The 55,842-nt window shown below is 71.9% G+C and carries 56 protein-coding genes and 1 pseudogene (2 of these 57 cut by a window edge); 30 read left to right on the top strand and 27 right to left on the bottom strand.

The window, feature by feature from the left end; all coding sequences use genetic code 11:
• From HC362_RS31270 to HC362_RS31260, 3 genes are all read left to right on the top strand, one after another.
• On the top strand, positions 1-863 hold the 3' portion of the coding sequence (locus HC362_RS31270; RefSeq protein ID WP_243087664.1) for a sugar porter family MFS transporter. Its footprint begins 598 nt before the window's first position; only the last 863 of its 1,461 coding nucleotides appear in the window; the start codon falls outside the window, past its left edge; it ends in the stop codon at positions 861-863.
• Positions 864-942: 79 nt separating this feature from the next.
• The gene (locus tag HC362_RS31265) at positions 943-1,962 is read left to right on the top strand and encodes a Gfo/Idh/MocA family oxidoreductase (protein ID WP_243087663.1); all 1,020 of its coding nucleotides are present in this window, start codon (positions 943-945) and stop codon (positions 1,960-1,962) included.
• Positions 1,959-2,828 (top strand): sugar phosphate isomerase/epimerase, encoded by an 870-nt coding sequence (locus HC362_RS31260; protein WP_243087662.1) that lies wholly within the window; start codon positions 1,959-1,961, stop codon positions 2,826-2,828. The genes HC362_RS31265 and HC362_RS31260 overlap by 4 nt, the downstream gene beginning before the upstream one ends.
• Before the next feature lie 102 nt (positions 2,829-2,930).
• On the opposite strand, the gene HC362_RS31255 is transcribed toward HC362_RS31260, so the two are convergent.
• Complete coding sequence (locus HC362_RS31255; protein WP_209262943.1) at positions 2,931-3,356, bottom strand: CBS domain-containing protein; 426 nt, start codon at positions 3,354-3,356, stop codon at positions 2,931-2,933.
• 120 nt (positions 3,357-3,476) lie between these two features.
• The gene (locus HC362_RS31250) at positions 3,477-4,073 is read right to left on the bottom strand and encodes a TetR/AcrR family transcriptional regulator (protein ID WP_243087660.1); all 597 of its coding nucleotides are present in this window, start codon (positions 4,071-4,073) and stop codon (positions 3,477-3,479) included.
• A gap of 228 nt (positions 4,074-4,301) precedes the next feature.
• Here HC362_RS31250 and HC362_RS31245 point away from each other — a divergent pair, with 228 nt between their 5' ends.
• From HC362_RS31245 to HC362_RS31235, 3 genes are read left to right on the top strand one after another with little or no spacing between them, the layout of a single operon-like run.
• The gene (locus HC362_RS31245; RefSeq protein WP_243087659.1) at positions 4,302-4,904 is read left to right on the top strand and encodes a 2Fe-2S iron-sulfur cluster-binding protein; all 603 of its coding nucleotides are present in this window, start codon (positions 4,302-4,304) and stop codon (positions 4,902-4,904) included.
• On the top strand, positions 4,901-5,893 hold the full coding sequence (locus tag HC362_RS31240) for a xanthine dehydrogenase family protein subunit M (RefSeq protein ID WP_243087657.1): 993 nt from the start codon (positions 4,901-4,903) through the stop codon (positions 5,891-5,893). The genes HC362_RS31245 and HC362_RS31240 overlap by 4 nt, the downstream gene beginning before the upstream one ends.
• The gene (locus HC362_RS31235; RefSeq protein WP_243087656.1) at positions 5,890-8,016 is read left to right on the top strand and encodes a xanthine dehydrogenase family protein molybdopterin-binding subunit; all 2,127 of its coding nucleotides are present in this window, start codon (positions 5,890-5,892) and stop codon (positions 8,014-8,016) included. The genes HC362_RS31240 and HC362_RS31235 overlap by 4 nt, the downstream gene beginning before the upstream one ends.
• 131 nt (positions 8,017-8,147) lie before the next feature.
• Here HC362_RS31235 and HC362_RS31230 read toward each other — a convergent pair whose 3' ends face one another.
• The gene (locus HC362_RS31230) at positions 8,148-8,822 is read right to left on the bottom strand and encodes a hypothetical protein (RefSeq protein WP_243087654.1); all 675 of its coding nucleotides are present in this window, start codon (positions 8,820-8,822) and stop codon (positions 8,148-8,150) included.
• A gap of 202 nt (positions 8,823-9,024) precedes the next feature.
• Between HC362_RS31230 and HC362_RS31225 the strand changes: the two genes are divergently transcribed.
• Entirely contained in the window at positions 9,025-10,035 is a 1,011-nt protein-coding gene (locus HC362_RS31225; protein WP_243087653.1) for a winged helix-turn-helix domain-containing protein, read from the top strand.
• On the opposite strand, the gene HC362_RS31220 is transcribed toward HC362_RS31225, so the two are convergent.
• Entirely contained in the window at positions 9,975-10,946 is a 972-nt protein-coding gene (locus HC362_RS31220; protein WP_243087651.1) for a LysR family transcriptional regulator, read from the bottom strand. The two genes, HC362_RS31225 and HC362_RS31220, sit on opposite strands and share 61 nt — an antisense overlap.
• A gap of 174 nt (positions 10,947-11,120) precedes the next feature.
• Between HC362_RS31220 and HC362_RS31215 the strand changes: the two genes are divergently transcribed.
• The 4 genes from HC362_RS31215 to HC362_RS31200 all read left to right on the top strand — a co-directional run bounded on the left by HC362_RS31215 (position 11,121) and on the right by HC362_RS31200 (position 15,834).
• Complete coding sequence (locus tag HC362_RS31215) at positions 11,121-12,293, top strand: FAD-binding oxidoreductase (protein WP_243087650.1); 1,173 nt, start codon at positions 11,121-11,123, stop codon at positions 12,291-12,293.
• Between the two features lie 87 nt (positions 12,294-12,380).
• The gene (locus HC362_RS31210) at positions 12,381-13,781 is read left to right on the top strand and encodes a VOC family protein (protein WP_243087648.1); all 1,401 of its coding nucleotides are present in this window, start codon (positions 12,381-12,383) and stop codon (positions 13,779-13,781) included.
• A gap of 55 nt (positions 13,782-13,836) precedes the next feature.
• Positions 13,837-15,366: an aldehyde dehydrogenase family protein gene (locus tag HC362_RS31205; protein WP_243087646.1), complete on the top strand. Its 1,530-nt coding sequence runs from the start codon at positions 13,837-13,839 to the stop codon at positions 15,364-15,366.
• A gap of 99 nt (positions 15,367-15,465) precedes the next feature.
• On the top strand, positions 15,466-15,834 hold the full coding sequence (locus tag HC362_RS31200) for a hypothetical protein (protein ID WP_243087645.1): 369 nt from the start codon (positions 15,466-15,468) through the stop codon (positions 15,832-15,834).
• A 96-nt stretch (positions 15,835-15,930) separates the two neighbouring features.
• Here the strand turns inward: HC362_RS31200 and HC362_RS31195 are convergent, their stop codons facing one another.
• A complete protein-coding gene (locus HC362_RS31195) occupies positions 15,931-16,776 on the bottom strand; it encodes an NAD(P)H-binding protein (RefSeq protein ID WP_243087643.1) in 846 nt (281 codons plus the stop codon).
• An 83-nt stretch (positions 16,777-16,859) separates the two neighbouring features.
• On the opposite strand from HC362_RS31195, the gene HC362_RS31190 reads away from it, so the two are divergent.
• From HC362_RS31190 to HC362_RS31175, 4 genes are all read left to right on the top strand, one after another.
• Positions 16,860-17,441 (top strand): TetR/AcrR family transcriptional regulator, encoded by a 582-nt coding sequence (locus HC362_RS31190; protein ID WP_243087642.1) that lies wholly within the window; start codon positions 16,860-16,862, stop codon positions 17,439-17,441.
• A 99-nt stretch (positions 17,442-17,540) separates the two neighbouring features.
• Positions 17,541-18,059, top strand: a complete 519-nt coding sequence (locus HC362_RS31185; protein WP_243087640.1) for a GNAT family N-acetyltransferase — start codon at positions 17,541-17,543, stop codon at positions 18,057-18,059.
• Between the two features lie 85 nt (positions 18,060-18,144).
• Positions 18,145-18,921 carry an SDR family oxidoreductase gene (locus HC362_RS31180; RefSeq protein ID WP_243087638.1) on the top strand — a complete coding sequence of 259 codons (777 nt, stop codon included), beginning with the start codon at positions 18,145-18,147 and terminating at the stop codon, positions 18,919-18,921.
• A 126-nt stretch (positions 18,922-19,047) separates the two neighbouring features.
• Positions 19,048-19,206 (top strand): hypothetical protein, encoded by a 159-nt coding sequence (locus HC362_RS31175; protein WP_243087637.1) that lies wholly within the window; start codon positions 19,048-19,050, stop codon positions 19,204-19,206.
• A gap of 44 nt (positions 19,207-19,250) precedes the next feature.
• Here the strand turns inward: HC362_RS31175 and HC362_RS31170 are convergent, their stop codons facing one another.
• Entirely contained in the window at positions 19,251-20,033 is a 783-nt protein-coding gene (locus HC362_RS31170; RefSeq protein WP_243087636.1) for a DUF1990 family protein, read from the bottom strand.
• 44 nt (positions 20,034-20,077) lie between these two features.
• Between HC362_RS31170 and HC362_RS31165 the strand changes: the two genes are divergently transcribed.
• From HC362_RS31165 to HC362_RS31140, 6 genes and pseudogenes are all read left to right on the top strand, one after another.
• The gene (locus HC362_RS31165; RefSeq protein ID WP_243087634.1) at positions 20,078-20,449 is read left to right on the top strand and encodes a hypothetical protein; all 372 of its coding nucleotides are present in this window, start codon (positions 20,078-20,080) and stop codon (positions 20,447-20,449) included.
• Positions 20,439-21,161: a DUF1990 family protein gene (locus tag HC362_RS31160; RefSeq protein WP_243087631.1), complete on the top strand. Its 723-nt coding sequence runs from the start codon at positions 20,439-20,441 to the stop codon at positions 21,159-21,161. Before HC362_RS31165 ends, HC362_RS31160 begins: the two co-directional genes overlap by 11 nt.
• 122 nt (positions 21,162-21,283) lie before the next feature.
• Positions 21,284-22,198, top strand: a complete 915-nt coding sequence (locus HC362_RS31155) for a diiron oxygenase (RefSeq protein WP_243087629.1) — start codon at positions 21,284-21,286, stop codon at positions 22,196-22,198.
• An 87-nt stretch (positions 22,199-22,285) separates the two neighbouring features.
• Positions 22,286-23,952: pseudogene (locus HC362_RS31150) on the top strand (FAD-dependent oxidoreductase).
• Between the two features lie 53 nt (positions 23,953-24,005).
• Positions 24,006-24,455, top strand: coding sequence for an ASCH domain-containing protein (locus tag HC362_RS31145; RefSeq protein WP_243087627.1), 450 nt, complete (start codon positions 24,006-24,008; stop codon positions 24,453-24,455).
• A gap of 318 nt (positions 24,456-24,773) precedes the next feature.
• Positions 24,774-27,425 carry a SpoIIE family protein phosphatase gene (locus HC362_RS31140; RefSeq protein ID WP_243087626.1) on the top strand — a complete coding sequence of 884 codons (2,652 nt, stop codon included), beginning with the start codon at positions 24,774-24,776 and terminating at the stop codon, positions 27,423-27,425.
• 42 nt (positions 27,426-27,467) lie between these two features.
• Here HC362_RS31140 and HC362_RS31135 read toward each other — a convergent pair whose 3' ends face one another.
• The 3 genes from HC362_RS31135 to HC362_RS31125 form a co-directional block, all read right to left on the bottom strand.
• Entirely contained in the window at positions 27,468-27,902 is a 435-nt protein-coding gene (locus HC362_RS31135) for a TIGR03668 family PPOX class F420-dependent oxidoreductase (protein ID WP_243087624.1), read from the bottom strand.
• 16 nt (positions 27,903-27,918) lie between these two features.
• Entirely contained in the window at positions 27,919-28,743 is an 825-nt protein-coding gene (locus tag HC362_RS31130; protein ID WP_243087623.1) for an LLM class F420-dependent oxidoreductase, read from the bottom strand.
• Between the two features lie 114 nt (positions 28,744-28,857).
• Positions 28,858-29,478, bottom strand: coding sequence for an L-threonylcarbamoyladenylate synthase (locus HC362_RS31125; protein ID WP_243087622.1), 621 nt, complete (start codon positions 29,476-29,478; stop codon positions 28,858-28,860).
• A gap of 161 nt (positions 29,479-29,639) precedes the next feature.
• Between HC362_RS31125 and HC362_RS31120 the strand changes: the two genes are divergently transcribed.
• Together HC362_RS31120 and HC362_RS31115 are read left to right on the top strand one after the other, a co-directional pair.
• The gene (locus tag HC362_RS31120) at positions 29,640-30,197 is read left to right on the top strand and encodes a SigE family RNA polymerase sigma factor (RefSeq protein ID WP_243087620.1); all 558 of its coding nucleotides are present in this window, start codon (positions 29,640-29,642) and stop codon (positions 30,195-30,197) included.
• Entirely contained in the window at positions 30,197-30,985 is a 789-nt protein-coding gene (locus tag HC362_RS31115; RefSeq protein WP_243087618.1) for a hypothetical protein, read from the top strand. Before HC362_RS31120 ends, HC362_RS31115 begins: the two co-directional genes overlap by 1 nt.
• Positions 30,986-31,052: 67 nt before the next feature.
• Here the strand turns inward: HC362_RS31115 and HC362_RS31110 are convergent, their stop codons facing one another.
• From HC362_RS31110 to HC362_RS31075, 8 genes are all read right to left on the bottom strand, one after another.
• Entirely contained in the window at positions 31,053-32,372 is a 1,320-nt protein-coding gene (locus tag HC362_RS31110; protein ID WP_243087616.1) for an alpha-glucosidase/alpha-galactosidase, read from the bottom strand.
• 9 nt (positions 32,373-32,381) lie between these two features.
• A complete protein-coding gene (locus tag HC362_RS31105) occupies positions 32,382-33,392 on the bottom strand; it encodes a carbohydrate kinase family protein (protein WP_243087615.1) in 1,011 nt (336 codons plus the stop codon).
• Positions 33,393-33,400: 8 nt separating this feature from the next.
• Positions 33,401-34,297 (bottom strand): carbohydrate ABC transporter permease, encoded by an 897-nt coding sequence (locus tag HC362_RS31100; protein ID WP_243087614.1) that lies wholly within the window; start codon positions 34,295-34,297, stop codon positions 33,401-33,403.
• Positions 34,294-35,298, bottom strand: coding sequence for a sugar ABC transporter permease (locus tag HC362_RS31095; protein ID WP_243087612.1), 1,005 nt, complete (start codon positions 35,296-35,298; stop codon positions 34,294-34,296). The genes HC362_RS31100 and HC362_RS31095 overlap by 4 nt, the downstream gene beginning before the upstream one ends.
• A 9-nt stretch (positions 35,299-35,307) precedes the next feature.
• Positions 35,308-36,642 carry an ABC transporter substrate-binding protein gene (locus tag HC362_RS31090; protein ID WP_243087610.1) on the bottom strand — a complete coding sequence of 445 codons (1,335 nt, stop codon included), beginning with the start codon at positions 36,640-36,642 and terminating at the stop codon, positions 35,308-35,310.
• 294 nt (positions 36,643-36,936) lie between these two features.
• Positions 36,937-37,788 carry an endo alpha-1,4 polygalactosaminidase gene (locus HC362_RS31085; protein WP_243087608.1) on the bottom strand — a complete coding sequence of 284 codons (852 nt, stop codon included), beginning with the start codon at positions 37,786-37,788 and terminating at the stop codon, positions 36,937-36,939.
• A 292-nt stretch (positions 37,789-38,080) separates the two neighbouring features.
• The gene (locus tag HC362_RS31080) at positions 38,081-38,983 is read right to left on the bottom strand and encodes a serine hydrolase (protein WP_243087606.1); all 903 of its coding nucleotides are present in this window, start codon (positions 38,981-38,983) and stop codon (positions 38,081-38,083) included.
• A complete protein-coding gene (locus HC362_RS31075) occupies positions 38,980-39,945 on the bottom strand; it encodes a LysR family transcriptional regulator (RefSeq protein ID WP_243087599.1) in 966 nt (321 codons plus the stop codon). Before HC362_RS31075 ends, HC362_RS31080 begins: the two co-directional genes overlap by 4 nt.
• Before the next feature lie 165 nt (positions 39,946-40,110).
• Here HC362_RS31075 and bla point away from each other — a divergent pair, with 165 nt between their 5' ends.
• On the top strand, positions 40,111-41,070 hold the full coding sequence (gene bla, locus HC362_RS31070; protein ID WP_243087591.1) for a class A beta-lactamase: 960 nt from the start codon (positions 40,111-40,113) through the stop codon (positions 41,068-41,070).
• 46 nt (positions 41,071-41,116) lie between these two features.
• Here bla and HC362_RS31065 read toward each other — a convergent pair whose 3' ends face one another.
• Positions 41,117-42,580 carry an alanine/glycine:cation symporter family protein gene (locus tag HC362_RS31065; RefSeq protein ID WP_243087589.1) on the bottom strand — a complete coding sequence of 488 codons (1,464 nt, stop codon included), beginning with the start codon at positions 42,578-42,580 and terminating at the stop codon, positions 41,117-41,119.
• Between the two features lie 231 nt (positions 42,581-42,811).
• Between HC362_RS31065 and HC362_RS31060 the strand changes: the two genes are divergently transcribed.
• Positions 42,812-43,018 carry a hypothetical protein gene (locus HC362_RS31060; RefSeq protein ID WP_243087587.1) on the top strand — a complete coding sequence of 69 codons (207 nt, stop codon included), beginning with the start codon at positions 42,812-42,814 and terminating at the stop codon, positions 43,016-43,018.
• A gap of 7 nt (positions 43,019-43,025) precedes the next feature.
• Here the strand turns inward: HC362_RS31060 and HC362_RS31055 are convergent, their stop codons facing one another.
• Complete coding sequence (locus HC362_RS31055; protein ID WP_243087586.1) at positions 43,026-45,299, bottom strand: AAA family ATPase; 2,274 nt, start codon at positions 45,297-45,299, stop codon at positions 43,026-43,028.
• A 158-nt stretch (positions 45,300-45,457) separates the two neighbouring features.
• Positions 45,458-45,628, bottom strand: coding sequence for a 50S ribosomal protein L32 (gene rpmF, locus HC362_RS31050; protein ID WP_243087585.1), 171 nt, complete (start codon positions 45,626-45,628; stop codon positions 45,458-45,460).
• A gap of 245 nt (positions 45,629-45,873) precedes the next feature.
• Between rpmF and HC362_RS31045 the strand changes: the two genes are divergently transcribed.
• On the top strand, positions 45,874-46,380 hold the full coding sequence (locus HC362_RS31045) for a hypothetical protein (protein WP_243087583.1): 507 nt from the start codon (positions 45,874-45,876) through the stop codon (positions 46,378-46,380).
• Between the two features lie 41 nt (positions 46,381-46,421).
• Here HC362_RS31045 and HC362_RS31040 read toward each other — a convergent pair whose 3' ends face one another.
• The gene (locus HC362_RS31040) at positions 46,422-47,456 is read right to left on the bottom strand and encodes a YncE family protein (protein WP_243087581.1); all 1,035 of its coding nucleotides are present in this window, start codon (positions 47,454-47,456) and stop codon (positions 46,422-46,424) included.
• Positions 47,457-47,519: 63 nt separating this feature from the next.
• Positions 47,520-48,188 (bottom strand): ABC transporter ATP-binding protein, encoded by a 669-nt coding sequence (locus HC362_RS31035; RefSeq protein ID WP_243088892.1) that lies wholly within the window; start codon positions 48,186-48,188, stop codon positions 47,520-47,522.
• A gap of 190 nt (positions 48,189-48,378) precedes the next feature.
• Between HC362_RS31035 and HC362_RS31030 the strand changes: the two genes are divergently transcribed.
• Positions 48,379-49,425, top strand: coding sequence for an aldo/keto reductase (locus tag HC362_RS31030; protein ID WP_243087579.1), 1,047 nt, complete (start codon positions 48,379-48,381; stop codon positions 49,423-49,425).
• Here HC362_RS31030 and HC362_RS31025 read toward each other — a convergent pair.
• Both HC362_RS31025 and HC362_RS31020 read right to left on the bottom strand, forming a co-directional pair.
• On the bottom strand, positions 49,344-50,561 hold the full coding sequence (locus tag HC362_RS31025; protein ID WP_243087578.1) for a cation diffusion facilitator family transporter: 1,218 nt from the start codon (positions 50,559-50,561) through the stop codon (positions 49,344-49,346). The genes HC362_RS31030 and HC362_RS31025 overlap by 82 nt on opposite strands.
• A gap of 284 nt (positions 50,562-50,845) precedes the next feature.
• A complete protein-coding gene (locus HC362_RS31020) occupies positions 50,846-51,763 on the bottom strand; it encodes an NADP-dependent oxidoreductase (RefSeq protein WP_243088891.1) in 918 nt (305 codons plus the stop codon).
• 256 nt (positions 51,764-52,019) lie between these two features.
• On the opposite strand from HC362_RS31020, the gene HC362_RS31015 reads away from it, so the two are divergent.
• The gene (locus tag HC362_RS31015) at positions 52,020-52,739 is read left to right on the top strand and encodes a helix-turn-helix domain-containing protein (RefSeq protein WP_243087576.1); all 720 of its coding nucleotides are present in this window, start codon (positions 52,020-52,022) and stop codon (positions 52,737-52,739) included.
• 4 nt (positions 52,740-52,743) lie between these two features.
• Here the strand turns inward: HC362_RS31015 and HC362_RS31010 are convergent, their stop codons facing one another.
• A complete protein-coding gene (locus HC362_RS31010) occupies positions 52,744-53,553 on the bottom strand; it encodes an SGNH/GDSL hydrolase family protein (protein ID WP_243087575.1) in 810 nt (269 codons plus the stop codon).
• A gap of 106 nt (positions 53,554-53,659) precedes the next feature.
• Between HC362_RS31010 and HC362_RS31005 the strand changes: the two genes are divergently transcribed.
• Entirely contained in the window at positions 53,660-54,385 is a 726-nt protein-coding gene (locus HC362_RS31005) for a spermidine synthase (protein ID WP_243087574.1), read from the top strand.
• Between the two features lie 103 nt (positions 54,386-54,488).
• Complete coding sequence (locus HC362_RS31000; RefSeq protein WP_243087572.1) at positions 54,489-54,683, top strand: DUF1059 domain-containing protein; 195 nt, start codon at positions 54,489-54,491, stop codon at positions 54,681-54,683.
• Between the two features lie 153 nt (positions 54,684-54,836).
• On the opposite strand, the gene HC362_RS30995 is transcribed toward HC362_RS31000, so the two are convergent.
• Both HC362_RS30995 and HC362_RS30990 read right to left on the bottom strand, forming a co-directional pair.
• On the bottom strand, positions 54,837-55,292 hold the full coding sequence (locus HC362_RS30995) for a GNAT family N-acetyltransferase (RefSeq protein WP_243088890.1): 456 nt from the start codon (positions 55,290-55,292) through the stop codon (positions 54,837-54,839).
• Between the two features lie 262 nt (positions 55,293-55,554).
• Positions 55,555-55,842 carry the end of a helix-turn-helix domain-containing protein gene (locus HC362_RS30990; protein WP_243087571.1) on the bottom strand. Its footprint extends 759 nt past the window's final position, so only the last 288 of its 1,047 coding nucleotides appear in the window; its start codon lies off the right edge, out of view; its stop codon occupies positions 55,555-55,557.

Genomic DNA, 55,842 nt, shown 5'->3' with positions numbered 1-55,842 from the left:
GGATGCTGGTGCTGGCGACCCTGCCGGCCGTGGTGCTCTGGTTCGGCATGCTGGTCATGCCGGAGAGCCCCCGCTGGCTGGCCGCCAAGGGCCGCTTCCCCGACGCGCTCAAGGTGCTCCAGCAGGTCAGGTCGCAGGCGCGGGCCGAGGCCGAGCTGAGCGAGGTCACCGCGCTGGCCGTCAAGGACGAGCAGGAGAAGCTCGGCGGCTGGAAGGACATGAAGGCCACCCCGTGGGTGCGCAAGCTGATGTTCGTCGGCTTCGGTATCGCGATCGTGCAGCAGATCACGGGCGTGAACACGATCATGTACTACGGCACCCAGATCCTCACCGAGGCCGGTTTCGAGTCGAACAACGCGCTGGTCGCGAACATCGCCAACGGTGTGATCTCGGTGCTGGCCACCTTCGTCGGGATCTGGCTGCTGGGCCGCGTCAACCGCCGCCCGATGCTGATGACCGGGCAGCTGGGGACCATCGCCGCGCTGCTGCTGATCGGCGTCTTCTCGCTGACCATGGACTCCGGTACGGGACGCGCCTTCGCGGTGCTGGCGATGACCATCACCTTCCTCGCCTTCCAGCAGGGCGCGATATCCCCGGTGACCTGGCTGATGCTCTCGGAGATCTTCCCGACGCGGATGCGCGGCTTCGGGATGGGTGTCGCGGCCGTGGTGCTGTGGCTGACCAACTTCGTGATCGGGCTGGTCTTCCCGTCCCTGGTCTCCGGGATCGGGGTCTCCAACACCTTCTTCCTGTTCGTCGTGGCGGGCCTGTTCTCCTTCGCCTTCGTGAAGCTGTACGTCCCCGAGACCAAGGGGCGCACCCTCGAACAGCTCGAAGACGACCTGCGCGCCCGCTTCTCCTGATCCCCTCCGTCCCGTTTCCGGGAGCGCCGCCGGCCGACACCGGCCGGCGGCGCCCCGGGGACCGTAGAAAGGAATCCCCATGACTGTGCGTGTAGGGGTCATCGGTGCCGGAATGATCGGCCAGGACCACATCCGCCGACTCACCGACGTCGTCGCGGGGGCCCAGGTCACCGCGGTCACCGACATCGACAGTGGCCGCGCCGGTGAGACGGCGGCCCGGGTCGGCGCCCGTACGCTGCCCGACGGCCCGGCTCTCGTGGCCGCGGACGACGTCGACGCCGTGCTCGTCACCTCCTGGGGCCCCACCCACGCCGAGCACGTGCTGAACGCCGTCGCGGCCAAAAAGCCCGTCTTCTGCGAGAAGCCGCTGGCCACCACCGCCGAGCACTGTCTGCGCATCGTGGAGGCGGAGCGCGCGCACGGCCGCCGACTGGTCCAGGTCGGCTTCATGCGCCGGTACGACGCCGGATACCGGCAGCTGAAGAAGGTGCTGGACGGCGGCTCCATCGGTACCCCGCTGATGGTGCACTGCGCCCACCGCAACCCCACCGTGCCGGACTCCTACCACTCCGCCATGGCGGCCCAGGACACGGCCGTGCACGAGATCGACGTACTGCGCTGGCTGCTGGACGACGAGATCGTCTCGGCCCAGGTGATCACCCCGCGCCCCACGAGCAAGCGGTTCGAGCACCTCAAGGACCCGCAGATCATGCTCTTCGAGACCTCGCAGGGCGTACGCATCGATCTGGAGGTCTTCGTCAACTGCCAGTACGGCTACGACATCCAGTGCGAGACCGTCGGCGAGAGCGGGCTGGCCCGGCTGCCCGACCCGGCGGCCGTCGGCGTCCGCACCGCGGGGCAGCACGGTACAGCGGTGCCGCAGGACTGGAAGGGCCGGTTCGGCGACGCCTTCGACACCGAGTTCCGCGAGTGGATCGCCTCCGTCGAGGCGGGCGTTGAGCCGACCGGTCCGTCCGCCTGGGACGGCTACGCCGCCACCGTCATCACCGACGCCACGGTCCGCTCCCTCGAATCGGACCAGCAGCCCGTCACCGTCGACATGAAGCCCCGGCCCGCCCTCTACGGAGGCCTCGCGTGAAGATCGCCCTCGACCCCTATATGCTCCGCTCGCTGCCGCTGGACGAGATGGTGCGTACGGTGGCCGAACTCGGCTACGCGTACATCGAGTTGTCGCCGCGCGACGACTTCATGCCGTTCTTCCTGCACCCGCGCGCGGACGACCAGCGCGTCACCGAGCTGAAGGACTCGCTGCGGCGGCACGGCGTCAGGCTCTCCTCGGTGCTGCCGCTGTACAAGTGGTCCTCGCCGGACGAGACCGAGCGGCAGACCGCCGTACGGTACTGGAAGCGGATGATCGAGATCACGGCGGAGCTCGAATGCCCGCTGATGAACTCGGAGTTCAACGGCCGACCGGAGCGGGCCGCAGAGAGTGAGGCGGCGTTCTGGCGCTCGATGGAGGAGTTGCTGCCCGTCTTCGAACGCGAGGGCATCGCGCTGAACCTGGAGGCGCACCCGGACGACTTCTGCGAGGAGAACGCTCCGGCTGTCGACCTGGTCCGCGCCGTCAACAAGCCCTGGGTCGGCTACCTCTACTGCGCCCCGCACACCTTCCACCTCTCGGGACCCGGGCAGACGGGAGCGGACATCGCGGCGATGCTGCGCTACGCGGGTGACAAGCTGCGGCATGTGCACATCGCCGACACGTTCAACCACAAGGGCTCGTCCGGGCTGCGCTACATCCTCAACCCTCCGGGCACGCCGGCGCGTATCCACCAGCACCTCGACATCGGCCAGGGCGAGGTGGACTGGGACACCTTCTTCGGCACCCTGCGGGAGCTGGAGTTCGACGGTGTGGCCACCTCCTGCGTCTTCGCCTGGGAGGAGCGGGCCCGCGAGTCCTCGGCGCTGATGCTGGAGCGCATCACCAAGGAGCTCGTCCGCTGAGACACCCCTGCTGAGGCACCCCTGTTGAAGCGGCCCCGCAGAGCGGCAGTCCGGCCCGTCCGCGTTCCGACACGGACGGGCCGTCCCGCCACGGGGGCGGGGTCAGGCGTAGACCTGCTCGACGAACTCGGCGAGCTGGTCGTCGCTGAGGTGGTGGGCGAGATCGGTCTCGCTGATGACACCGACCAGCCGCTTGTTCTCGTCGATGACCGGCAGGCGCCGTATCTGGTGGGTCTCCATCTCGCGCAGGACCTCGCTCACATCCGCATTGGCGCTGATCCAGCGCGGGGTGCCCTCGCACAGGTCTCCCGCGGTGACGCGGGAGGGGTCGCGGCCCTCGGCGACGCAGTTGATGACGATGTCGCGGTCGGTGATGATGCCGCACATGCGCTCGTTGGGGTCGTTGGGGTCGCTCACGGGCAGAGCACCCACTTCGAGCTCGCGCATGAGCTGCGCTGCACGGTCGAGGGTCTCGGTTGCGGGCACCCACCGGGCGCCGGGGTGCATGATGTCGGCTGCGGTGGTCATGGGCGTCCTCCTGTCGACGCAGTTCAGCCCTTCACTTCGGCCCCTTGTCCATCGTGGCCGCCGTCGCGGGATTACGCCATTCGGGGCGCTCGGGCCCCTCGGGCACCGGCGTACCCGCGCTCAGTCGCCCGCATCGGGAGGGCCAGGGGCTCCCGCGCGCAGGCCGTCCATCACCAGGTCGAGGAGGCGGTCGGCGCGCGTCTGCCAGTCGTCGTGCGAGCTGATCTGCCACAGCCCGGCGATGGCGAGGAAGAAGTCCTCCGCCGTCACCCCGGGGCGGATGGTTCCGGCCCGTTCGTTCGCGTCCAGCAGGCTGGTGACGGCCTGGGTCAGGGGCCCGCGCCCCAGCCCGACCAGCGTGCCGCACGCGCTGGTGGCCGCGCGCAGCGCGTCGGCGAGGCCCGCCTTGGCCAGCGCGTACCGGGCGAGCCTGTCCATCCACTCGCGCAGCGCCCGGTCCGGCGGACGGGTGCACAGCAACTGCTCCGCCGCCTCGGCCACTTGCTGCACCTCGTACTGGTAGACCTCCAGGACCAGGGCCTCGCGGCTGGGGAAGTTGCGGTAGAAGGTGCCCTGGCCCACGCCGGCCTTCTTGGCGATGGCGCTCAGGGGTGCGTCCGCCGCGCGGGTCAGCTCCGCGAGCGCCACTTCAAGGATGCGCTCGCGGTTGCGCTGCGCGTCCGAGCGCAGCGGTACGTCGCGGTTCGGGTGCCGCACTCGTCCTCCTCTCTCCGCCCCGGCGCGGAATGCGGTGCGCAGTGGCGTCCTGTGAAGCTCTTGCGAACCGGACAACTGTCCGTTACGTTCATGACGGGCTGAGTGGACTGTTGTCCGGTTCCTGTACTCACCATAGCGGCGGACGCCCTGCATCGGCTGCCGCCGCTCGCCCCGTCTTTTTCCACAGCGCCGATTCGCCCCGCACCGCACTCGCGAAAGAAGCTGCCCATGGCCCCAGCCACCCCAGCCACCGCCAGCGCGATCACTCTGACCGTCAACGGGGAGAAGCACACACTGACCGTCGACCACCGCACCACCCTCCTGGACGCACTGCGCGAGCGTCTCGATCTGACCGGTACGAAGAAAGGCTGTGACCAGGGCCAGTGCGGGGCCTGCACGGTCCTGGTCGACGGCCGCCGCATCGTCTCCTGTCTGGAACTCGCCGTCGCCGCCGAGGGCCGCGCGGTCACCACCATCGAGGGCGTCGCGGACGGCGACGCGCTGCACCCTCTCCAGCAGGCGTTCCTCGACCTGGACGGGTTCCAGTGCGGCTACTGCACTCCGGGCCAGATCTGCTCCGCGCTCGCCGTGCTCGACGAGCACGCGGCGGGCTGGCCGAGCGCCGCCACGCCGGACGTACGGCCCGAGGCAGGACCGCCGCCGCTGACCCCGGAGGAGATCCGGGAGCGGATGAGCGGCAACCTGTGCCGCTGCGGCGCGTATGTGTCCATCGTCCAGGCGGTCGCCCGGGCCGCCGAGCACCGGGCGGAGCACCCCGGGCACGGAGCGGAAGCCACCACGGAGAGCACCACGAAGGAGTCTGCCGCGTGAGGGAGTTCGACTATCAGCGCGCCACCGACGTCAGCGGCGCCGTCGCCCTGCTCGACGGTGACCCTCAGGCGCGCTTCCTGGGCGGCGGGACCAATCTCGTCGACCTGATGAAGGCGGGGGTGGAACGCCCTGGCCGCCTCGTGGACGTACGGGAACTGCCGCTCGGCCGCATCGAGACCACCCAGGACGGCGGACTGCGGATCGGCGCCACGGTCACCAACAGCGAACTGGCCGCCCACCCCGAGGTACGGCGGCGCTACCCGGCGCTGGCGCAGGCCGTGCTGGCCGGAGCCTCCGGGCAGCTGCGGAACATGGCCACCGTCGGCGGCAACCTCCTCCAGCGCACCCGCTGCGCCTACTTCACCGACACCTCGCTGCCCTGCAACAAGCGCTCCCCGGGCAGCGGCTGCCCGGCCGTCACCGGCGAGCACCACAACCACGCGATCCTCGGCGCCTCCGAGCACTGCGTGGCCGTCCACCCGTCGGACATGGGTGTCGCGCTGGCCGCGTTCGACGCCGTCGTCTCCTACGAGACCGCCGAGGGCGGCGGCGAGGTGGCGCTGGCCGACTTCTATCTGCCGGTGGGTGACACCCCGCACCTGGAGACCGCGCTGCCGCCCGGTGCGCTGATCACGGCCGTTACGCTGCCGCCTGCCCAGGTCGCCGCGCACTCGCGCTACCGCAAGGTACGCGAGCGGGCCTCCTACGCCTTCGCGATCGGGTCGGTGGCCGCCGCACTCGACGTGGCCGACGGCGTGGTCCGCGAGGTCCGGCTGGCCTTCGGCGCCGTGGCGTCCCGCCCGTGGCGGGCCCGGGAAGCCGAGCGGGTGCTGACCGGACGGCCACCCGAGGGCGCCGCCTTCGCGGAGGCCGCCGACGCCGAACTCGCCGCGGCCAGGGTGCTCGAACAGAACGCCTACAAACTGCCCCTGATGCGCAACCTCGTCGTCGCCCTGCTCACCGAACTGGCCGAGGAGACCGACCGATGACCACCACGGCTGGACCCCGTACCGTCGGGGTCGCCCACACCCGCGTCGAGGGCCGGGACAAGGTGACCGGTGCCGCCCGGTACGCGAGCGAGCAGCCCTTCGACCACCTCGCGCACGGCTGGCTGGTGCTGTCGACCATCGCCCGGGGCCGCGTCCGTGCGGTCGGCGACGAGGCGGTGCGCGGCATGCCCGGCGTCCTGGCGGTCTTCCACTCCGGGAACGCGCCGCGCCTGATGACCGACTACACCTCGATGCTCGGCCCGCCCGACCCCACCCTCGCCCTCTTCCAGCACGACCGGGTGCCGCACCAGGGCTGGCCGGTTGCTCTGGTCGTGGCCGAGACACCCGAACAGGCGCGTGAGGCCGCCGAAGCGCTGGTTGTCGAGTACGACGAGGAGCCGCACGACGTCGCCTTCCACGCCGGCCGGCCCGGCACCTACATACCCGACGACGCCAACGCCGTTGCCGGCAAGGGCGACCTGGAGTCCGAACTCGCCGCCTCCGCCGTGGTGGTGGACGCCTCCTACACCACGCCTGAGGAGCACCACAGCGCCATGGAGCCGCACGCGGTCACGGCGCGGTGGGACGGCGGACGCCTGGAGGTGATCGACACCAACCAGGGCGCCATGTGGGTGGCGGGCGAACTCGCCCAGCTGTTCTCGCTGGACCCGTCCTCGGTACGGGTGCGCTCGGAGCACATCGGCGGCGCCTTCGGTTCCAAGGGCGTACGGCCGCACCAGGTGGCCGCTGTGATGGCGGCGACGGAGCTGCAGCGTCCCGTACGCCTGGCACTGACCCGGCGTCAGACGTTCGCGATCACCGGCTACCGCAGCCCCACCGCGCAGCGCGTGCGGCTCGGCGCCGATCCGGACGGGCGGCTGCGCGCGCTGGAGCACGAGTCCCTGAGCCTCACCTCGACGCTGCGGCCCTTCCTCGAGACGAGCGCCGTGCTCGGCCGCGTCCTCTACGACGCACGCGCACACCACACGGCACACCGGCTGGTCGACCTCGACATGCCGACCCCGACCTGGATGCGGGCCCCCGGCGAGGCGCCGGGTTCGTTCGCGCTGGAGTCGGCCCTCGACGAGCTGGCGGACCGGCTCGGCATGGACCCGATCGAACTGCGCGCCCGCAACGAGCCGACCGTCGGCCCGCTGTCCGGGCTGCCCTTCAGCAGCCGCGACCTGCTCGGCTGCTTCCGGGAAGGCGCCCGCAGGTTCGGCTGGGCCGCGCGCGATCCACGGCCGCGCAGCCGCCGCGAGGGCCGGTGGCTGCTCGGCACCGGCACGGCAGCCGCCACCTACCCCTCCGGGGTCGCACCGTCCACGGCGTCCGTGACCGCCGAGGCCGACGGCACCTTCACCGTGCGGATCACCGCCGCTGACGTGGGCACCGGCGCCCGCACCGCGCTGACCCTGATCGCCGCCGAGGCCCTCGATGTGGAGCCGGACCGCGTCACCGTGCGGATCGGCGACAGCGACTTCGGCCCCGCCTGGGTCGCCGGCGGCTCGATGGGCACCCGCTCCTGGTCGCTGGCCGTCATCTCGGCGGCGCGTGAGCTGCGCGGCCGGCTTGCCCTGGCCGACGGGGACATCCCGCCGGAGGGCATCACGGCGCACACGGACACCGCCGAGCTCCTCGCCGAGCTCGCCAAGAAGGAACGCCACTCCTTCGGGGCCCAGTTCGCGGAGGTCGCCGTCGATGTGACCACCGGCGAGATCCGGGTGCGCCGGATGCTGGGCATCTTCGCCGCCGGCCGTATCGTCAACCCGCTCACCGCACGCAGTCAGCTCGTCGGCGGCATGATCTGGGGCCTGTCCATGGCGCTCCACGAGGAAGCGGTCCGTGACCCGGCGTCGGGCGGCCAGCTCGGTGCGGACTTCGCGAACTACCATGTGGCCGCACACGCCGATGTGCCCGCGATCGAGGCGGACTTCATCGACGACCCGGTCCCCGACGACCCGGTGGGGGTCAAGGGCGTCGGGGAGATCGGCATCGTGGGTGCCGCAGCGGCGATCTCCAACGCGGTCCGGCACGCGACCGGAGTGCGCCACCGGGACCTGCCCCTGCGACCGGACCGCGTACTGCGCGCCGAGGAGGAGACCGCCGCACAGCACGGCTGAACGCCGAGCGCGGCACGCCTGTGTCACCCCACCCCGGTCGGTGCTCCGTGGCCGGCCGCTGCCGACGACGGAACGGGGTGGGGAAACCGGCGGGGTGGGCTGCGCCTGCCCACCCCGCACTCCTGGAAGTGCTACTTGGCCAGCGTCTTGCAGAGGTCCTCGTACCGGCCCTCCAGCGCCAGCAGTTGCCGACTGGTACCGTGCGGCCCTTCCGTGATCCGGACGGCCATGAACCCACGGGAGATCAGCCACTTGTTGTGCACGGGCCGATCCGTGGTGTGCAGCCCCACGCCCCAGTCGCCCCCGCTGAGGACGTGGGTGTCGCTGCCCGGCTCCGGGTACGTCAGGGTCCCGGTACCGGACAGATCACGGCGCACGGTCTTCCCGGTGTCCTCGTTGGTCACCTTCATCACCAACGGACCGCTGATGACGGCGTAGACGGGATCGCCCGCGTCGTTCGTCCAGGTCTTCTGCACCATGTCCACCACCGGGAATGTGGCGTGCGTGGGGAACGGGCACACCTCGCCGCGCGGGTAGTCGATCTCGGGCTGCCCGGGCCGGGTGACGACGGGACCGTGCCAGCCGCCCGTCGCCCGACCGGAGTCGCCGGCCGGGCTCTCGGACGCGGCCCGGGCGGCGACCGACGCGCACAGCAGCGCCATCACCGCGCACCCGGCCACCGCCGTCGCCCTGCCCCGGGCGCGGCGGACCGGCACACACCCCCGTCGTGCGCCGTACCCGCGCCGGCCTCGTCCGCCCGCAACCGGGCCCGGCGTCCCCTCGTCCGCTGTGCGCTCGTCCCGCATGCCTGCCTCCTCCGCTCCATCCGCCCACCCGTCCCGGCCCGCTCCTCCTCCCCGACAGCCATCCTTGCGACCCCGCTCCCGTACCGGTAGACGATTCGGTTCTCGCCGAAGCAACAATCGGCTTCCGGGGCCGTTGCGCCCTCCAGCGGAGGGGGAAAGATGGGTGCGGCAACCAGTGCGGGCGTCAAACGGGCAGGGCGAGATGCGCATCCACTTCACCGTCGAGGACCTGGCGCGTGTGCGCCTGGCAGCGGCACCCAGCCCGCTGGCCGTGACGACGTTCAGCGCGGCACGGCTGCGCCGGGACCGGCGCGACACACCCGCCTTCGACCTGTGGCGACGCGCCGTCCAGGCGGCCAGGCGCTCGGCGCCGGGCCCGCTGCCGCCGCCGCTCGGCGGGCTGGCGGGCACCGCACCCTCGCACCCGGTCCCCCGGCTGCTGCGCCCGTCCACCGCGCTGCCCACGCTCGACGAGGAGCTGGAGCGGCTGCAGTCCACTCCCCGCGCCGAGTTGCGCGCGGACCTGGAGTACGTCGCAGCCCACCGGCCGCTCCCGCACTGGGCGCACGCACTCGCCGACGGAGACCCCGCGGCACTGCGGCGACTTGCCCAGTCCGTACGCGCCCACCACCAGGTGGCCGTCGAGCCGTACTGGCGTGAACTGCATGCCGCGATCCGCGCCGACCAGGCCGAGCGCGCGCGGCAATGGCAGGAGGGCGGCGTCGAGCAGCTGCTGGCCAACGTGCATCCGGCGATGCGCTGGCGCCCGCCCGTGCTCGAACTCCCCGGTGCGCGGGGGCCCGATTACCACCTGCGCGGCAGGGGGCTGCTGCTGGCCCCCGCGGCCTTCACGGCCTATGTACCCTGCGACCCGGACGACCCGCAGCCCACCTTCTTCTACCAAGCGGTCGCCCAGCCCGGCCCCGGCACTCCGGCCGGCCCGCGCCAGAGCCTCGCGGCCGTCGTCGGGCACAGCCGCGCCGCGGTGCTGGAAGTGGTCGCGGAGGGCGTGACCACCAGCCGACTGGCCCGCCGTACCGGGCTCTCCCCCGCGTCGGCCAGCGAGCACGCCACGGTGCTGCGCCGCGCCGGGCTCGTCGCCACCCGCCGCACCGGCCGGACGGCCCACCACACGCTCACCCCGCTGGGCGCTCAGCTCCTGCTGTCCGCCTCGGCCGACGGGTCCGCGACGGACCGGGACGGCGGCGGCTGAGGCGGGGCGACCGTGCGGCCGGAGGCCGTGGAACGGAGCACGTCCACCAGCGCGGCCACCGTGGGCCGATGCTCCGCGAACGAGCGGAAGACCACCACGATGTGCCGCTCCACGGTCTCGCGCAGCGCGACCACATCGAGCCGCGAGGCGCGCAGGCGCAGCATCAGGTCCGTCACCAGGCTGACTCCCACGCCGGTCTCCACCAGTGCCAGGGTGGCGGCCGTGTCGGTCACCTCGTGCAGCACCCGTGGCTCGAAGCCGGCCCTGCGGCAGACGGTGAGCACGGCGCGCCCGTAGTAACTGTCGACGGACGGCAGGATCCAGCCCTCTTCCCGTACCTGTGCCAGGGAGGCGGTCCTGCGGCCGGGCATCGCGCCGGCCGGCACCGCGAGGGAGAACCGCTCCCGGGCCAGCGGCAGCACGCACAGGGACGGGTCCCGCGGGATGGGCACGTCCGGATAGTCCAGCCCCAGAGCCAGGTCGACCGTGCCGCCGGCCACCGCGTCGTACACGTCGTCCACGTCCATGTCCCGGCTGCGTACGGTCAGGCCGGGGTGCACCTCCCTGGCGCGTCGCAGCGCCGGCGGCAGGATCTCGGCGGCGGCCGTGGTGAAGAGCCCGACTCGCAGCGTCCCCGAGACCTCGGTGCGGGTGCGCTCCAGCGCCTCGACGGCCTCGGCCTCGGTGGCCAGAATCCGCTCGGCGTGCGAGGCGAGGGTCATCCCGGCGTCGGTCAGTTCGACCCGGCGTCCCACCCGTCGCAGCAGCTCCATGCCGGTGGACTTCTCCAGCGCGGCGATCTGCTGCGACACCCCGCCGGGGGTGTATCCCAGGGCCTTCGCCACCGCTGTGACGGTTCCGCGCCGGGTCAGCTCCACCAGGGAGCGCAGCTGCGCGCTCGTCCATTCCATATAGGGAGCCTAAACGAATGGGAGCAGTAACTGTTCATAGACGTCAACGGTTGGGCTGCTGCACGATGTGGGACAGACAGCTGATCAGCTACGCCACGCACTGACAGCCCCGCCGCTCCCTGGCCGGTCCGCCCTTCCGCCGCCGGGGACCGGCCGTTGGAAGGGATCGGCCTCATGCCCTCCTCCGCTTTCCGCACCGTGCCGCACTCCGCCGATGTCGTGATCATCGGCGGCGGGGTGATGGGTGCCAGCACCGCCTTCCACCTCGCCGAGGCCGGGGTGCGCGACATCGTCGTACTCGAACGCGGCGACCTGGGCCGTGGCAGCTCGGGCAAGCCGATCGGCGGCGTACGCGCCCAGTTCTCCGACCCGCTCAACATCGAACTGGGCCACCGCAGCCTGCACGCCTACCAGAACTTCCCCACCCGCCCGGGCGCCGACATCCGGCTCGAGTCCGTCGGCTATCTGTTCCTGCTCACCAGCGAGGATCAGCTGCGGGACTTCGAGACCAGCGTCGCAGTACAGAACAGTCTGGGTGTGCCCACCCGTATGACCGGCCCCGAGGAGGCACAGCGGTTGTGCCCCTACGTCAGCACCGACGGCCTCCTGGCCGCCGCCTACTCCCCCACCGACGGCCACGCCCGCCCGGGACTGGTCGTCCAGGGATACGCGAAGGCCGCCGCCGATGCCGGGGTCACCATCGCCACCCACACGCAGGTCACCGGCCTCGACACGGCGGGCGGCCGCGTGACCCGGGTGCACACCGATCACGGCGCCCTCTCCTGCCGCACCGTCGTCTGTACGGCGGGCGCCTGGTCCCGGCAGATCGGCGAGATGGCCGGAATCAGCCTGCCCGTCCGGCCCGTACGCCGCCAACTGGCCTTCACCGCACCGCTCGACCCGCCCGCGCCACGCATACCCTTCACCATCGACTTCGCCTCCAGCGCCTACTTCCACAACAGCGACGACGGGCTGCTGTTCGGGCTGGCCGACCCCGACCAGCCGGACGGCTTCGACACGACCTGGACCCCCGAATGGCTGGAGCTGTTCCGCGCCATGGCGCGCCGCCGCGCACCCGAACTCGCCGGCATGACCACCGTCGGCGGATGGGCGGGTCTGTACGAGAACACCCCGGACCACAACGCGCTGATCGGCCGCTCCGGCGACGTCGACAACTTCCTCTACGCCACGGGTTTCTCCGGCCACGGCTTCCTCCAGGCGCCGGCCGTGGGCGAGGTCATGCGCGACCTGTGTCTGGGACGCCGGCCGTTCGCCGACATCTCCCCGCTGAGCGCGGACCGGTTCCGTACCGGCGCCGAGGTCCGCCCGGAAGCCCACGTGGTGTGACCGAGCGTGCGGTCGCACCCCGAAGCGCGACGGGCAGTCGCACCCCGAAGCGAGGCGCCGTTGAACCCCGAAGCGAAAGGCCGAACCATGTCAACGCTCAGCCAGTGGCAGCTGCGGGCCGCCTTCGCCGCGCGGCTCTCCGGGATGTACGGGCGGGAAGTGCCCGCCTACACCACGCTGGTGGACGTCTCGCAAGAGGTCAACGAGGACGTCCTGCGCGCCCAGGGCGCCGACGCCGAACGGCTGGGCTCGATCAGCCGGGTGACCGCCGAGAGGCACGGCGCCATCCGCGTCGGCACGCCGCGGGAGCTGGGACAGGTCGCCCGGGTCTTCGCGGCGCTGGGGATGCATCCGGTCGGCTTCTACGATCTGCGCGAGGCGGCCGCCAGCGCGGTACCCGTCGTCTCGACCGCCTTCCGGCCGGTCGACGGCGACGAGCTGGCCCGCAACCCGTTCCGGGTCTTCACCTCCATGCTCACCCCGGCCGACCCCCGCTTCTTCGACCCCGGGCTGCGGGCCCGCCTGGAGAACTTCCTCGCCTCCCGTGAGCTCTTCCCCCCTGAGCTGCTCACGCTGGCCGACCGCGCCGCAGCCGACCGGGGACTCCCGCACGAGGAAGCCGAGCGCTTCCTCGAACTCGCCGTAGGCGCCTTCGAACTGTCCCCGGAACCGGTCGACAAGGCCTGGTACGAGACGCTGGAGCGCGTCTCCGCGGTCGCCGCCGACATCGGCGGGGTGCGCAGTACGCACATCAACCACCTCACGCCGCGCGTGCTGGACATCGACGAGCTGTACCGGCGGATGACCGAGCGCGGCATCGAGATGATCGACACCATCCAGGGCCCGCCCGCGTGGCGGGGGCCGGATGTCCTGCTGCGCCAGACCTCGTTCCGGGCACTGGCCGAACCCCGCGCGATGCGCACACCGGACGGCGACGTCGTCAGCGGCGCGCTGCGGGTGCGCTTCGGCGAGGTGGAGGCGCGCGGCATCGCCCTCACCCGCGCGGGCCGGGCCCTGTACGACAAGCTGCTCGCCCTGGTGGACGAGGAGAGCTCCCGAGCCGAGCCCGGCGCGTCCCGTGCCGAGGTCGCCCGCTCCGTCTGGGAGCGGCACATGCCCGCCACCGAGGAAGAGCTCGCCGCCCAGGGGCTGGCGTACTTCACCTATCAGGTGGCCGCCGACCGGCCCCGCGACGGCGGCCCCGTACCCGAGAGCGTCAGCGAGCTGGTACGGCGGGGGTGGGTGCGGGCCGAGCCCGTGGTCTACGAGGACTTCCTGCCCCGCTCGGCCGCCGGCATCTTCCAGTCCAACCTCACCTCCGAGGGCACCCGCCACAGCGAGCAGGAGGGGACGGCCTACGACGCCGGATGGCTCTCCGAGGCCATCGGACGCGAGGTGCTCGATCCCTTCGCGCTCTACGAGCAGGAGCAGCATCGCTCCCTCACCCGGGTGGCGCGCGAGCTGGGTGTCGACGGCTCCCTCATCTGAGCTCACCGTTCCGGAACCTGACCTCCGTCCGCCCCTCCTCTTCCTAAGGAGTCCCATGACCAGTACCGCCCTGCCCACCACGGACGAGCTGCGTACCCGCGCGCTGGCCGCCCTCGGCACGCTCGGCGTCGCCGTTCCCGAAGGCGACGACTTCTCCGCGCGGTCCCCGATCACCGGCGAGGACCTCTTCGGTCTGCGGGCCGCCACAGCCGCCGAGGCCGAGGCCGCGGTCGCCGAGGCCCGCGCCGCGTTCCTCACCTGGCGCACGACTCCGGCCCCACGCCGCGGGGAACTCGTACGCCGCCTGGGGGAACTGCTGCGCGAGCACAAGAGCGATCTGGCCGACCTCGTCACCATCGAGGCCGGCAAGATCCGGTCCGAGGCCCTGGGCGAGGTCCAGGAGATGATCGACATCTGCGACTTCGCCGTCGGTCTGTCCCGGCAGCTGTACGGCCGCACCATCGCCTCCGAACGTCCCGGCCACCGGCTCGCCGAGACCTGGCACCCGCTCGGCGTGGTCGGCGTCATCTCCGCCTTCAACTTCCCCGCGGCCGTCTGGTCGTGGAACACCGCCGTCGCTCTCGCCTGCGGCGACACGGTCGTGTGGAAGCCCTCCGAGCTGACTCCGCTGATCTCGCTGGCCTGCGACCGGCTGCTGGCACGTGCCGCCGAGGACGTCGGCGCGCCCCGCGAGGTGCACCGGCTGCTGCTCGGCGACCGGGCCGTCGGGGAAAGGCTGGTGGACGACCCCCGTGTCGCCCTCGTCAGCGCTACCGGCTCGACCCGTATGGGCCGCGAGGTCGGCCCCCGGGTGGCGGCCCGCTTCGGCCGCAGCCTGCTGGAGCTGGGCGGCAACAACGCCGCCATCGTCGCCCCCTCGGCCGACCTCGACCTCGCCGTCCAGGGCATCGTGTTCGCCGCCGCCGGCACCGCCGGACAGCGCTGTACGACGCTGCGCCGCCTCATCGTCCACCGCGACATCGCAGAGACCCTGACCGAACGGCTGACAGCCGCCTACCGCAAGCTTCCCATCGGCGACCCGTTCGACGAGAACACGCTGGTCGGCCCGCTCATCTCCGCCGGGGCGCTGGAGAAGATGAACAGCTCGCTGGCACGAGTCCAGGCGCAGGGCGGCAAGGTCCTGGCCGGCGGCAACCGGCGGCTGTCCGAGGCCGCCCCGCAGGCCGCCTACGCCGAGCCGGTGCTCGTCCGCGTCGACGAACAGACCGACGTCGTCAGGGAGGAGACCTTCGCGCCGATCCTCTACGTACTCACCTACGACACCCTGGAGGAGGCGATCGCGCTGCACAACGACGTGCCTCAGGGGCTGTCGTCCAGCATCTTCACCCGCGACCAGCAGGAAGCCGAGATCTTCCTCTCCGCCGCCGGCTCCGACTGCGGCATCGCCAACGTCAACATCGGCACCTCGGGAGCCGAGATCGGCGGCGCCTTCGGCGGGGAGAAGGACACCGGAGGCGGGCGCGAGTCGGGCTCCGACGCCTGGAAGGCGTACATGCGGTCGGCCACCAACACCATCAACTACTCCAGCGAGCTCTCCCTCGCCCAGAACGTCAGCTTCCTCTGACCCGGCGGCCGGACCGTCGTACGCGGGCCTCGCGCCTCAGGTCCGACGACCGGGACCGCGCCCCCTGGGCCAGGGGGCGCGGTCTGTACAGTCCCCCGCATGGCGACACCGGAACTGCGCGCGATCGAGTGGGACGGCACCCGTTGGGACGATCCCTCGGAGGACAAGCTGTACGACCTGCTGGCGGACATGAACCTGCGGTTTCGGTTCGTCATCGTGGAGCGGCCCCGCCGACAGCCCCTGGGCCAGCACTACATGCAGGTCCATCTCAACGACGACTTCAGCTACCAGGTGGAGTACCGCGAGGGCAGCGCCGAACGGCACTTCCAGGCCCACGTCCCCGCGCAGCCCCCGATCATCGGCTGTGAACCGGTGGCCAGGGTGCTCCAGGCCTGGGCCTTCGACCGGCCCGGCTGGCGCGAGGCCCTGCCCTGGTCCCGCTGGCAGGAGCCCTCGTCGGCGCCCTAGCCCTCTCCGGCGGTTGGTGCCCCGGGGGGCCTGCCCCGGGGTCCCCGCCCAGCCATCCCCCCGGCCTTTCCCCGGCCTTTCCCGCCCGGGCAGGACCTAGCGGAATGCCGGCACGTTGCGTCCGGCCCAGGCGCCGAACGAGCCCGCGGGGCGGCCGAGCACGCGCTCGATGTCGGGGCTGATCTCCTGCTCGGCCGGGAGCGGTGCACCGAGGATGTCCAGGGTGCCGCCGATGGCCTCCTCCGGCATGAACTGCGCCAGGTGCGCATGGGCTTCCTCCCGGGACAGCTCCACGAAGGCGACCTCCTCGCCCAGCGCCTCGGCGATGGCCTCGGTCTGGCGGCGCGGACTGATCGTCTCCGGGCCGGTCAGCTCGTACGTACGGCCCGCGTGACCGTCCTCGCACAGTGCGGCGGCGGCGATCTCCGCGATGTCCGCCGGATCGACGACCGGCAGCGCCACATCGGCGAACGGGGCGAAGACCGTGCGCTTGACGCGGACCGGCTCGGCCCAGGCGAACGCGTTGGAGGCAAAGCCGGCCGGACGCAGGACGGTGAACTCCAGCCCCGAGTCACGCACGGCAGCCTCGAACTCGCGCAGCCGAGCGTGCGAAGGAGCCTCCGGGCGGGTGCGGTTGATCTGGGACGAGACCAGGACCACCCGCCCGACCCCCGCGCTCCGCGCCACCTCCAGCAGCTCGCTCGCGGGCTCTCCCCGCATGTTCAGTTCGCCGCCCAGCAGGAGGAAGAGGGCGTCGGCGCCTTCGAGGACCGGCCGCATGCTCGCGGAGTCCCCGATGTCCGCCTGCGCGTACCGCACACCGGCCGGCGCCTCGGAAGGCCCGGGACGACGGGAGAGGGCCAGTGTCTCCTGACCGGCCGCGGCCAGCCGCTCCACCAGTGTCCGGCCGATGTTGCCGGTGGCTCCTGTCACAACGATCATTGCAACCCCCGAAGTGAGTTAGTTGACTGACTGAATGAGAAGACCGTAGCACGGCCGATGCGGTCCTGCCTATAGTTGGTTGGGTGACCAACTCAGCGAAGCCCAGGGCGCGGGCAGCCGACAAGCGCCGCCGGCTCACTGCCGCGGCGGCCCGGGTCCTGCACGAGCAGGGCGTCGAGCGCACCACACTCGCCGACATCGCAGGCGCCGCCGACGTCCCCGTGGGCAACGTCTACTACTACTTCAAGACCAAGGACGAGCTGGTCCAGGCGGCGCTGTCCGAGCACAGCACGCACCTGGCCGAACTCACCCAGCGGCTCGACCAGTTGCCCGACCCCCGGGCACGCCTCAAGGCCCTGGTCGAGGGCTGGGTCGAGCAGCGTGACATCGCCGCACGCCACGGCTGCCCCACCGGCACCCTGGCCGTCGAGCTCGACAAGCGCGCGGACGGAAACCTCGACACGGAAGCCGGTGCGGTGATCCGGCTGCTGCTGGACTGGGCGGCAACCCAGTTCCGCGCGCTGGGGCTGCCCGACGCGGACGACCACGCGGTCACCCTCGTCGGGGCCTACCAGGGCATGTCGCTGCTGGCCAACGCGCTGCGCGACCCGGAGATCATGACCCGCGAGGGAACCCGCCTCCTGCGCTGGCTCGACTCCCTGTAGTCGCGCATCACCGCCACCCCGTTCGCCGCCCGGAGCCCAACTGCAGTGCCCCCGCTCCGAGATGGAAGGCTGGGAACGGAACGGAACCCAGGGGGAAGAGTGCCCGCACTGCGCCAGGCCCACGTCCGCGACCACGGCACGATCGTCACGTGCGTACAGCGGTGGTGGGGCGACTCCCGCACACCGCAGCAGGCCCGTGAGCTGTCCCTGCTGCTGCCCAAGCTGTTCCTGCAGTTCTTCGCCGGCACCAGCCTGGTGCTGGAGGACGACACGGGCGTCAGGGGATTCCTCGTCGGCTTCCACGCCGCCGACAACGACCAGGAGGCCTACATCCACTTCGTGGGCGTGGACCCCGCGCTGCGGGGACAGGGCATGGCCCGCACGCTCTACACGGCGTTCTTCGAGCGTGCCGTCGAGGCAGGAAGGACCGAGGTGCGGGCGATCACCTCCCCGGCGAACGCCGGCTCCATCGCCTTCCACCGCGCGCTGGGCTTCACCCTCGAACCCGGGGACCGCGAGGTCGACGGACTGCCCGTGCACAGCGACTACGACGGTCCGGGGCAGCACCGCGTCTGCTTCCACAAGAAGCTCGACCCGCTCGCCCCTCCCGGCCGGTGAACCCGGGGCGGCTACCTGCCACGTCGCTCCGCACGCATAGCCTTTGCATGAGCAGACCGCCCATTCGCAGCATCCAGGAGCGTCGATGAGCACCACCGCGCACGCCACTTCGTCCCGCACCGCCGTCGTCACCGGCGCGAGCAGCGGCATCGGTGCCGCCACCGCCCGCCGGCTCGCGGCGTCCGGCTACCGGGTGGTGCTCACGGCGCGGCGCGCGGACCGCATCGCGGAGCTGGCCGCTCAGCTCAGCGACGCGGGGCACGAGGCCGAGGCGTACCCGCTGGATGTGACGGACCGCGCCGCTGTCGACGCGTTCGCCGAGCGGTTCGAGGCGCTGGACGTCCTGGTGAACAACGCGGGAGGCGCGCTGGGCGCCGACCCTGTCGCCACCGGGAACCCGGAGGAGTGGCGGCAGATGTACGAGACGAACGTGCTGGGGACCTTGCACGTCACCCAGGCCCTGCTGCCCGCGCTGACCGCGAGCGGGGACGGTACGGTCGTGGTGCTCTCCTCCACCGCCGGGCACGCCACGTACGAGGGCGGGGCCGGCTATGTCGCGGCGAAGCACGCCCAGCACGTCCTCGCGGAGACGCTGCGGCTGGAGGTCGTCGGCGAACCGGTGCGGGTGATCGAGATCGCCCCCGGGATGGTCAGGACCGAGGAGTTCGCGCTGACCCGCTTCCACGGCAACGAGGAGAAGGCGGCGAAGGTGTACGCGGGCGTGGCCGAGCCGCTGACCGCCGACGATGTCGCGGACACCATCGCGTGGACCGTCACCCGCCCCAGCCACGTCAACGTCGACCTGCTGGTCGTCCGGCCCCGTGCGCAGGCGTCCAACACCAAGGTGCACCGGGAGCCGTGACGAGCGGCCCCCGGCGGACGAGCCCTCGCCGGGTGCTCACCCCGCCGGGGGCGGCGCCCCCAGCCGGAGCATGACCTTGCCTCATCGGCCGCGTTCGCCATCCAGCACGCGAAGATCTTCGAGGCGGTGGTCAGCGGCGACACGGACCGCGCCCGAACGGCCATGCGCGCCCAGCTGCGCACCGTCTTCAGCGACATCGAGGGCAGCCGCGCCCACTCTCCGCAGCCGTTCGCCGGCGATCCGACGGCCGTCCCGGTGCGGCGCAGCGTCGCGGTGCGGGAGTAGAGCCGGATGCGCTGAGGGGGAGCCCCTGATCGACTGGGGCCCTACTAGCAGTGCTCGGCCGCCTCGCAAGCCTCCGGCGGGATGCGGCGGGTCTCGATGGAGACACCCCCTCGCGGGCGGCCGCCGGCGAGTGCCGCCGCGCCGAGGGCGAAGTGGACCCACATGTTGAACTGGATCTCCTTGGCCACCCGCAGCCGGCTGTAGAGCAGGTCGGCCCACCGGTCACCGGCGCGGGACCATGCCTCGACCGAGAACCGCAGCCCCTCCCCGTCGTCGTGGGCCGCGAACTGGATCTGCCCCGCTTCCAGGTGACCGTGCAGCGTGCCCAGCCGGATCGTGACCGGGTCGCGGTGGAGCACCCGGACGGGGCCGTCCCAGGGGCCGGGCATCTGTACGCGGTACTCGTCGCCCACCCACGCGGGCGCGCCGTCACCCAGCGTCTTGTGGAAGACGGCGACGGTCGAGGGAGCGGGCCGGTTCAGGTCGGCCGCCATGGCGTCGATCAGCGCCTCGGGGGTCGCCCGCGCGTCCTGGACCAGGACGCTGAAGCGGCGGTGGAACATCGGCCCCACCCCGTCGGCGAGCCGCTTGGTGAGCTCGTCGACGAGCTCGGCGGGCAGCGGCGGCGGCAGATCGCCGTCGTCCCCCTCCGCCTCGGTGCGGTGCAGCGCGGTCACCCGCCACATGTACTCCCAGGAGACCAGTACGACGCCCACCGGGAAGCGCAGCAGCGTACCGAGCCGCCGCCCCGGCGACGGCTTGCCGGGCTGCCGTGCGGACGAGTCGTCAGTGCCGGTCCGGGCCGGGGCGAACGCTCCGAGACGCATCTGACGATGTAGGAACATACCACCTATGACACCATGAATAGGACATGAGCGCGTATCGAGGTTGTCTGCGCCATCCCAGCCCCCAGGAGGTCGGCGTGCTGCTCGAAAAGCTGATGTACCGGATCGGGCTTCGCGGAACGCATCTGCAACTGGCGTCCATGGGCTCCGTCGGTCTCTGCATCGTCTTCTGGATGCGCGCCGCCGGCGTCGACCAGGACGAACGCGGCAACGCCGAGCGCCGCGCCCTGTTCGTCGGCCTGTGGGCGCCCCAGCTGTGGCTGATGGGGCAGGGGCTGGGGGGATACGAACAGACCCGGCGCTGCCGGCCGGGAATCAAGCGGCTCCGGGAAGCCGGCGAGCGGCGCCTCGGGCGGGGCGGCACGCGCTCCCGCCCCGGCAGCACCCATGCTGCGTGACCGGCGGCTGTACCGTGCACCGGCCGTGGCCGCGCTGCACTCCCTGTCCGACCGCAAGGTCAACTACGGCCCTCCGACCGGGAACCGCCTGCCCACCTGGAACTCACGCTGGCACATCGACTCGCTCTGCCAGCCGCTGGCCCACGAGCCGGCCGGTGACCCGGTGCGGGGCGGGGCCTGGGACATCGCCTGCCGCCTGGTGCGCGACTACCAGTTCGCCGAGCCGGGAATCCTGCGCGCGCTCTACCGCACCGACACCCCGCTACTGGGCCGGGACATGCTCCTGGAGGGCAGGTTCGCCGGGCTCCGCTTCGACATGGGCGTACGGGTGACCTCCGTGATCGATGAGACGGACGGCAGCGGCGAGACCGCTTCGCGCGTATGGGGGTGGGCCTACCGGACCCTGCAGGGCCATCTCGAACAGGGCGAACTCACCTACAAGGTCGTCAAGCGGCTGCGGACCGGAGCCGTGGAGTTCCGCATCACCGGCTACTCGCGGCGGGCGCCGATGTTCAACCCCGTCATCCGGACCGGGTTCGCGCTGTTCGGCCGCTGGACGCAGCACCGCTTCTACCGGGAGAGCGCACAGCGGCTGCGGCAACTGCTGCACGCGGAGCTCCAGGGCGCTCCCCCGCTGACCGCGGTGACGCTCCCGGGCCACGACAACATCGCGCTCGCTCCTTCTCCAGCGACGCTCCTTACTGGAGGGTAGGCACGGCATTTCCCTTGTTATACAGTCCGTCTAACAAGAGGCTCCGGGGCGCCTCCTGGGGCGCCTCAGCACGCCGACGGCCAGCAGGGAACGGCCCGCTATCCGAACCGAGGAGTCGCAGCATGGCAAGCAGCACCACCCGGCCGGGAATTCCGCACGGCACCGAGGAAGACGGCATCGCCCGGCGTCTGTTGGACTCCTCCGCGACGCTGTCGTACGACCCGCGGACCGAAGTCGACTGGGACACCCCGCTGGACAAGGACTTCCACGGCACCAGCCCGGAGTGGAGCACCCTGTTCGGCACCTCGTACTGGGCCGAGCTGACCGACGCGCAGCGCAAGGAGCTCACCCGCCAGGAGGCCGCCTCGGTGGCCGGCACGGGGATCTGGTTCGAGATGATCCTGCAGCAGATGATCCTGCGCGACGTCTACGCGAAGGACCCGTCGCAGGAGACCGTCCAGTGGGCGCTCACGGAGATCGCCGACGAGTGCCGGCACTCGATCATGTTCGCCCGCGGCGCCAAGAAGCTGGGGGCGCCCGCCTACCAGCCGCGCCGGGTCGCCCGGGAACTGGGCAGGGCCTTCAAGACGCTCGCGTTCGGCGAGGCCGCCTACGCCGCGATCCTGGTCGCCGAGGAGGTCCTCGATGTGATGCAGCGGGACTGGATGCGGGACCAGCGGGTCGTGCCGTTCGTCCGTACGATCAACAACATCCATGTCGTGGAGGAGTCGCGGCACATGAAGTTCGCCCGCGACGAGACCCGCAAACGGCTGGCCAAGGCGGGATGGCTGCGCCGTCAGATCAACGCCTTCGTGATCGCCGTCGCCTCCTACGTCATCGTCACCAGCATGGTGCACAAGAAGGTGTACGCCAACGCCGGGCTGGACGAACAGCGCGCGATCGCCGAGGCGCGGGCCAACGAGCACCACAAGTCGATGCTGCGTTCGAGCTGCGCGGGCCTGATGGAGTTCCTCGCCTCGGCCCGGCTGCTGACCAGGCCGGCGCTCGTCTTCTACAAGCGGGCCCACCTGATCTGACGCGCCCGTCCCTCCGGCACGCCGTCCCGCGCCCCTGCTTTCTGCGTCCCCCAGCACCCGCCGCCCGCCGCTCACGGAACTGGTCCCATGACGTACGCCATCAGCCAGAACTGCTGCAACGACGCCACCTGTGTGTCCGTCTGCCCGGTCAACTGCATCCACCCCGCCCCCGGCGAGCGGGACTTCGGCAGCACCGAGATGCTCTACATCGACCCCGAGACGTGCATCGACTGCGGCGCCTGCGCCGACGCCTGCCCGGTCGACGCCGTCTTCCCCGTCGACAGCCTCACCGGCCCGCAGCGCGTATACGCCGAGATCAACGCCGCCTACTACGCGGACTCCCCCAGGCCGCGCCCCGACACCGGCAGCCCGGTCTTCCACGCCTGGAGCGCGCCGGCCTTCACCCGTACCCTGCCCGCCGACTTCACCGCGCCGCGGGTGGCCGTCGTCGGCACCGGTCCTGCCGGTATGTACGCGGCCGAGGACCTGCTGCTGCACACCGCCGCCGAGGTGACCCTGCTGGACCGGCTCCCGGTGGCGGGCGGGCTCATCCGGTACGGCGTGGCACCGGACCACCCGGCGACCAAGAAGATCGGTGACGCCTTCGCCCGGTTCCACGACCACCCGCGTGTGCGGAGCTGCTGGGCGTGCACGTGGGCGAGGACATCACGGCCGAGGAGCTGGCCGCCCACCACGATGCCGTCATCTACGCGGTGGGCGCCCCCGGCGACCGGCGGCTGGACGTCCCCGGCGAGGAGTCGGCCGGCGCGATCGCCGCGACCACCTTCGTGGCCTGGTACAACGCCCACCCGGATGTCCCGGCGGACGCCGTCGACCTGTCGGCATCGCGGGTCGTGGTGGTCGGAACCGGCAACGTCGCCCTCGACGTGGCCCGCATCCTGCTGACGGACCCCGAGGAGCTGGCCGGGACGGACATCGCGGACCACGCGCTCGCCGCCCTGCGGACGAGCGCCGTCCGGGAAGTCGTGCTGCTGGGCCGCAGAGGGCCCCAGGACGCCGCCTGCACCCGACCCGAACTCCTCGCCCTGACCCAGCTGCCCGGAGTGGAACAGGTCATCGACGACCACGACCCGCGTACCGGCGCGGCGATCGACGCCGCGGGTCCGCAGGACAAGGCAGCGCTGCTGCGGGACCTCCCGCGCGCACAAGTCGACTACTCCCGGCCGCCGACCGCGGCGGCCCGGCGGCTGGTCTTCCGCTTCCACTCCGCTCCCGTGCGGATGCGCGGCGGCACGGGCGGGACGGCTGCCGGCCTCGAGACCGTACGCGTCACCGGGAGCGCCGGGGAGCTCGACATCCGGGCCGGGTTGCTGCTGAGGGCCGTCGGCTACCGCGGCGCACCCGTTCCCGGGCTGCCGTTCGACGAGGAGAGCGGCACCGTCCCGCACCTGGGCGGCCGGGTGACCGGCCGCCCGGGCACCTATGTGGTGGGCTGGATCAAGCGCGGCCCCTCCGGTGGCATCGGCGCCAACCGGGCCTGCGCCGCCGAGACCGTCGCCACGCTGCTGAGCGACGCCGCCGAGGGCTCGCTCCCGGAGCCCGCCCACTCGGGGAAGGCGTTCCGGCGCCTGGCGCGCCGCCGCAGCCGGCACCTGGTCGACGCACGCGGAATGGCCGCGATCGACCGCGCCGAGCGGTCCCGCGGCAGCCGGACCGGCCGGCCGCGGGCCAAGCTGGCCACCGTCCCCGAACTGGTGGCCGCCTCCAAGTCCCGCCCGCCCCTCCCCCGCTGACCCGCCGAACGCGCGTGCGGATGACGGCCGCCCGGGCCGTAGGCTGGTGCGCCATGACGCACGAACCGGGTCTCGACGCACTGCCCCGGGAGGAGTTCGCCTTCCCCGGACCGCTCCGCGACCGGCTGGTGGCGGCGATCCTCGACGGCAGGAAGACCGCCACCACGGGCCTGCTGAGGGCGTACGAGGTCGAGGAGGAGCCGCTTCCCGAGGTGGGCCGACGCGCCGTCGTGGTGAACTCCGAAGAGCGACCGGTCGCCGTCATCGAGGTGGTGGCGGTACGCGTCGTACCGCTGGGCGAGGTCGACACCGCGCACGCGGTGGACGAGGGCGAGGGGCACACCACGCTCGCGGAGTGGCGTGCGGCGCACGAGCGGTTCTGGCACGGCGATGAACTGCGCCGCCTGCTGGGCGATCCCTCCTTCACCGTGAAGGACTCCACCCCGGTGGTCCTGGAGCGGTTTCGGCTGGAGCGGGATCTCAGGCCACAAGCCGCACGCTGAGCAGTCGACAGGGGCGGCCCGCTCGTGCGCCGTCGTCGCTCACCCGTCACCACACGTCTGACCGCCCGGGAGGCTCCGGCGCGCCACGGCGGGTGAGGCCCTGCTGCGCGCCGCGGACGACGGCCGTCCAACGCCGTGCTCCAGGTCGAATACGAAAAGGCCGCCGGAGAGTTGGCCGGCAACGGCACCGCCGCGGCCCTGAAGCTCAATCATGCCCGCCGCGCCCCTCACTCCGCTGGCGGAGGCGGGCGGACCGGTGGGCGGTACGGGCGTGGCGAGCACGGCCGGGTGCGGGGCCTCTGGAGCAGACTGGAGCCCATGGGCAACCTCAGCTCGCCGGGACCGCCGAGGCCGCCGCACGCGCCTGTGCGGCGCTTCCCCGCGCAGCCGGAGAGCGTGGCGGAGGCCCGCCGGAACGCGCGGGCCGAATTGGCGGGGGCGCCGCAGGAACTGGCGGAGACCGCCGAACTGCTGCTCAGCGAGCTGGCGACCAACGCGGTGCTGCACGCACGCACCGAGTTCGAGGTCTCCGTCAGCCGGTCGGGCGACACGGTCCGGGTGCAGGTCAGCGATCGCCTGCCCGCCCGCGGGCTGGTGCCGCAGGAGCGCCGCCCGGACCCCGGCACGGGGCTGGGCCTGGTCCTGGTGGAGGAGCTCGCGGCGCGGTACGGAACCGAGACGGGCGAGGAACGCAAGACCGTGTGGTTCGAGCTGGGGCCGGACGGTTCGGCCTCGCCGCCCTCCGGCTGGGCGAACGCCGAGCCGCCCTCCGGCCCGCTCGACACGGTGACGCTGGTGGACATGCCGGATGCGCTGTACACCGCCGCCGGGTACCGCCGCAACGCGCTGCTGCGCGAGCTGACGCTGGCCGCGGCCGGCGGTGACGGGATCAGTGTGCGGCCGCAGGATCTGGCGACGGCCCACGACATGAGCAATGTGCTCACCGCCTGTGTGGCGGCCGCTCGCCGGACGCAGCCCTCGGAGGGGAACATCCGCTCCCTCCGGGTGTCCGTACCGGCGGACGCCGCACCCGCGCTGTTCACGCTGCGCCGGGTACTCGAGATGGCCGAGGAGGCGGCCGGGGACGAGCGGCTCCTCACCCGGCCGTCCCTCCCGCAGAACCGCGTCTTCCACCAGTGGCTGTTCGACCAGATCACCAGCCAGCTCTCCGGTGGGAAGCCCACCGCGTGGACGGTGGTCCCCCGCGAGCCGGGGGCCAGCCCGTCGGAGCTGGCCTCGTGGGACCCCCGCCAGGTGCGGGACAGCAGGGTCCCGACGATCGCAGCCGACGAGGAGGACCGGATCGTGGCGGCCAACGACCCGGCCGCCGACCTTCTCGGCTGGCAGGAGGACGACCTCCTCGGCCAACCGCTGACGGTGCTCATCCCGGAGCACCTGCGACAGCGCCATGTCTCGGCGTTCACCTCTCTCCAGCTCACCGGCCGGCCCCGGATCCTGGGTCGCTCCGTCCCCCTTCCCGCGCTGCACCGCGACGGCCGGCAGATCCCCGTCCGCCTGCTCATCCAGACCCAGGAGACGGCGGACGGGCGTACGGTGTTCGTCGCCCAGCTCACCCCCCGCGCGGTCGACCCGTCGGAGCGCAAACCCCGCAAGGAACGAGCGGCGCCCCAGGCGGAGCCGGACGAGCAGTACGAGCCCGGGACCCAGCTCCTGGAGCCGTCCGGGGTGACGAGCGGCGGCGAGACAGATGTGACGGCGCTGGAGCGGCTGTCCCTGCTGACGGACACCCGCAGTGCGCTCAGCGGCTCCCCGGACCTGACCGAGGGGCTGCAGCACGTGTGCCGCGTCCTGACCCGGCGGCTGGCGGACTGGTGTGTGCTGGACCTGCTGGACGAGCGTGGCCACGTCGACCGGGTCAGCGTCGCCCACCGCGAACCCTGGCGGATGACCCCCGATGTGCGCGAGGGGCGGCTGCCTCCGGTGTCCGAGGCGGCGCGCGGGCCGCTGGCCCGGGTGCTGCGCGGCGCCGGCCCGCTGCTCCTCACCGAGATCCCGGCGGTCAACCAGGCGCACCCACTGGACGCCCGCCATCTGGAGCTGTTCGAACAGCTGGGGGGAACCAGCGCCGTTGTGGCCCCGCTGCGGGTCCGGCGGGAAGTGCTCGGCGCGCTGACCGTGGCCCGCGGCGAAGGGCGAAGGCCGTTCACCGAGAAGGACCTCCCACTCGTCGACGACCTGGTGCGCAACCTCGCACTCGGTGTCGACAACGTCCGCCTCTACCAGGAGACCCGGGACATCGCCGAGCGTCTCCAGCACTCGCTGCTTCCCGTGCTGCCGGAGAGCGAGCACCTCCAGGTGGCAGCGCGCTACGCGTCGTCCTCCACCACCGCTCAGGTCGGCGGCGACTGGTACGACTGCTTCCTGGTACCCGGCGGCGAGACCGCGCTGGTCATCGGGGATGTGGCCGGTCACGACCTGGAGGCGGCCGTGGCCATGAGCCAGCTGCGCAGCATGCTGCGGGGTATCGCCGTCGACCGCAGGGAGCCCCCCGAGGTGGTGTTGCGCCGGCTGGACCTGGCCAACCACAGCCTGTACCGCGAAGCCACCGCCACCTGCGTCTACGCCCTCGTCAAAGGCCCGGAGCAGGGCCCATGGGAACTGCGGCACTCCTCGGCCGGGCACCCGCCGCCGCTGTTGACGACCGAGGACGGGGACACCCGGTATCTCGACGAGGGCGCCGGGCTGCTCCTGGGCATGGACCCGCAACTGCCCCGACGCGGCGCCAGGACTCCGCTGCCCGCGCGTTCGACCGTGCTGCTGTACACCGACGGCCTCGTCGAACGCCGGGGCGCTTCGCTCGACAAGGGGCTGGCGCTGCTCCGCAGGCACACGGCGGAGCTGGCACGCGAACCCCTGGACGTCTTCTGCGACGAACTCCTCATCGGACTGGGCGCCGACAGCGACGACGACATCGCGATCCTCGCCGTCCGCCCCACGCCGTCGTCCTGAACGGCCGCAAGGCGCCCGGCGGTCGTGTCGGCGCCGGAGGTGTCAGCCGGTGGCCTGCCAGCCGGTCCAGCGCGCCACGGCGATCTCCACGACGGGCCCCGCGGGCGGGTTGCCGCCGTACTGCTGCCGGTACTTGTCCCCCAGGCGGCGCACATGCCCGGCGGAGGCGGCCGACGCGTCAGCGGGCGGCAGCACCGTTGCCGTGCCGTCGGCACGCGCCCACCACAGCAGGTCCCAGTCCTCGTCGTAGTGGTCGGCCAGCAGGCTGACCCGGGGGTCGGCCTCGATGTTGGCCAGCCGTTTCAGCCGGGAGGTCCGCTTCGGCTTGTGGTCGACGGCGAACGCCACGGTGTCGCCGCGCACCGTGAACACCACGGGAACCAGGTGCGGGTGGCCGGAGCCGTCGACCGTCGCGAGGTGGGCGAGGCGGGCCCCGGCGAACCGCCGGCGCGCCTCCTCGCCCGTCATTCCCGGCACGGCTGCTCCCGGCCGCTCAGCTGAAGCGCCCGGCCACGTCGGCGAGCCGGTCGAGGTATGCGAGGGTGTCGGCCTCCGGCATGGTCGGCAGGTAGAACAGCAGCCGCTCCACGTCGAGCCGGGTGTACTCCTCGATGACCTCCGGCTTCTTCGAGACCGCGTAGACGGTCACCGGTACGTCCCGGCCCGCGACGGCGCGCATCCGCTCGATCTGCGGGCCCAGTTCCCCGGGCGGGACGCTGTTGGCGAGCCAGGCGTCGCCGAGCGCCGCCACGCGGTGGAAGGCGCCCTCGCCGCCTCCCACGTAGACGGGCGGGTGCGGCCGCTGGACCGGCTTCGGCCACGAGTAGACGGGATCGAAGTCCACGAACTCCCCGTGGAACTCGGCCTCGTCCGCCGTCCACAGCTCGCGGATCGCCCGCAGCCGCTCGTCCACCAGGCGTCCCCTGGTGCGCGGGTCGGTGCCGTGGTTCTCCATCTCCTCCCGGTTCCAGCCGACGCCGACCCCGAAGACGGCCCGTCCGCCGGAGACCAGGTCGAGGGAGGCCACCGCCTTGGCCGTGGTGATCGGATCGCGCTGGGCCACCAGTGCGACGCCGGTGCCCAGCAGCAGCCGTTCGGTGACCGAGGCGGCCGCGCTGAGCGCGACGAACGGGTCGAGGGTGCGGTAGTAGACGTCCGGCAGGTCCCCGCCGCCCGGGTAGGGCGTGCGGCGGGCCACCGGGATGTGGGTGTGCTCGGCGATCAGCAGGGAGTCCAGGCCGCGCTCCTCGACGGCGCGCCCCAGCGCGGCGGGCCCGATGCCCTGGTCGGTGATGAAGGTCGAGACACCGAACTTCACTGCTGCTCCTTCGTTCCGGGGTGGGTGCGGGGCTCTTCCCGGTTCGTCCGGCGGCCCCTGCCGGGGTACCCGGCCGCGGTCCGGTGCAACACTCCCCGCGCCCGTTCGGCGTACCTACGCGAAGCGCGCGGTGTCGCCGGCCCCGGTGCGGACGATCTCGGCGGTGCCCGAGGAGAAGTCCACCACCGTGGTCGGCTCGGTGCCGCAGTCACCCGAGTCGACCACGGCATCCACCACGTGGTCGAGCCGCTCCTTGATCTCCCAGCCCTGCGTCATCGGCTCCTCCTCGTCCGGCAGGAGAAGGGTGCTGGAGAGCAGCGGCTCACCGAGTTCCGTCAGCAGGGCCTGCGCCACGACGTGGTCGGGGATGCGCACTCCGACCGTCTTCTTCTTCGGGTGCAGCAGCTTGCGGGGCACCTCCTTGGTCGCGGGGAGGATGAAGGTGTAGCGGCCGGGGGTGGCCGCCTTGATCGCGCGGAACACATCGTTGTCGACGTGCACGAACTGCCCGAGCTGCGCGAAGTTCTGGCATACGAGGGTGAAGTGGTGCCGCTCGTCGAGGTTGCGGATGGTGCGGATGCGGGACATGCCGTCCCGGCTGCCCAGTCGGCACCCCAGAGCGAAACAGGAGTCGGTCGGATACGCGATCAGCGCGTCTGCGCGGATGCTGTCGACCACGGTGCTGATGGTGCGGCGCTGCGGGTTCTCGGGGTGCACGTCGAAGTACTTGGCCATCCGCCGAGCGTAAACCGCTCCTTGCCGTCCGCGGGAACGGGCCGGTTCGCCGGGGCGGCACAACGGCCTCCGGAGCCCCCCAACTCCCTGGTAACCTCACCGCCGCACGGGGGTGTGCGGCATAGCGGTAGGTGACCGGCATATCGAACAGGAGGGGCTCCGTGCATTCCCCGACGAGCGAGTTCCACGCCTTCTTCGAGCGGTGCCACGGCGAACTCGCCCGGCTGGCCCACCTGTTGCTGGGCGACTCCGAAGAGGCCGACGACCTCGCCGCGGACGCCTTCGTGGTGCTCTGGAACCAGTGGGACCGCGTCCGCACGGCCGACCACCCCGTGGCCTACGCACGCGGAGTCGTCACCAACCTCGCCCGCAGCCACGTCCGCAGCCGCACCCGCGAACGCCGCAGGATCGCGCTGTTCTGGACGCGGCACCAAGAGCCCACCCGTGGCCCCGACGTCCCCGCGGTCCTGGACGTACGCGAGGCGCTCGCCCGGCTGCCGTTCCGCCGCCGCGCCTGCGTGGTACTGCGGCACGCCTTCGACGTCTCGGAACGGGAGACGGCACGGGTACTGGGGATATCGACCGGCACGGTGAAGAGCCAGACCTCACGGGGCATGGCGGAGTTAGCCAGGCTGCTGACACCCACCGAGCAGGACGCGGCCCGTAGCGTGGAGACCGTTCTGGCGCTGCGCGGAGGGAAGACAGGACGGTACACCTGATGAACGAGCGCCCAGAACCGGAGGAGCCCGGCACCGAGCAGCCGCTCGACGCCCGGTTGCGTGCCGCGGCCGCCGCACACCAGCCGGACCGCGCGCGGATGCTCGCCCGGATCGCTCGTGCCGTCGAGGAGCCCGGTACCTCACGGCAGCCGCGCCGCGGCCCGCGACGTGGGCTCCGACCCCCCGCGCACCGGCCCCGTCCCGGTACCCGTGCCTGGCCGCGGGTGGCGGCCGCGGCCGGCGCCCTCGTGGTGGTGCTGGCCCTCGGCGGCACCACGGCGCTGTGGGCACGGCACGCGGACCGGCCCACTGCCGGGGACGGCCGCCCTCCGACCGTCCGCACCTCGACACAACCCGCGCCGAGCGCCGGGCCGCCCAGGACCGGCCGGCCCACGGCGGTCGCGGGGCCGCTGCGGTCCAGCGGCGCGCTCGACCCGGGCGGCAACGACTACTGGTCCCAGACCGAGGTCACCGTCCGCACCGAGAAACCGCTCTCCGCGCTGACGGTGGAACTGCGCCTCGCGGAGCGGACTCCGCTGACCTCCACCGGCTCCTGGCGCACCCGGCCGCCCGGCGACTTCGAGGAGGACGTACGGCACGAGAACGGTTCCCTCGTCTACCGCTGGACGCTCAAGAAGGGCCGCTCCGTGCCGCCGGGACGGCATGTCTTCGCCGGGCAGTACGACCACGGATCGGGGAAACGGAGCAGCGCGGACGACGAGTACACCGTCTCGGCCACTGCCGGGGGCCGCGGGTACACGGTCGGCGGCGGCATCACAGCCGGGTAGCGCGATGGCCGGACGGCCCCTCGTACGAAGGGCGGAGTGGCCACGTCAGCTCCCCACCCGGCCCCCGTCAGCTCCCCAGCAGGGTGCGCAGCCCCGGCTGGAGGCGGTCCCCGTGGGCCTCGACCATGGCGTCGCACAGCTCCCAGATGCGCTCCGGAGACAGGGTGGCGGCCGTGGCGGGGTCGGTCATGGCGGCCTGCCGGATGGCGGTCGGCGCATCCTCCAGGGCAGCGCGTACGACCAGCTCGGTGGTGCTCAGATAGGTGCGGTTGAGGGCGGCCAACTGGGCGGGCAGCGGGCCGTTCCTGGTCGGCTGGACACCCGAGCCGTCCACCAGGCAGGGCACTTCGACGGTGCCCGCGGAGGGCAGGTTGTCGATCAGTCCGCGGTTGGGCACATTGCCGTAGACGGTCCGGGGTGTGCCGGTCGCCACGGAGTGGATGATCTGCGGCGCGTACTCCATCGTTCCCTCGGCCTCCAGGGGACGCCCGGCGGCGAGGGTGTCGCGGGTGCGCTCGTACTCGGCCACGTTCTCCGCGACGATGTCCAGGTAGGCGCCGACGGGCAGCCTGAGACGCTCGATCTCGCTGTCGTGGTGCAGATACCAGGGGACGTACTCGGCGGAGTGCTCGCTGGTCTCGGTCGGGTAGTAGCCGAGCCTGCGGTACATGTCGACGCGGGTGCGGCGGCGAAGCTGCGGGTCCTGGTCGATCAGGGCGTCCAGCTCGGGGTACAGATCCGTGCCGCCGTGCTCGAACTCCAGGACCCACGCCTGATGGTTGACGCCCGCGGCGCGGTAGGTCACCTCGTCGAAGGGCACCCCCACCAGTTCGGCCAGGCCGTGCATGGTCCAGTGCACCGAGTGGCACAGCCCCACCACCCGGGTCAGCCCAGTGGCCTGGACGAGGTACTGGACGTTCATGGCCATCGGGTTGGTGTAGTTGAGCAGCCACGCCTCCGGGCAGACCTCGGCGATGTCCTTCCCGAGCGCCTCGAGGAACGGGAACGTCCGCAGCCCACGGAAGATACCGCCGACGCCGAGGGTGTCGCCGATGGTCTGGCGCACCCCGAAGCGGGCCGGCACCTCGAAGTCGGTGCGGGTGGCCTCACCCATGCCGATCTGGACGCTGTTGATGACGAAGTCGGCGCCGGTGAGGGCGGCGCGGCGGTCGGCGTGCGCGGTGATGTGGGGGGAGGCGCCACACGCCTGGGCGATCTGCCGCGCTGCGGCCTCCGCGGTCCGAAGCCGCTCGGGGTCGATGTCGTGCAGGGCGATACGGGCGCCCCGCAGCTCGGGGAAGGCGAACAGGTCGGCCAGCAGGCCCTGGGTGAAGACGACGCTGCCGGCGCCGATGAAGCTGATCTTGGGGGTGGTGCTGGTGGTCATGACGCTCTTTCAGTCGGTGGTGGCGAGAAGGGCTGTGTGGGCGCGGGCTTCCTCCCAGGTGGGCTGCGCCGGTGTGCCGCCGTGCGCGCGGGTGGAGAGCGCACCGCAGGCGGCGGCCGTCTCCAGTGCCCCGGAGAGCGGAAGTCCGGCGAGGATGGCGGCGACGAATCCGGCGTCGAAGCTGTCTCCGGCTCCGACGGTGTCGCGCGGGGTGACGGTGATGCCGCGGGTGTGCACCAGGGAGCGACCGTCGTGGGCGAAGGCCCCGTCCGCACCGTTCTTGACGACGGTGACCGGCCCCCGTGCGGCCAGCCGTGCCGCGGCCGCGGCGAGCGAACTCCCGGCGCCGGGTCCTGCTCCCGTACCGGCATCCGCACCCGCACCCGCGTCGGCGTCGGCCAGGGCGACGGCCTCGGCGGCGTTGGGCAGCAGGAAGTCCGTGACGGGGAGCACGGCGGCCAGCCCCTCCGGGTCCCAGCGGCCGACCGGGTCGTCGTTGGTGTCCAGCGATGTGGTGGCTCCGTGGCAGCGTGCCGTACGCAGCAGCGCGGGCAGGGCGCGCGCCAGCCGGGGCATCAGGAAGTAGGAGGCGGCGTGGACGTGCCGCGCCGAGCTGAGCAGCCCGGGCGGTACGTCGTCTCCGTCGGTGGCGGCCAGGGTGCCGGGGCTGGTGAGGATGGCCCGGTCACCGGCCGGGCCCTTGCCCCGGGTGACCACGACCGTGAGGGGTGTGGGCAGTTCGGGGTCCACCCGGAGCGCCGAGATGTCGACGCCGCGTGCGGCGAGCGCGTCGCGTACGAAGTGCCCTGCCTCGTCGTCGCCGACGCGGCCCGCGAGCGCGACCGACAGCCCGAGCCGCGCGGCGCCGCAGGCCATGATCGCGGCGGAGCCGCCGAGGGTGAGCGCTCCGGAGTCGACGAGCTGTTCGCGCTGCCCGAAGGCGAGCGGTCCGTCCACTGGTCCGACGACGACATCCGGGTTGGCGTCGCCGAGAACGACCAGGTCGTGGCTGTGCGGCATGGTTGCTGTTACCCCTTGAGGCCGGTTGAGGTGAGGGAGCGGATGAACGACTTCTGCGCACCGAGGAAGGCCAGCAGCACGGGCAGCACGGTGAGCACGTTCCCGGCCATGACGGCCGACCACCGCGTGTGGTGCTGCCCCTGGAAGGTGGTCAGGCCGAGCTGCAGCGTGTACTGCGTGTCGTGGTTGATGGCGATCAGCGGCCAGGTCAGGTCGTTCCACGTGGTCAGGAACGTCAGCACGGCCACGGTGCTCAGCGCGGGCCGGGACAGCGGGAGCACGATCGTGAAGAGCACCCGCAGCCGGGAGCAGCCGTCCATCCAGGCCGCCTCCTCCAGCTCCCGGGGCAGGGAGAGGAAGAACTGCCGCAGCAGGAAGACCGCGAACGGGGTGACGAGGGACGGCACGATCAGCGCACCGAGGGAGTCGATGAGGCCGAGCCGCTTCATCACCAGGAACGTGGGGATCATGGTGAGCTGGAACGGTACGGCCATCGTCGCCAGCATCAGGACCAGCAGCACCTTGGAGCCGGCGAACCGCATCCGGGCGAAGGCGTAACCGCCCAGCGAGCCGAACAGCAGATTGGCGGCGACGGCGACGGCCGAGACGATCAGCGAGTTGAGGAACCAGCGCGGGAACAGCGCGTTGCCCAGTACGTACCGGTACCCGCCCAGGTCGATGCCCGAGGGCCACAGCGCAGGGGGGAACCGGTTGATCTCCGCGTCGCTCATCACCGAGCTGAGCAGCAGCCACACCAGCGGCAGCGCGAACACCAGGGCCAGCGGCGCCAGCAGGAGGTGCCAGCCGCTGAAGGGCAGCCGTACCCGCCGCCGTGCGCTGCCCGGCCGGGACTCGTCAGCCGTGGCGGGGTGCGTGGTGCCGGCTCTCGGCGCGGTGAGGGTCATCGTGCGGCTCCTTCGGTGTGCGTACGGCCCCGGACGATCCGCGCCACGACGCCGATCAGGCCCAGCGCCACGGCCAGCACATACGCGGCGGCGGCGCCGTATCCGGCGGTGAAGCTCTTGAACGCCTGCTCCCAGATGAAGTAGACGATCACCGTGGTGGAGCCGAGCGGGCCGCCCTTGGTGGTGACGTAGACCAGGTCGAACACCTGGAGGGACTGGATGGTCTGCCACAGCACCAGGAAGACGGTCACCGGGGTGAGCGCGGGAAGGGTGACGTGCCGCAGCACATGCCGGCGGCCCGCGCCGTCCAGCCGCGCCGCCTCGATCAGCGACTGGGGGACGTCCTGGAGCGCTGCGAGGTAGACCACGACGCAGAAGCCGGTGCCGCTCCACAGCGTGATGGCCACCAGCACGGCGAGGGCCTGTCCCGGGTCGGTGAGGAAGCCCTGCGCGGACAGCCCCAGCCGGGACAGCATCGAGTTGGCGACGCCGAACTCGGGGTCGAGGATGAAGGAGAAGAGCACCCCCTGGGCCGTCGCCGACACCACGAACGGCACGAAGATCAGCGTGCGGTAGGCCCCGACCAGGCGAATCCGCCGGTTCAGCGCGAGAGCCAGCGCCAGGCCGCCGACCATGCTGAGCGGTACGAACAGCACCGTGTACAGCAGGGTGTTGCGAATCGCCTGGCTGAAGTGCGGGTCGGCGGCGAGCGCCCGGTAGTTGTCCAGCCCCACCCAACGGCTGGGGGTGACCAGGTCGTTGGCCTGGAAGGACAGCAGCAGCGACCAGACCACGGGCAGCACGCTCAGGCCCAGGATGATCAGCACAGCGGGTGAGACGAAGGCCCACGCCGTGGAAGCTTCCCTGCGGTGCGCCTGCCGCAGAGTGCCCGCACGCCACCTGCGGCGGCCGGTCTCCGGCTGCTGCGCGGTGCCGTCCGGCGTGGTCACGGGCCGGCCGGGCGGGTCCGCCACTGTCAACGGCGCGGGATGGTGTGGCATCGGGGCTCCTCAGCGGGGTATCAGCAGGGCGGCGTCGGCCTCGTCGGCGCAGGCGCGCATCGCGGCGCGCGGGCTGCTCCGGCCGAGCAGTACGGAGATGAGGGCCTGCCCCAGCGCCTGCGAGACCTCGGGGTAGGCGGGGTGCGTGGGGCGCACCCTGGCTCCCTCCAGCGCCTCGGTGAAGGTCGCCAGTCCCTCGGTGCGGCGCGCCTCGCGCCGCCAGCTCGGCAGCTCCTGCGCCTGCCTGCTCAGCGGCAGGCTCCCGGCCTCGGCGCCCCAGCGCACGTCCTGCGCCGGGCGCATCAGCCAGTCGACGAAGGTGCGGGCTGCGCGCACCCGCGCCGAGCCGTTGTCGAAGACGGTCCAGGTGTCGGGGCCCGAGATGGTCACGGGGCGGCCCGAGAAGCTGGGCAGCGGGGCCACGTGGTAGTCGATCTTGGCCGACCGGATGTCCGGGAGCTGCCACGGCCCGGTGACGGCCATGGCCATCCGGCCGCCCTGGAACACCTGGTACATCTGCTCGCCGCCGGGCTTCGGATCGACGTAGACGCTCTTGTCCCGTACGAGCTGCTCGACGACCTGGAGGGCTCGCACCCCCTCCTTCGCGAAGCCGATGCTGCGGCCGTCCTTTCCGATGACGTCCCCGCCCAGATCCCAGACCATGGGCCACAGCCGCCAGACGGTGTCCTCGTCGCCCGCGCCGGGCCAGCCGGTGCCGAAGCGGCCGCCTCCCCTGTCGGTCAGCTTGCGGGCGACCTCGATGAAGTCGTGCCACCGCCAGCCGGGCTTGGGCAGCGGCACGCCCGCCCGCGCGAACAGCTTCTTGTTGCAGACGACGGCGAGCGCGTCCAGCAGCGCGGGCGCCGCCCTGACCCGTCCGTTGAGGGTGACCGCCTCCCGGGCCGGGGACCAGTAGTTCCGCCAGGGCGTGTGCGCGGAGCCGACCGTGTCCGTCAGGTCGACGACCTGGGGGCTGCGGGCGACGTTGGCCAGGTCGGAGCCGAAGACGTAGGCGATGTCCGGGTAGGAGCCCGAGGCCAGGGACGCGGTGATCTTCTGGAGCATCGAGTCGGCCAGCACGCCGCCGCCCATGTCCACCCGGATGTGCGGATGGCTGCGGTGGAAGTCGGCGACCAGGCGCCGCAGCGCCGCCCGCGCGGTGTCGGCCTGGCCGTGCCACAGCTCGATGGTGACCCGGCCGTCGGCGCCGACGCCGTCGTCCTTGCCGGTGCCGCAGCCGGACACGGCGGACCCGGCCAGCGCCGTGAGCGCCAACGCGCCGCCGCGGCGCAGTACCCGGCGGCGCGAGGGAGCCGTCGGGGGGACGCTCTGGGGTACGGCCATCTGTACCTCCGGTGAAGGGGTGCGGGCGACATCGCGGCCGCGGATGTGCTGGATGAACGGGGCTGGGACCCCGCGGGGCGGGGTGCGCCGGGAACGCATAGGGGAGTGCGTTCCCGACGCGGGACCGGGGCGTCACGGTGCGGAGCGCGGGCCCCGGGGATCAGGGATGGGAGGGCTGCACGGGCGCGCCGCGCACAGCACGGTGGCCGGGCCGGGAGCGGGTGGTGGAAGGAGGCTTCGACCGCTGTCGGAGGTGCCGACAAACGCGCTGCCGGAGGTGCCGACGGTCGGCCGTCAGCAGGTCTCCCGTACGTAGGCGTCGTCGGCCGGGGTGACGACGTTCCGGTCGCGGCGGACGATGCTGAGCTGGTCGCCCCAGCCCTCGCACGCCGTGGCCATCCCGTCCTCGGTGTACTCGATCACCACGACCTTGTCGCCGAAGGCCTTGGTGTAGGTGTCGCACTCGTTCCACTCGCCGCACTGTTCGGCGACGGCGAAGTCCAGCCCGTTGGCCTTGCGGGAGTCGGCCAGTTCGGCGGCGTTCTTCTGGCCGATCGCCAGTCCCTTGCTGTGCGCGTGGTCGGCCAGGCGGCGGACCAGATCCTGGGCCTGACCTGACGTCAGCAGGCCCTCGGAGCGGTCGTAGCTGTCGAAGTTGTCCGGCTCGACGGCCTGGAAGCCCTTCGCCGCGCAGGAGTCGATCCAGGTGTTGACCTTCGCGGCGATCCGCTCGCGCTTGTCCTCGGTCCGGATGTCGAGGAGGGCCTCGCCGTCCCACTCGCCGTCGTAGACGACCTCGCCGGACTTGTCGCGCAGCAGCAGGTCGGAGTCCCAACCGCCCGCGGCGCCGGGCTGCGTCTGGAAGGCGTTGACGTAGCAGATGTTGTACAGACCCTCGGCGGGCTGTACGGAGTGGTCACGGCTGACCACCTCGACGCCCTCGGGGGGCGGGTAGGGGCCGCCGATCTGGTAGTCGAACCCGGCGTGTGCCGGAGGGAGGGTCACGTCCGCCGCGCGGGGTTCGGCCGGGGTTGCGGTCTCGGCTGAGGCCGAGGAGTTGCTCGCCTGGGCTGCCGCCAGCAGGAAGGTCGCCGCCGCTGCGGCTGCGCCGAGAGCCCGGTACGGACGTCGACGGTCGGGATACATCGTCGAACTCCAGGGGTGGAGGGCACGTCCCCGCCTCGGACACACAGGGTCCTGGCGACTCAGTCCGGGCTCGCGGCGCACCGCATACCGGCTGGGCGTACCTCTGACGTCGAGTGCTCGCCTACGACGTGCAACGGAGTAAACCGACCTCCAACACCCGGTGTCAAGAGCTCGAAAATGCTCGAAACGGCGACCGCGCGCGCAACTTCACGCAGAATCGCCTCGGAATCAGCCCGCAATCAGCCCGGAATCGGCCCCGCCGGTGGCCCGACTCAGCCGCCGGTGGCCCGACTCAGCCGTTCCTGAGGTGGTCCCGCAGCTCCCTGGCGACCTGGGCCATCAGCGCCTCAGCTCCGGGCTGCGCCGCCGCCGGTACCTGCGACTCGGTGAGCGCGGCGACGGCGAAGAGCGCACCGTCGGAATGGTGGACGACGCCCACCTCGTGGCGGAGGTTGAGGAGCGTTCCCGTCTTGGACGCCCAAGTGGCCGCATCGGAGCTGAAGTCCGGGGCGAGCCGCTGGCGCAGCACGTTGTCCGCCATCAGGGAGCGCATCCGCGCTGCCACGTCCGGGTCGACCGCCGAGGGGGTCCACAGCGCCTCCAGCAGATCGACGAAGGCCCGCGCCGTACCGGAGTTGGCGCGGGTCACATCGAGCTGCGGCAGCCGGTGGCCGTGGCCGCTGGTGCCGGCGCCGATGGCGAGCGAGTGCGCCAGGTAGGCGGAGCCCGCCGGCAGGTGCTCGGCGGGGGTGTCGGTCAGCTCGCCCAGGGCGTGCCGGACGGCCATGCCCTGAATCCCGATCCGGCGCAGCAGCGCTTCCACCTCGCCGGGCGGGGTGAGGGCGAACAGGGCGTTGGCGGCGGCGTTGTCACTGAGGGACGTGCTCAGATAGAGCAGATCGTCCAGGGCGACCCTGGCCGGGTGCCGGAACCGGGTGATCCCGGTGGGCCCCGGGGTCGTGACGCGGCCCGGCCGCACCTCCAGCTGCTGAGCGCCGTCGAGTTCGCCCCGCCGGACGCGGTCGAGCGTGGCGATCCCGAGCGGCACCTTCACCAGCGAGGCCACCGGCAGCTCCAGGTCCGGATCGATGCCCAGCTCCTCGCCGGTGCGCAGATCGCGGACGAGGAACGAGCCGGACAGTCCGCCGTCCCGCAGGGCCCGGCGCAGCTCGCGCAGCAGATCGTCGGCCCTCATCGGGTTGTCTCCTCCTCGGTCCCGGCGGTGCCGGTGTGTGCCGTGTCGTTCTCGTCGACCTCGCCGTTCTCGTTGTTCTCGCGCTCGGCTTCGGCTCCCGCCCCCAGACAGTCGGCGAGCGCTTCGCCCAGGCGGGTCCCGAGGCGTTCGGCGTCGCTCTCCTCGGCTGCCATGAGGCCGAACGTGCGCTCCAGCCGCAGCTCCCCGACCGGGCGCCAGTGCAGGCCGAACTCCTGGGTCTGTACCGGTGAGCACAGCAGCAGGTCGGCCGAGGAGAACACCTCGGCGGCCGCCTGGGTGAGGCCGGTGGCGACGGAGAGCTGTGCGGGACGCAGCCCGACGGCGTCCCGCAGCCGTGTCATCCGGTCCCGGATGTGCGGTACGTCGTCCTCGGGCTGGAGCCACACCCGGCGCGGCGGGCTCTGGTCGGTGCGGCGGGGGCGCAGCGTCTCCAGGTAGAGGCGGCGTCCATGCGGCCGGGCGACTCCGGCGAGCCCGAGCGGTACGCGCCAGCGGGCCTGGTCGGGCGGCACCGCGACGAGCGCGGCCCGCACCTGCTGGGAGCGGACCAGGTGGGGGCGTACCGCGGGGGTGGCGGTGCGCAGTTCCAGGGTGATGCCCTCTCCGCGGGCCGCCGCCGCGAGCCGGGCGAGCGCGGGAGCGGGGCAGGTGTCGGGCACCGCGAGCCGGAAGGGCCTGCGCTGGGCCGTCGCCGCCTCGTGTGCCAGCTCCTCGGCTGCGAGTACGAGCCGCCGCGCGGCGGGCAGCAGCTCCCGCCCGAAGGGGGTCAGCCGGACATGGCGTGAGCCGCGCTCGAAGAGCCGCTCGCCCAGGTGCTGCTCCAGCGCGGCGACGCGGCGGCTGGCGACCGACTGCGACATCCCGGCGGCCGCGGCGCCCACCGTGAAGCTGCCGCGCTCGCCGACGTGGACGAAGGCGCGGCACGCACCGACAAGATCCACGCCCGCCACCCTATGCGGCCGCCGACGGACCCGGTCATGCGGATTCCGCATCGATCGGCGCGATCCGGTCTTGGACGGCATGACGCACGGCCCGGCAACCTGGCCGGACCGGGCCCGGGGGACCGGGGATCACAGCACCCGCACAGCAGGAGGTATCGACCACCCATGCGTACGACCAGAGTCCGGCGCACCGCGATGGGCGCACTCGGCACGCTCGCACTCGCCCTGCCCCTGGCGGCCTGCGGCGCCGACGGGTCGGCCGACGCCTCGGCCAAGTCGTCCGGCTCGGCGACCTCCGCCCTGGACAGTGCCAGGGACAAAGCCTCGGACAAGGCCACGGACAAAAAGGTGGCGGCGGCGTTCCGGAAGCTGGAGCGGAAGTACGACGCGCGGCTCGGCGTCCACGCCCTCGACACCGGCAGCGGCCGGGAGGTCTCGTTCCACGCGGACGAGCGGTTCGCCTACGCCTCCACCCACAAGGCGTTCACGGCCGCCGCCGTTCTCGACAAGCACCGGATCGACGGCCTCGACAAGACGGTCGAGGTCAACAAGGACGACCTGCTCCCCCACTCCCCCGTGACCAGTGAGCACGTGGGTGAGGAGATGACGCTGCGTGCCCTGTGCGCGGCCGCCGTCCGGCAGAGCGACAACGCCGCTGACAATCTGCTGCTCGAGGACCTGGGCGGGCCGAAGGCGCTCGACACCTTCCTGGAGAAGCTCGGCGACGACGTCACCAACGTCAACCGCTACGAGCGGGAGCTGAACGAGGCGACGCCGGGCGACGACAGGGACACCACCACTCCGCGCGCCTTCGCGAAGGACCTGCGGGCCGTCGCGCTCGGTGCCGGCCTCGGCAAGAAGGAGCGAGAGCAGCTCAACGCGTGGATGCGCGACAACCCGACCGGCAGGACGCTGATCAGGGCCGGCTTCCCGAAGGGCTGGAGCGTCGGCGACAAGAGCGGTGCCGGCCGCTATGCGAGCCGGGGCGACATCGCCGTGGTGCGCCCACCCGGCAAGGCGCCACTCGTGGTGGCGGTCCTCTCCAAGCGCGAGAAGCAGGACGCCGAGTACGACGACAAGCTGGTGGCCGACGCCGCCGCCGTTGTCGCCGCCCAGCTGAAGTAGACACGGTTCCCCGCGCCCCTTCAGGGGCGCGGGGAACCGACGGCCCCTACGCCTTGTCGGCGGCCTTCACATCCGCGGGAGCGGACCAGCACTCGATCTCGCCGGGGAGATCCGGGAGCCGGTCCCGGACGAACGTCGGGTCGAGGCCCTGGCGGCGCTGGGTGAGGTAGTCGTCCAGCAGCTTCCAGGCGATGGCCGACAGCGGCACGATCGCCACCAGGTTGACCAGCGCCATGCTGCCCATGAAGACGTCGGCGAGGTTCCAGACCACGTCCACCGAGCCGAGCGCCCCGGCGAAGACGGCGCCCAGCACCAGCACGCGGTAGCCGGGCAGCACCCAGCGGCTCGCCGTGCCGGTCATGAACTGGATGTTGGACTCGCCGTAGTAGTAGTTGCCGATCAGCGTGGAGAAGGCGAGCAGGAAGACCACCAGCGTCAGCGCGTGGCCGGCCCAGCCGCCGAGCGTCTCCTCCAGCGCCGACTGGGTGAGGTCGGCACCGCCCCGCTCGGAGAGCGACGGGTTGGTGGTGAGGATGACGAACGCGGTCATCGAGCAGATCAGCAGCGTGTCGAAGAAGACACCGAGGGTCTGCACCAGCCCCTGCTTGACGGGGTGCGTGACCTCGGCCGTGGCCGCCGCGTTGGGCGCCGAGCCCAGACCGGCCTCGTTCGAGAACATCCCGCGCCTGATGCCCTGCTGGATCGCCGCGCCGACGGCGCCGCCCGCGACCTCGCGGATCCCGAAGGCGCCGCCCACGATGTCCGCGAAGACGCGCGGCACATCGGAGATGTTCAGGACGACGACCGCGAGACCGAGCAGCAGGTAGATGACGGCCATCACCGGCACGACGAGCTGGGTGACCGTGGCGATGCGCCGGACTCCGCCGAAGATCACCAGGGCCAGCAGCGCCGCGACGGCCACACCCGCGCCGGCGGCGGGGAAGTCGTCACCGAAGGAGCCCTTGGTGACGGAGGCGATGGTGTTGGACTGCACGGCGTTGAAGACGAAGCCGAAGGTCAGGGTGATGACCACGGCGAAGATCAGGCCCAGCCAGCGCTTCCGCAGGCCGCGCTGCATGTAGTAGGCGGGCCCGCCCCGGTAGGTACCGGACTCGTTGCCCTCACTGTCCCGGTTGCGCACCTTGTACAGCTGCGCCAGAGAGGCCTCCACGAACGCGGACGAGGCACCCAGCAGCGCCATCACCCACATCCAGAAGACCGCACCGGCACCACCGGCGGTGATGGCGGCGGCCACGCCCGCGACGTTGCCGGTGCCCACTCGGGCGGCGGCGGAGATGGTGAAGGCTCCGAAGGAGGAGACCTGCTTGCGCCCGTCGGGACCTGGCTTGGTCTTGTCGCCGAGCACCCGCACCATCTCGGGCAGCAGCCGCAGCTGCACCCCTTTGGAACGGAGCGTGAAGTACAGCGCGGCACCCACCACCAGCGGAATGAGGAGGTAGGTCCAGAAGACGTCGTTGACGTCGAGGATGAACGAGTTGAGCGAATCCACGCGGCGTCCTCGGGAAGATCACAGTCGGTGACGAGACACCAACCGGGGGACAAGGTTCCGTAAATCTTCCGTAGCGTACTCGGCTATCCGGACAGGTCGCACCGCTGAGCGGTATGCCCTATCTCACAGAGCACACAGGGGACGCAGAGGCCGCACAGCTCACACAGGGCTCAATTCTCACAACCGGAGTCCGACGCTGAGGCACGCACCCCCTCAGGGGCGCGGGGAACCGTGCGAGCACACAACGCACCCGCGGCCCGCAATGGACGGCCAAGGGCAGCCCCTCAGTCCGGTGGTGGCGCCACGCCCGGCGCCGCCACCGGATTCCATTCGCCCCGCGCGCCGGCCCGCCTGCGGCGTGACCGGCTGATCGAGGTCAAGGGCCGCACCACCACTCTGCTCGCCCCGGAGCTCCTCGAACTCCGCGCCCAGGGCTGACGAGCCGTCAGGCCGGGTGTTCCGCGCCGGAGGCGTCAAGGCCCCCGGCCAACCCGCCCGGCAGCGGCGCCTCGTGCAGGATGCCCAGGGACTGGGTGGCCCGGGTGAGGGCGACGTAGAGGTCGCTCGTGCCGAACTCGGCGGGCTCGACGACCAGCACCCGGTCGAACTCGAGGCCCTTGGCCTGACGCGGGTCGAGCAGGACCAGATGCCGGGTGAGATCGGGCTCGGCGCCCGGGACGACACCGGGCAGCCGCGCGGCCAGCGCCTCGTGCAGGCGGCGCGGTGCGATGACGGCGAGCCGGCCCTCGTCGGGCGTCTGCGCTGTCGCCGCCTCGGCGACAGCGCCCGGCAGGTCGCCCGACGCCTGTCGGGCCCAGGGGCGGGTGCCCGTCGAGCGGACCGAGGAAGGCGGCTCGAAGCGCGGGTGCCGGGCGCGTACGACGGTGGCGGCCAGGTCCATGATCTCAGCCGGGGTGCGGTAGTTGACCGCGAGCCGGGTGTGTTCCCAGCGGTCCTCGACGTACGGCGCGAGGATGTCCTCCCAGGAGCCGACACCGGCCTCCTCGGCGGTCTGCACCGGATCGCCGACCAGGGTCATGGAGCGGGACGGGCAGCGGCGCATCAGCAGCCGCCAGGCCATCGGGGACAGCTCCTGCGCCTCGTCGACGATGATGTGGCCGAAGGCCCAGGTGCGGTCGGCTGCCGCGCGTTCGGCCGCCGTCCGGTGGTCGGCCTCCTCGTGGCGCTCGGCCATCCGCTCGGCGTCGATGATGTCGTGCGCCGCCAGGATCTCGGACTCGGTGTCCTCGAACTCGAACGACTCCGACCCCCGGGCGACCTCGAGGACGCCCTGCGCGTACTGGATTCGTTCCTGCCGCTCCGCCTCGGCAGCGGCCCGCTGAGCGCTGTCGTCCTCGCCCAGCAGCTCGGCCGCCTCGTCGAGCAGCGGCACATCCGCCGGGGTCCAGTCGGCGGGCGAGGTGACCGGACGGCGGATCGCGGCGGCGTCCTCCTCGGGCAGATGGGTGGGTTCGGCCAGGTAGTCGGCAACGAACTCCTCGGGCGACAGCTCGGGCCACAGCTGCGAGATCGCCGCGTGCACCTCGGGGTTGGCGGCGACGGCCTTGCCGAGCTGCGCGACGTCGTCCGGGCCCAGCAGGTTGGGGCCGCCGTAGGGGTCGGTGCCGATGCGTTCGACGAGCTGCGCGGTGAGCGCGTCGATGACGCGGAAAGCGAAGTGCGGGCGGGCGAGGTTGTGCTGGAGCCGGGTGGCGCGGGCCGCCTCGCGTGCCTCGTCGGCGAGGTGCCAGTCCAGTACCAGGTCGCCGTCGTCGTGCGGCACGATCAGCGGCTCGCCCGGCTCCGGCACCTGCTGCCGGTCGCGGACGGCCAGCCGCAGGGCCTCGGCCATCTCGGCGCGGCCCTTGACGGCGGCGGCGCGCGGACTGTCGGTGCCGCGCGCCTCGATCCCCGGGTACAGCTCGCCCAGCGTGGACAGCAGCACGCCGGTCTCACCGAGCGAGGGCAGCACTTCCCCGATGTAGGAGAGGAAGGCCGGGTTCGGGCCGACGATCAGCACGGCACGCTTGGCGAGCAACTCGCGGTGCTCGTAGAGCAGGAACGCGGCCCGGTGCAGAGCGACGGCGGTCTTGCCGGTGCCGGGGCCGCCCTCCACGACCATGACACCCCGGTGCGGAGCACGGATGATGCGGTCCTGCTCGGCCTGGATGGTGCGCACGATGTCGTTCATGCGACCGGTACGGGCGGCGTTCAGCGAGGCGAGGAGGACGGCGTCGCCTGTGGGGTCCTCGTGCCCGGTGCGCTCCTGGTCGCCGAGGTCGAGCAGTTCGTCGTGCAGCTCGGTGACGGTGCGCCCCTGGGTGGTGAGGTGGCGTCGGCGGCGCAGGCCCATCGGGGTGTGCCCGGTGGCGAGGTAGAAGGGGCGCGCCACCGGGGCACGCCAGTCGATGAGGACGGGGGTGCGCTCGGCGTCGTCCTCGCGGATGCCGATGCGGCCGATGTGGTGCGAGGTGCCGTCGGTGAAGTCGATACGGCCGAAGCACAGCGACCCGTCGACGGCGTTCAGCGCGGCCAGCAGTCCCGAGCGCTCGGCGACACGCACGTCCCGTTCGACGCGCGCCTGCCGCGTGTTACCGTCCGGCTTCTGCGCCTCCTCGACGGCCTCGGCGGCCTGCCCTCGCAATACATCGACCCGGGCGTAGAGATGATCGAGGTATTTCTGCTCGTGCTGCAGCTCAGCGCTTCCCCGGTTTGACAAAACGGCTCCCTGCCCGGTACGTTACTTCTATCGGCAGCCCCTTGAGGGGGCTTTTCTGTGTGAGCACACAGAAAAGCCGAGCATAGCCAAGGAAATCCCCGGCCCGCAATTCTCGGAGCCGGGGATTTCTGTGCGCGGAAGCGGTCGGCGCGCGAGCGTCAGTCCGCCGGCCGCAGCAGGCCGCGCTCGTACGCCTTGACGAGCCGCTGAGGCACCCGGTGGACCTTTCCCTCGATCGTGACGGGAACGAGCTGCGGCGTACTGGCCTTCCACTGGGACCTGCGGTGCCGGGTGTTGCTGCGGGACATCTTCCGCTTGGGCACAGCCACGAGAAACCTCCTGGGCGTCGACAACCCCGGCAGTTTATTGAAAACGACTTTCATGAGCAATCTCGCCCGGACAGGCCCTCGCCGTCGGACACCACACGGTCCGGCCGGGCGCGCACATACCGCCGACCGGCCCGCTTTGTCCACCCGCCCTTCACCCTGTTGGCTGAAGTTCGTTTCTCGCACACAGGTCTGATCGTTACCTCCTCGGTCACGGAAGCTCCTGAGTGCGGTGGAGGGGACGAGCGGTGAACAGTGAGCACTGGCTGATGTCGCGGATGTCGGCCTGGGAAGGGGATGGTTCGCTCGCCCAGCGCTGTCTGACGGACACCGGTCAGGTGGAGGTCTCCCGTTCCGAACTGCTGGCGGCCGTACGCGAGCACGCGGAGGGCCTGGCGTGCCGCGGTCTGCGCCGGTCGGACCGCGTCGCCGTGGTGGCCGAGCAGCCACGGACGTTCGTCCCCGCCTTCCTGGGCGCCCTGCCGCTGGGGCTGGTGCGCTTTCTGCGTGCCCGGCGGAAGCTGGACCGGGCACGGCTGCTGGCCATGGGGGTCGGCGAGGAACACCGCGGGCGCGGCCTGGAGCTGCTGATGTACATGGCCCTCTCCAAGGCGTGCCACGCCCAGGGGATGACGACCGGTGAGGCCTCCTGGGTGCTGGCTGACAACCACCACGTCAACGCCGCCCTCAGCAGGGTGGGCGGGCGGATCACCAAGCGCTACCGCCTCTACAGCCGCCCTGTGTCCTGCGGCTGAGCGCGTCCTGCGACAGAGGGTTCCCGCGTCTGAGGGAATCCTCAGGCCGCCGGGACGAAGGCCAGTCCATGCGCGCCCGGCTCTTCCCTGCGGGGGATCGACAGGGTCGCGACCGGGCGCAGGGCTGCCAGGTCCACCACCGTGACGGTGGAGGAGACGACGTTGGAGACGTACGCCAACGAGCCGTCCGCCGAGGAGGTGATGGTCAGCGGGAACCTGCCCACCTCCACCTGGCCGAGCAGGCGTTCGCCGGAACCGGCCCGTGAGTAGACGTTGAGCACACCGTTGGCCTGGCTGCCGAGCCCGCCCGCCGCCGCGGCCTCATCGGTCATGCGCAGCTCGCCGGTCAGCAGCAGGCCCCCGGATGTGGTGTGCACGGGCATGGTGACGCCTTCCGCGGGCAGGGTGCGGACCACCCGGTGGTCCGCGGTGTCGATGACGGCGATCCCCGCGCCGGCCGGTGCCGTACCGGAGAAGTCGGCCTTCGGGGTCGCCGCGAACACGTACCGTCCGTCGGGCGAGATGTCGACACCCTCGCTGCCCGGTACCGGAATCCGTTCCAGCAGTCGTCCCGAGTCCAGATCCACCACCGAGACGTATGGAGCCTCCTTGTTGGTGGTGTACGCCTGCCGTCCGTCCGGGGTCACCGTGAACCAGTGCGGCCCCGGGGCCGCCACCGGGATGCGGCGCAGCACCTTCCGGGAACCGGGGTCCAGGGCGAGCAGCGCGCCGGGAGCCGAGTCGGTGGCCTCCACGCTGGTGTAGAGGATGTCGTGGTCCCGGTCCAGGACCAGGCCGTGCGGCGCGTGTTCGGGGCTGAGTTCGATGACGTCGGTCACCCGCTGCTCGTCCGGGTCGATCACGGCGATCTCATGGGCCCGCCCGGTGTTGCCGTGGTAGTAGCCGGAACGGTACGTGATCGAGCAGTACAGCAGGCGGCGTGCGGGGTCGAAGCACAGCTCGTGCGGCTCGCTGGGCAGCTCCACGGTGCCCAGCTCGCGGTACGTGCCGACGGAGAAGAAGGAGACGGTGGGTCCGCTCTGACTCACCACAGCCAGAAGATCGTTGTTGGCCATGGACAGAACTCTGCGACGACTGGGCCACTGAATCCAGTGCAATCTACGCAAAGTGTTGTTGCGTCAGAAGCAATCGACACCGTCGCTCGGCACGGCGCCCGCGCCCCCGTGCTCGTCGCCCGGACGCTCCTCGTCCAAGCGCTCATCGGCCTTCAGCCGCCCCTCCTCGATCCGCCACAGCAGGTCGAATCGCCCGATGTCGTGGGCGATGTGCGAGACGACCAGCAGCGAGCGGCCCGCCGAGCGCAGTTCCTCCGCCAGCCGCCAGAACCGCTGGTAGGTCTCCCAGTCGAAGCCCTGGTAGGGCTCGTCCAGCAGCAGCACCGGCGGATCGCGCATCAGGGCCAGCACCACGTTCAGCTTCTGCCGGGTGCCGCCGCTGAGATGATCGACGCGATCTCTGCGGTACTCGGCGAAGCCGAGCGTGTCCACGAGTTGGCGGGCTCGCTCCAGATCCGGCAGGTCGTAGGCGGTCCGGAAGAACTCCAGGTGCTGGTCGACGGTGAACGACGCGTTGAGCACCGGATCCTGGGGGCAGTAGCCGATCCGGCCGGGGCAGTGCACCTCGCCGCCGTCCGCCGCCAGCCGCCCGGCCAGGATGTTCAGCAGCGTGGACTTCCCCGACCCGTTCTCGCCCACCACCCCGGCCAGACAGCCGGGAGGCAGCTCCAGGTCCACACCTCGCAGCACCCGGCGCCGCCCGAACGCCTTGGTCACTTCCTTCATCCGCAACGCATCCATGCCCTCACAACGAGACATCCCGCTGAAAGGCACTCATGTGCGATCCGGGCCACGCCCGCTCCCGAACCCGGAGCGAACCCGGAGCTTGAATCTTGAATGAGTCCGGCGCTCGCGTGGTAGGCGCCGAGTGCCGGATGCCGCTCGGCGGATGCCGTACCACACACAGAGTGGAGAAAGCTGAATGGAGTACAGGCAGTTGGGCTGTTCCGGCCTGTGGGTGTCGGTCCTGACGATGGGGACGATGACGTTCGGCGGGCGGGACATGTTCGGGAACGTCGGCTCGACGGACGTCGCCGGGGCGCGGCGTCAGGTCGACATGTGCCTGGACGCGGGCGTCAACCTGTTCGACACGGCCAACATGTACTCCGCCGGGCTGAGCGAGGAGATCCTCGGCGAGGTGATCTCGGGGCGCCGCGAGCGCCTTCTGCTCTCCTCGAAGGTCCGGATGGCCGTGGGCGAAGGACCCAACGACCAGGGGCTCTCCCGGCACCACATCCTCGACCAGGTCGAGGGCAGCCTGCGCCGGCTGGGCACCGACCATCTGGACATCTACCACGTCCACGAGTGGGACGGGCTCACCCCGCTGGAAGAGACCATGGAGGCGCTGGACTCCCTGGTCCGTGCGGGGAAGGTCCGCTATCTGGGGGTGTCGAACTACTCCGGGTGGCAGCTGATGAAGGCGCTCGGTGTCGCCGACGCACACGGCTACCAGCGTTTCGTCAGCAACCAGATCTACTACTCGCTCGAGTCCCGCGACGCCGAGTACGAGCTGGTGCCGCTCTCCCTCGACCAGGGACTCGGGATCATGGTGTGGAGCCCGCTCGCCGGCGGCCTGCTGTCCGGCAAGTACCGGCGCGGACAACAGGCCGACAGCGGCAGGCATCTGACCGAGTGGTCGGAGCCACCGGTCCGCGACGAGGAGAAGCTGTACGACACCATCGAGACGGTCGTCGACATCGCCGACGCGCACGGCGTCTCCCCCGCCCAGGTCTCCCTCGCGTATCTGCTGGCACAGCCGGGGGTGACCACCCTGGTCATCGGTGCCCGCAAGGACGAGCAGCTGCGGGACAACCTCGGTGCCGTCGATGTCCGGCTCGACGCCGCCGACCTGGACCGGCTGGACAAGGTCAGCGCGCCCGAACTGATCTACCCGCACTGGCACCAGGCGGCCCTCGCCGCCGACAGGTTCGGCGCCCCGGACCGCGCCCTCCACCGCCGAAGCCGCTGAGCCGATTTCCCGTACCGCCGCCGCGGCGCCCTCAGGCGCTGATGGCATCCTTTCCGGCTGCGGTCGGAGGATGGGTGTGGTGGGCGAGGGGGGGCGTGGGGGTCGTCTTCCACGGGGGTGTGGTCGGTGTGCACGGTGGCGGCGGTCAGCCGGGGCACCGCGTGGATCAGAGCGTGCTCCGCCTCGACGGCGACCCCGTGGGCTGCGACGACCGTCAGGTGCGCGTCGACGACGATATCGGCCTCGGCTCGCAGCACATGGCCGATCCACCGCATCCGCACCTGGCCCACGCCCCGGACACCGGGCACCGCGCGCAGCGCCGTCTCGGCGGCCCCGACCAGTGCGGGGTCGACGGAGTCCATCAGGCGCCGGAAGACCTCCCTGGCGGCGTCCCGCAGCACCAGCAGGATCGCGGCCGTGATCAGTAGTCCGATGAGCGGGTCCGCGGCGCGCAGACCGACCGCGGCGCCGCCCGCGCCCAGCAGTACGGCCAGCGAGGTGAAGCCGTCGGTGCGGGCGTGCAGTCCGTCGGCGACCAGCGCCGCCGAGCCGATGCGGCGGCCGGTGCGGATGCGGTAGCGGGCCACCCACTCGTTGCCCACGAAGCCGACCAGCGCCGCACCTGCCACCGCCTCCAGGTGGGTGATCTCCCTTGGGTTGAGCAGCCGGTCCACGGCCGCCCACGCCGCCAGGACCGCCGACGCGGCGATGGTGGCGACGATGAGGATCCCGGCCAGGTCCTCGGCCCGGCCGTAGCCGTAGGTGTAGCGGCGGTCGGCCGCCCGCCGTCCCAGTACGAACGCGATGCCCAGCGGTACGGCGGTGAGCGCGTCGGCCGCGTTGTGGATCGTGTCACCGAGCAGCGCGACCGAACCGGACAGGGCGACGATCACCGCCTGTACGACCGTGGTCGCGCCCAGGACGGCCAGCGAGAGCCACAGCGTCCGCATCCCCTCGCGCGAGGTCTCCATCGCCGCGTCCACCTTGTCCGCCGGCTGGTGGCTGTGCGGCTTGAGCAGGTGCGCCAGCCGGTGGCGCAGCCGCGCCGGGCGGGAGGCCAGCGGGCCGTGCCGGTGCCCACCGCCCGGATGGGAGTGTCCGTGCGCGTGTCCGTGGTGGTGCTCCGTCCCCTCCATGACGGTCACGGTCGCACAGGAATCCGATTGCGGCTACGGCGGTGTTACCCGCTCCGACCAGGTGCGATGTGCTCGCAATTGCTGCCGGGCGGCTGGTGCCTGGCGGGCAGCACCAGCGGCGTGCCGGTGGCGGGGTGAGGGTGGACCTCGACCGGACGACGGTGGACACAGGTACCGTGCGGCGTACGGCGAGTTCGCGCGCGGACCGCTCCCCCACCGGGCGTCCGCCCAGCCGGACGGTGCCGCGCCAGCGGCAGGTCACCGGCGAGCGCGGAGAGCAGACATCAGGGCGTCACCACGATCTTTCCGTGCACATGGCCCGACTGGCTCAGCTCGAACGCGTCGGCCAGCCGGGTGAGCGGGAACGTCTCCGCCACCCGTACCGTCAGCTTGCCCTCGTCGGCCAGCCGGGCCAGCTCGGTCAGGTCGCTCGCGCTGGGGCGTACCCACAGCCACTGGCCGCCCGCTTCCGTCACGGAGTTGTCCGCGATGGAGGCGTGCCGTCCGCCCTCGGCCAGAACGCCCAGCGTGGCGTCCAGGACGCCACCGACGAAGTCGGCCACCACATCGACTCCCTTGGGAGCCAGCTCGCGCACCCGGTCGGTGAGCCCGTCGCCGTAGGCGACGGGCTCGGCTCCGAACTCGCGCAGCCGGGCGTGGTTGGCGGGTGAGGCGGTGCCGATGACGCGCGCGCCGAGGGCACGGGCGATCTGCACGCCGAGCGATCCGACGCCCCCGGCCGCGTTGTGGATCAGCACCGTCTCGCCCTCGCGGGTGCCGAGCCGGGTGAGCGTCTGGTACGCCGTGAGACCGGCCAGCGGCAGGCCCGCCGCCTCTTCCCAGCTGAGCGAGGACGGGCGGCGGGCCAGGCACCGCACCGGCACGGTGACGAACTCGGCGAACGTCCCGCCGTGCACATAGTCCTTGCGGGCGTATGCCATCACCTCGTCCCCGGCGGAGAACTCGGGCACATCGATACCGACCCGCTCGACGACGCCCGCGACATCCCAGCCGGGCACGACGGGGAAGACGGTGTCCATCAGGGCCTCGAGACCGCCCGCCATGATCTTCCAGTCGACCGGGTTGACCCCCGCGTGCCGCACCCGGACCAGGACCTCGCCCGGCCCCACCCTGGGCAGCGGCTGCCGGGTCGCGGACAGCACCTCCGTGCCGCCGAACCGGTCGTAGGTCATCGCCTGCATCGTCTCGCCGGTGGAGTTGCCGTCGGCCATGGTCGTCGCTCCCTTTCGGTCATCGGATGTCTTCGGTGTGCGGACGCTGTCGCTCAGTCTCCGTCAGCGGTCACAGGAGTACGCATCCGCCTCGTACTCCACGCGTAACCCACTGCGGTGATCAGTAACGCGGTCGCCTTGCCGCGGGAGCCGGGACCGGACACCGGACGCCGAACCCCGGAGGGCGGCAGGCGGACACCGGAACGCGGCGGGGACAATGGTCCGTATGAGCACTCGGCGCACCCCCGCGGCAGGTCCTGACCTGGCCTCTGTCGCCAAGCTCCTGGCCGACGGCACACGTGCGGGGTTCTGCCTGGCCCTGCTCGACGGGCGGGCGTGGACGGCGACCGAGCTGGCCCGGCACACCGGGGTGGCCGCCTCCACCGCGACCGAGCATCTGAACGCCCTGGTGCGCGGGAACCTCCTCGTCGAGGAGCGGCAGGGGCGGCACCGCTATGTGCGGCTCGCCGATCCGCACATCGCCGAACTGGTGGAGAGCCTCGCCGCGCTGGCCCCCGACCGGGCCGCGCCGCCCCGCTCGCTGTCGGCGGCCGGCCGGCGGCAGGCGCTGGCACACGCCCGCACCTGCTACGACCATCTGGCGGGCACCGTCGGTGTCGCGATCACCGAAGCGCTGACCGAACGGGGGCTGCTCGACTGGGAGAACGGGCTCCGACTCACCGGCGAGGGAGACGCCTGGCTCCGGGAGACGGGGATCACCGTACGGGCCGGGACGCGGCGCCCTGCGGTGCGGTCGTGCCTGGACTGGACCGAACGCCGCCCCCATCTGGCGGGCGCCGTCGGCGCGGCACTGTGCGGGCACGCGTTCGACGCGGGGTGGATCGCGCGGATCGGCACCACCCGCGCCGTGACCGTCACCCCGGTGGGGCGACGTGCCCTCCACGACCACCTCGGCCTGCCGGACGGGATACTTCAGCCGAAGTGAGCCCTCACGGCTCGGGGGTCCGCAGCGGGAGCAGGTCGGGGCGTTTGGCCTGGACATGGTCGCCGGAGGACTCGCCGCGCAGCCGTCGCCCGATCCACGGCAGCAGATACTGACGGGCCCAGTACAGATCGTCCCGGCGCGAAGTGGCAGCGGCGCCCGGCGCGGCGGGCCAGGGCTCGTCCGGGCTGGTGGGCGGCTCGATGCCCAGCACTTCGGCGGCCCGCATCGCCACGCGGCGGTGGCCCTCGGGCGACAGGTGGAGGCGGTCCTCGTCCCACGCCCTGCGGTCCTGCACGGCGCGCAGCGACCACAGATCGAGCACCGGACAGCCGTGGCGGTCGGCGACCGCGCGCAAATGACCGTTGTAGGTGGCGATCCTGCCCCGCAGGTGGCGCAGCAGGGGGAAGTTGCGGGTGTCGAAGCCCGTGCACACCACCACGGTGCCCACGGTGGTGAGGAGTTCGGTGAGCGCGGTCTCGTAGCGGTCCGCGAGAGCGTCCGGGTCGGAGCCGGGACGCAGGATGTCGTTGCCTCCGGCGCAGAACGTCACCAGATCGGGGGCGAGTTCCTTGGCGCGAGGGACCTGCTCGGCGACGATCTGGTCCAGCAGACGCCCCCGCACGGCCAGGTTCGCGTACCGGAAGCCGTCCTCGGCCTGCTCCGCCAGCAGCAGGGCGAGCCGGTCGGCCCACCCGACGAACACCCCGTCGGGCCCCGGATCCCCGACCCCTTCGGTGAAGCTGTCCCCGATCGCCGTGTAGGAGGCGATAGGGGTTGTCGTATCCGATGACCACTTACCTGTCGCACCTGTCACGATACGCATTTCATCAGGGCGGTCGAGTCGGCACGAAGGCGGGGGTCTGGCACCCGCCGGTGCGCGGGTGGTCCCGGGCGGCTCTTGATCACGATAGGTTCGCAGCGTGAGCGCACGATTCGAAGAGCTCGACTGGCAACCCACCGAGATGGGAGCCATCAGTCTGCGGCGCCGCCGGGACCCCGCCTCCGGCACGCACGTGTACGAGGTCAAGCTCGATGACGACTTCCTGATGACCAGCCTCTTCACCGAGGGGGAAGTCGCGCTCGCCCGCCTCGGGCTGGCTGCGGTACGGGCCGAGGGCGAGCTGGACGTCGTCGTGGGCGGTCTCGGTCTCGGCTACACAGCGGAGGCGGCATTGCGGGACGAGCGGGTGCGCTCGCTGCTGGTGGTCGAGGCGCTCGAGGCCGTGCTCGACTGGCACGAGCGGCACCTGGTGCCGGTGGGCGCCCGGCTGTCCGGTGACGCCCGATGCCGTCTGACGCACGGGGACTTCTTCTCCCTGGCAGCGGATACGAACGGCTTCGACCCGCGGACACCGCACCGGCGCTTCCACGCGATCCTGCTGGACATCGACCACTCGCCACGCCACGTGCTGCGGCCGGGCAACGCGGCGCTCTACGAGCCGGCCGGGCTGCGGCGCCTGGCCCAACATCTGCACCCGGGCGGGGCCTTCGCCCTGTGGTCCGACGATCCGCCGGACGAGGAATTCACCGGCGCACTGTCCCAGGTGTTCGAGGGGGTCGAAGCACACACCGTCACCTTCGCCAACCCCGTGCAGGGCGGTACATCGGCCAACACCGTCTACACGGCCCGCGCTCCGATCGGGTAGCGCGCCGCGCAGTGGACCGGCTCCGGCGTTTGCCCGGCCGAGGTGCCCGCGCGATCCTGAAAAGGGAGGTACCTGCTAGCCAGAGGGGAAGAAGGTGCCCTTGATGCGCAAGGTTGCGGACTGCAGGGATTACCCGAGCGAGTCGAACTGCACACTCACCATCGCCGGTGAGGAGGACGAGGTCGTACGGGCCGCCGCCGAACACGCGGCTTCGGTCCACGGTCACACGGACACACCGGAACTGCGCGAAGAACTGCGCAAGATGCTGAAGGACGAGAAGACGCCACAGACTGCCTGAGCGTCCTCCCGCGTTTGTCCTGAAGGGATTCCGAGCGGCCCGGGCAACCGGGCCGCCGCCCTGTCAGCGCTCTTTCACTCCGCGCGATCGCTCAACCTCCCGATCTCCCGGGACGGCGGATGGCGGATGGCGGACGGCGAGGCGGGTGGCGGCTCAGAGCTTCCTGGTCATGAAAACGCTGTTCGGGTCGTGCGTGTAGTCGGCGAACGGCTCGCAGAACTCGAATCCGAACTTCTCGTACAGCCCGCGCGCCGGACGGAAGAACTCGGCCGAGCCGGTCTCCAGGCTCAGGCGGGCGAAGCCCATGCCCGTGGCCTCGCCCAGGACGTGCTCCAGCAGCCGGGAGGCGACACCGCTTCTGCGCCGTACCGGCCTGGTACGCATCGACTTCAGCTCCGCGTGGAGCGGGTCGAGCTGTTTGAGGGCGCAGCAGCCGACCAGTACATCGCCGTCGAAGGCGGACCAGAACGTGGTCCCGGGCTTCCGCAGGCTGTCGAGATCCAGCGCGTGTTTGCTCTCCGGCGGCGTGAGGGACCGCATCTGGCTCACGTGTTCCTCGAGGAACTCCGCTGTCTCGGGACCGGAGAGATCGTCCACCACGATCCGCAACTGGCTCATCTTCGCTCTCCTCACCGCGCCGGAGACATCGCGTCGCCGGTCCTGTGCTCTCTTCCGAAGCCGAGGCTACGCTCCGCCGGTGTCCGGGACAGCGCCCGATCGCCCCCTTGACCTGCGCGGACAGCTCGCGGCCGTCCCGGACAGCGGATTCCCCTTCTCCTGGCCCGCGTCCCGCACCAGGATCTGTGCTGTGCGGCGCGACCGGTCGTCCCTCAACCACGGGGGGTGAGGGACGACCGGCCCTGGCGGACGGTCAGTCGGAGGCGGACTCGATGCGGAACATCTGGTTGCGGGCCGTGGTGCAGCGCTGCGCGACGGCCTCCGTGCCCTCGACGGTGGCGGGCCGCGCGATGCCGACACAGCGGCCCGTCTCCGTTCGCAGCGCGTAGGTGTTCCGTCCCCGTACGGGTACGAGACGGAAGAGCTCGGCCCGGTCGCACGCGTCCCAGGGCTCCAGGAGGTCCTTGCCCGCTCCCGTGCCCAGGACCTTGAGGCAGCCGGTACCGAACTCGGGGTGGTGCCACTGGATGCGGTACCGGCC

It is taken from the genome of Streptomyces sp. 891-h (genome assembly GCF_022760275.1).
GTDB lineage: Bacteria > Actinomycetota > Actinomycetes > Streptomycetales > Streptomycetaceae > Streptomyces > Streptomyces spirodelae.
Note: the sequence above shows the minus strand (reverse complement) of the source record. Positions and strands in the feature narration are given on the sequence as shown.

Excerpts from the sequence above, each read along its gene's own strand:
- HC362_RS31255 (WP_209262943.1), bottom strand. The coding sequence starts at position 3,356 with ATGACCACCGCAGCCGACATCATGCACCCCGGCGCCCGGTGGGTGCCC.
- HC362_RS31000 (WP_243087572.1), top strand. The coding sequence starts at position 54,489 with ATGCGCAAGGTTGCGGACTGCAGGGATTACCCGAGCGAGTCGAACTGC.
- HC362_RS31235 (WP_243087656.1), top strand. The coding sequence starts at position 5,890 with ATGACCACCACGGCTGGACCCCGTACCGTCGGGGTCGCCCACACCCGC.
- HC362_RS31215 (WP_243087650.1), top strand. The coding sequence starts at position 11,121 with ATGCCCTCCTCCGCTTTCCGCACCGTGCCGCACTCCGCCGATGTCGTG.
- HC362_RS31115 (WP_243087618.1), top strand. The coding sequence starts at position 30,197 with ATGAACGAGCGCCCAGAACCGGAGGAGCCCGGCACCGAGCAGCCGCTC.
- HC362_RS31030 (WP_243087579.1), top strand. The coding sequence starts at position 48,379 with ATGGAGTACAGGCAGTTGGGCTGTTCCGGCCTGTGGGTGTCGGTCCTG.
- HC362_RS31210 (WP_243087648.1), top strand. The coding sequence starts at position 12,381 with ATGTCAACGCTCAGCCAGTGGCAGCTGCGGGCCGCCTTCGCCGCGCGG.
- HC362_RS31145 (WP_243087627.1), top strand. The coding sequence starts at position 24,006 with ATGACGCACGAACCGGGTCTCGACGCACTGCCCCGGGAGGAGTTCGCC.
- HC362_RS31085 (WP_243087608.1), bottom strand. The coding sequence starts at position 37,788 with ATGTATCCCGACCGTCGACGTCCGTACCGGGCTCTCGGCGCAGCCGCA.
- bla (WP_243087591.1), top strand. The coding sequence starts at position 40,111 with ATGCGTACGACCAGAGTCCGGCGCACCGCGATGGGCGCACTCGGCACG.
- HC362_RS31095 (WP_243087612.1), bottom strand. The coding sequence starts at position 35,298 with ATGCCACACCATCCCGCGCCGTTGACAGTGGCGGACCCGCCCGGCCGG.
- HC362_RS31230 (WP_243087654.1), bottom strand. The coding sequence starts at position 8,822 with ATGCGGGACGAGCGCACAGCGGACGAGGGGACGCCGGGCCCGGTTGCG.
- HC362_RS31205 (WP_243087646.1), top strand. The coding sequence starts at position 13,837 with ATGACCAGTACCGCCCTGCCCACCACGGACGAGCTGCGTACCCGCGCG.
- HC362_RS31180 (WP_243087638.1), top strand. The coding sequence starts at position 18,145 with ATGAGCACCACCGCGCACGCCACTTCGTCCCGCACCGCCGTCGTCACC.
- HC362_RS31160 (WP_243087631.1), top strand. The coding sequence starts at position 20,439 with ATGCTGCGTGACCGGCGGCTGTACCGTGCACCGGCCGTGGCCGCGCTG.
- HC362_RS31080 (WP_243087606.1), bottom strand. The coding sequence starts at position 38,983 with ATGAGGGCCGACGATCTGCTGCGCGAGCTGCGCCGGGCCCTGCGGGAC.
- HC362_RS31170 (WP_243087636.1), bottom strand. The coding sequence starts at position 20,033 with ATGCGTCTCGGAGCGTTCGCCCCGGCCCGGACCGGCACTGACGACTCG.
- HC362_RS31125 (WP_243087622.1), bottom strand. The coding sequence starts at position 29,478 with ATGGCCAAGTACTTCGACGTGCACCCCGAGAACCCGCAGCGCCGCACC.
- HC362_RS31225 (WP_243087653.1), top strand. The coding sequence starts at position 9,025 with ATGCGCATCCACTTCACCGTCGAGGACCTGGCGCGTGTGCGCCTGGCA.
- HC362_RS31195 (WP_243087643.1), bottom strand. The coding sequence starts at position 16,776 with ATGATCGTTGTGACAGGAGCCACCGGCAACATCGGCCGGACACTGGTG.
- HC362_RS31200 (WP_243087645.1), top strand. The coding sequence starts at position 15,466 with ATGGCGACACCGGAACTGCGCGCGATCGAGTGGGACGGCACCCGTTGG.
- HC362_RS31220 (WP_243087651.1), bottom strand. The coding sequence starts at position 10,946 with ATGGAATGGACGAGCGCGCAGCTGCGCTCCCTGGTGGAGCTGACCCGG.
- HC362_RS31165 (WP_243087634.1), top strand. The coding sequence starts at position 20,078 with ATGAGCGCGTATCGAGGTTGTCTGCGCCATCCCAGCCCCCAGGAGGTC.
- HC362_RS31265 (WP_243087663.1), top strand. The coding sequence starts at position 943 with ATGACTGTGCGTGTAGGGGTCATCGGTGCCGGAATGATCGGCCAGGAC.
- HC362_RS31025 (WP_243087578.1), bottom strand. The coding sequence starts at position 50,561 with ATGGAGGGGACGGAGCACCACCACGGACACGCGCACGGACACTCCCAT.
- HC362_RS31105 (WP_243087615.1), bottom strand. The coding sequence starts at position 33,392 with ATGCCGCACAGCCACGACCTGGTCGTTCTCGGCGACGCCAACCCGGAT.
- HC362_RS31040 (WP_243087581.1), bottom strand. The coding sequence starts at position 47,456 with ATGGCCAACAACGATCTTCTGGCTGTGGTGAGTCAGAGCGGACCCACC.
- HC362_RS31245 (WP_243087659.1), top strand. The coding sequence starts at position 4,302 with ATGGCCCCAGCCACCCCAGCCACCGCCAGCGCGATCACTCTGACCGTC.
- HC362_RS31015 (WP_243087576.1), top strand. The coding sequence starts at position 52,020 with ATGAGCACTCGGCGCACCCCCGCGGCAGGTCCTGACCTGGCCTCTGTC.
- HC362_RS31020 (WP_243088891.1), bottom strand. The coding sequence starts at position 51,763 with ATGCAGGCGATGACCTACGACCGGTTCGGCGGCACGGAGGTGCTGTCC.
- HC362_RS31090 (WP_243087610.1), bottom strand. The coding sequence starts at position 36,642 with ATGGCCGTACCCCAGAGCGTCCCCCCGACGGCTCCCTCGCGCCGCCGG.
- HC362_RS31155 (WP_243087629.1), top strand. The coding sequence starts at position 21,284 with ATGGCAAGCAGCACCACCCGGCCGGGAATTCCGCACGGCACCGAGGAA.
- HC362_RS31100 (WP_243087614.1), bottom strand. The coding sequence starts at position 34,297 with ATGACCCTCACCGCGCCGAGAGCCGGCACCACGCACCCCGCCACGGCT.
- HC362_RS31110 (WP_243087616.1), bottom strand. The coding sequence starts at position 32,372 with ATGACCACCAGCACCACCCCCAAGATCAGCTTCATCGGCGCCGGCAGC.
- HC362_RS31140 (WP_243087626.1), top strand. The coding sequence starts at position 24,774 with ATGGGCAACCTCAGCTCGCCGGGACCGCCGAGGCCGCCGCACGCGCCT.